This is a genomic window from Dankookia rubra (assembly GCF_004355005.1).
GTDB lineage: Bacteria > Pseudomonadota > Alphaproteobacteria > Acetobacterales > Acetobacteraceae > Paracraurococcus > Paracraurococcus ruber_A.
Window position 1 is genome coordinate 55,270 of the sequence record NZ_SMSJ01000014.1, and the last position, 57,671, is coordinate 112,940.

The 57,671-nt window shown below is 70.0% G+C and carries 49 protein-coding genes and 1 pseudogene; 39 read left to right on the top strand and 11 right to left on the bottom strand.

Annotated elements, in window-relative coordinates; all coding sequences use genetic code 11:
• Window positions 1-141 precede the first annotated feature (141 nt).
• Window positions 142-573 carry a calcium-binding protein gene (locus E2C06_RS13230; RefSeq protein ID WP_133289075.1) on the top strand — a complete coding sequence of 144 codons (432 nt, stop codon included), beginning with the start codon at window positions 142-144 and terminating at the stop codon, window positions 571-573.
• 451 nt (window positions 574-1,024) lie between these two features.
• Here the strand turns inward: E2C06_RS13230 and E2C06_RS13235 are convergent, their stop codons facing one another.
• Window positions 1,025-1,411: a hypothetical protein gene (locus E2C06_RS13235; RefSeq protein WP_241671257.1), complete on the bottom strand. Its 387-nt coding sequence runs from the start codon at window positions 1,409-1,411 to the stop codon at window positions 1,025-1,027.
• A gap of 1,395 nt (window positions 1,412-2,806) precedes the next feature.
• On the opposite strand from E2C06_RS13235, the gene E2C06_RS13240 reads away from it, so the two are divergent.
• The 3 genes from E2C06_RS13240 to E2C06_RS13250 all read left to right on the top strand — a co-directional run bounded on the left by E2C06_RS13240 (window position 2,807) and on the right by E2C06_RS13250 (window position 6,375).
• Entirely contained in the window at window positions 2,807-4,096 is a 1,290-nt protein-coding gene (locus E2C06_RS13240) for a replication protein RepA (RefSeq protein WP_165982374.1), read from the top strand.
• A 14-nt stretch (window positions 4,097-4,110) separates the two neighbouring features.
• The gene (locus E2C06_RS13245; RefSeq protein WP_241671258.1) at window positions 4,111-5,280 is read left to right on the top strand and encodes an AAA family ATPase; all 1,170 of its coding nucleotides are present in this window, start codon (window positions 4,111-4,113) and stop codon (window positions 5,278-5,280) included.
• Between the two features lie 219 nt (window positions 5,281-5,499).
• A complete protein-coding gene (locus E2C06_RS13250; RefSeq protein ID WP_206664529.1) occupies window positions 5,500-6,375 on the top strand; it encodes a ParB/RepB/Spo0J family partition protein in 876 nt (291 codons plus the stop codon).
• A 280-nt stretch (window positions 6,376-6,655) separates the two neighbouring features.
• On the opposite strand, the gene E2C06_RS40290 is transcribed toward E2C06_RS13250, so the two are convergent.
• Window positions 6,656-6,784, bottom strand: coding sequence for a hypothetical protein (locus tag E2C06_RS40290; protein WP_277751823.1), 129 nt, complete (start codon window positions 6,782-6,784; stop codon window positions 6,656-6,658).
• An 874-nt stretch (window positions 6,785-7,658) separates the two neighbouring features.
• Here E2C06_RS40290 and E2C06_RS13255 point away from each other — a divergent pair.
• The 24 genes from E2C06_RS13255 (at window position 7,659) to E2C06_RS13370 (ending at window position 36,327) form a co-directional block, all read left to right on the top strand.
• The gene (locus E2C06_RS13255; RefSeq protein WP_133289077.1) at window positions 7,659-9,302 is read left to right on the top strand and encodes a phage tail sheath family protein; all 1,644 of its coding nucleotides are present in this window, start codon (window positions 7,659-7,661) and stop codon (window positions 9,300-9,302) included.
• A gap of 10 nt (window positions 9,303-9,312) precedes the next feature.
• Complete coding sequence (locus E2C06_RS13260) at window positions 9,313-9,840, top strand: phage tail protein (protein ID WP_133289078.1); 528 nt, start codon at window positions 9,313-9,315, stop codon at window positions 9,838-9,840.
• Between the two features lie 2 nt (window positions 9,841-9,842).
• Window positions 9,843-10,565 carry a hypothetical protein gene (locus E2C06_RS13265; protein WP_133289079.1) on the top strand — a complete coding sequence of 241 codons (723 nt, stop codon included), beginning with the start codon at window positions 9,843-9,845 and terminating at the stop codon, window positions 10,563-10,565.
• A complete protein-coding gene (locus E2C06_RS13270; RefSeq protein WP_133289080.1) occupies window positions 10,562-11,533 on the top strand; it encodes a hypothetical protein in 972 nt (323 codons plus the stop codon). The genes E2C06_RS13265 and E2C06_RS13270 overlap by 4 nt, the downstream gene beginning before the upstream one ends.
• The gene (locus tag E2C06_RS13275) at window positions 11,530-12,741 is read left to right on the top strand and encodes a DUF4255 domain-containing protein (protein ID WP_133289081.1); all 1,212 of its coding nucleotides are present in this window, start codon (window positions 11,530-11,532) and stop codon (window positions 12,739-12,741) included. Before E2C06_RS13270 ends, E2C06_RS13275 begins: the two co-directional genes overlap by 4 nt.
• Complete coding sequence (locus tag E2C06_RS40295; protein WP_206664530.1) at window positions 12,738-14,669, top strand: ATP-binding protein; 1,932 nt, start codon at window positions 12,738-12,740, stop codon at window positions 14,667-14,669. The genes E2C06_RS13275 and E2C06_RS40295 overlap by 4 nt, the downstream gene beginning before the upstream one ends.
• Complete coding sequence (locus E2C06_RS13285) at window positions 14,666-14,872, top strand: hypothetical protein (protein WP_133289082.1); 207 nt, start codon at window positions 14,666-14,668, stop codon at window positions 14,870-14,872. Before E2C06_RS40295 ends, E2C06_RS13285 begins: the two co-directional genes overlap by 4 nt.
• Window positions 14,869-17,157 carry an eCIS core domain-containing protein gene (locus E2C06_RS13290; protein ID WP_133289083.1) on the top strand — a complete coding sequence of 763 codons (2,289 nt, stop codon included), beginning with the start codon at window positions 14,869-14,871 and terminating at the stop codon, window positions 17,155-17,157. The genes E2C06_RS13285 and E2C06_RS13290 overlap by 4 nt, the downstream gene beginning before the upstream one ends.
• On the top strand, window positions 17,154-17,804 hold the full coding sequence (locus tag E2C06_RS13295) for a hypothetical protein (RefSeq protein WP_133289084.1): 651 nt from the start codon (window positions 17,154-17,156) through the stop codon (window positions 17,802-17,804). The genes E2C06_RS13290 and E2C06_RS13295 overlap by 4 nt, the downstream gene beginning before the upstream one ends.
• Window positions 17,801-18,187: a hypothetical protein gene (locus tag E2C06_RS13300; protein ID WP_206664531.1), complete on the top strand. Its 387-nt coding sequence runs from the start codon at window positions 17,801-17,803 to the stop codon at window positions 18,185-18,187. The genes E2C06_RS13295 and E2C06_RS13300 overlap by 4 nt, the downstream gene beginning before the upstream one ends.
• Window positions 18,188-18,191: 4 nt before the next feature.
• Window positions 18,192-19,298: a hypothetical protein gene (locus tag E2C06_RS13305; RefSeq protein WP_206664532.1), complete on the top strand. Its 1,107-nt coding sequence runs from the start codon at window positions 18,192-18,194 to the stop codon at window positions 19,296-19,298.
• Window positions 19,295-19,855 carry a phage baseplate assembly protein V gene (locus E2C06_RS13310; protein WP_133289086.1) on the top strand — a complete coding sequence of 187 codons (561 nt, stop codon included), beginning with the start codon at window positions 19,295-19,297 and terminating at the stop codon, window positions 19,853-19,855. Before E2C06_RS13305 ends, E2C06_RS13310 begins: the two co-directional genes overlap by 4 nt.
• Window positions 19,856-19,869: 14 nt before the next feature.
• On the top strand, window positions 19,870-20,187 hold the full coding sequence (locus tag E2C06_RS13315; RefSeq protein ID WP_133289087.1) for a hypothetical protein: 318 nt from the start codon (window positions 19,870-19,872) through the stop codon (window positions 20,185-20,187).
• A 2-nt stretch (window positions 20,188-20,189) separates the two neighbouring features.
• Window positions 20,190-20,558 (top strand): GPW/gp25 family protein, encoded by a 369-nt coding sequence (locus tag E2C06_RS13320; protein ID WP_133289088.1) that lies wholly within the window; start codon window positions 20,190-20,192, stop codon window positions 20,556-20,558.
• A complete protein-coding gene (locus E2C06_RS13325; RefSeq protein ID WP_133289089.1) occupies window positions 20,555-22,900 on the top strand; it encodes a putative baseplate assembly protein in 2,346 nt (781 codons plus the stop codon). The genes E2C06_RS13320 and E2C06_RS13325 overlap by 4 nt, the downstream gene beginning before the upstream one ends.
• A complete protein-coding gene (locus E2C06_RS13330; RefSeq protein WP_133289090.1) occupies window positions 22,897-26,136 on the top strand; it encodes a putative baseplate assembly protein in 3,240 nt (1,079 codons plus the stop codon). The genes E2C06_RS13325 and E2C06_RS13330 overlap by 4 nt, the downstream gene beginning before the upstream one ends.
• The gene (locus tag E2C06_RS13335) at window positions 26,133-28,205 is read left to right on the top strand and encodes a hypothetical protein (protein ID WP_133289091.1); all 2,073 of its coding nucleotides are present in this window, start codon (window positions 26,133-26,135) and stop codon (window positions 28,203-28,205) included. Before E2C06_RS13330 ends, E2C06_RS13335 begins: the two co-directional genes overlap by 4 nt.
• 24 nt (window positions 28,206-28,229) lie before the next feature.
• Window positions 28,230-29,648 (top strand): DUF6519 domain-containing protein, encoded by a 1,419-nt coding sequence (locus E2C06_RS13340; RefSeq protein ID WP_133289092.1) that lies wholly within the window; start codon window positions 28,230-28,232, stop codon window positions 29,646-29,648.
• Window positions 29,649-29,735: 87 nt separating this feature from the next.
• A complete protein-coding gene (locus E2C06_RS13345; protein WP_165982375.1) occupies window positions 29,736-30,872 on the top strand; it encodes an FHA domain-containing protein in 1,137 nt (378 codons plus the stop codon).
• 118 nt (window positions 30,873-30,990) lie between these two features.
• Window positions 30,991-31,440, top strand: coding sequence for a hypothetical protein (locus tag E2C06_RS13350; RefSeq protein ID WP_133289094.1), 450 nt, complete (start codon window positions 30,991-30,993; stop codon window positions 31,438-31,440).
• The gene (locus E2C06_RS13355; RefSeq protein ID WP_133289095.1) at window positions 31,370-33,184 is read left to right on the top strand and encodes a trypsin-like peptidase domain-containing protein; all 1,815 of its coding nucleotides are present in this window, start codon (window positions 31,370-31,372) and stop codon (window positions 33,182-33,184) included. The genes E2C06_RS13350 and E2C06_RS13355 overlap by 71 nt, the downstream gene beginning before the upstream one ends.
• Window positions 33,185-33,189: 5 nt before the next feature.
• Window positions 33,190-34,056 carry a protein phosphatase 2C domain-containing protein gene (locus E2C06_RS13360; protein WP_133289096.1) on the top strand — a complete coding sequence of 289 codons (867 nt, stop codon included), beginning with the start codon at window positions 33,190-33,192 and terminating at the stop codon, window positions 34,054-34,056.
• The gene (locus E2C06_RS13365; RefSeq protein WP_133289097.1) at window positions 34,053-35,723 is read left to right on the top strand and encodes a serine/threonine-protein kinase; all 1,671 of its coding nucleotides are present in this window, start codon (window positions 34,053-34,055) and stop codon (window positions 35,721-35,723) included. Before E2C06_RS13360 ends, E2C06_RS13365 begins: the two co-directional genes overlap by 4 nt.
• 112 nt (window positions 35,724-35,835) lie before the next feature.
• Entirely contained in the window at window positions 35,836-36,327 is a 492-nt protein-coding gene (locus tag E2C06_RS13370) for a hypothetical protein (protein ID WP_133289098.1), read from the top strand.
• 13 nt (window positions 36,328-36,340) lie between these two features.
• On the opposite strand, the gene E2C06_RS13375 is transcribed toward E2C06_RS13370, so the two are convergent.
• Window positions 36,341-36,667 (bottom strand): hypothetical protein, encoded by a 327-nt coding sequence (locus tag E2C06_RS13375; protein ID WP_133289099.1) that lies wholly within the window; start codon window positions 36,665-36,667, stop codon window positions 36,341-36,343.
• A 163-nt stretch (window positions 36,668-36,830) separates the two neighbouring features.
• The gene (locus tag E2C06_RS13380; RefSeq protein ID WP_133289100.1) at window positions 36,831-37,544 is read right to left on the bottom strand and encodes a YMGG-like glycine zipper-containing protein; all 714 of its coding nucleotides are present in this window, start codon (window positions 37,542-37,544) and stop codon (window positions 36,831-36,833) included.
• 345 nt (window positions 37,545-37,889) lie between these two features.
• Between E2C06_RS13380 and E2C06_RS13385 the strand changes: the two genes are divergently transcribed.
• A complete protein-coding gene (locus E2C06_RS13385; RefSeq protein WP_165982376.1) occupies window positions 37,890-38,915 on the top strand; it encodes an FHA domain-containing protein in 1,026 nt (341 codons plus the stop codon).
• Window positions 38,916-39,060: 145 nt separating this feature from the next.
• Here the strand turns inward: E2C06_RS13385 and E2C06_RS13390 are convergent, their stop codons facing one another.
• Window positions 39,061-39,468 carry a hypothetical protein gene (locus tag E2C06_RS13390; protein WP_133289102.1) on the bottom strand — a complete coding sequence of 136 codons (408 nt, stop codon included), beginning with the start codon at window positions 39,466-39,468 and terminating at the stop codon, window positions 39,061-39,063.
• A 76-nt stretch (window positions 39,469-39,544) separates the two neighbouring features.
• Here E2C06_RS13390 and E2C06_RS13395 point away from each other — a divergent pair, with 76 nt between their 5' ends.
• The 3 genes from E2C06_RS13395 (at window position 39,545) to E2C06_RS13405 (ending at window position 45,105) form a co-directional block, all read left to right on the top strand.
• Complete coding sequence (locus tag E2C06_RS13395; protein ID WP_133289103.1) at window positions 39,545-40,195, top strand: hypothetical protein; 651 nt, start codon at window positions 39,545-39,547, stop codon at window positions 40,193-40,195.
• A gap of 356 nt (window positions 40,196-40,551) precedes the next feature.
• The gene (locus E2C06_RS13400; protein WP_133289104.1) at window positions 40,552-43,695 is read left to right on the top strand and encodes a DUF3626 domain-containing protein; all 3,144 of its coding nucleotides are present in this window, start codon (window positions 40,552-40,554) and stop codon (window positions 43,693-43,695) included.
• A gap of 120 nt (window positions 43,696-43,815) precedes the next feature.
• Window positions 43,816-45,105 (top strand): IS701 family transposase, encoded by a 1,290-nt coding sequence (locus E2C06_RS13405; RefSeq protein WP_133289105.1) that lies wholly within the window; start codon window positions 43,816-43,818, stop codon window positions 45,103-45,105.
• A gap of 278 nt (window positions 45,106-45,383) precedes the next feature.
• On the opposite strand, the gene E2C06_RS13410 is transcribed toward E2C06_RS13405, so the two are convergent.
• The 3 genes from E2C06_RS13410 to E2C06_RS13420 form a co-directional block, all read right to left on the bottom strand.
• Window positions 45,384-46,514 (bottom strand): hypothetical protein, encoded by a 1,131-nt coding sequence (locus E2C06_RS13410; protein ID WP_133289106.1) that lies wholly within the window; start codon window positions 46,512-46,514, stop codon window positions 45,384-45,386.
• A gap of 14 nt (window positions 46,515-46,528) precedes the next feature.
• Window positions 46,529-48,334 carry a site-specific integrase gene (locus E2C06_RS13415; RefSeq protein WP_133289107.1) on the bottom strand — a complete coding sequence of 602 codons (1,806 nt, stop codon included), beginning with the start codon at window positions 48,332-48,334 and terminating at the stop codon, window positions 46,529-46,531.
• 107 nt (window positions 48,335-48,441) lie between these two features.
• Complete coding sequence (locus tag E2C06_RS13420; protein ID WP_165982377.1) at window positions 48,442-48,645, bottom strand: helix-turn-helix domain-containing protein; 204 nt, start codon at window positions 48,643-48,645, stop codon at window positions 48,442-48,444.
• Window positions 48,646-49,832: 1,187 nt separating this feature from the next.
• Between E2C06_RS13420 and E2C06_RS13425 the strand changes: the two genes are divergently transcribed.
• The 6 genes and pseudogenes from E2C06_RS13425 (at window position 49,833) to E2C06_RS13440 (ending at window position 54,364) form a co-directional block, all read left to right on the top strand.
• Window positions 49,833-50,690 carry a KilA-N domain-containing protein gene (locus tag E2C06_RS13425; protein WP_133289109.1) on the top strand — a complete coding sequence of 286 codons (858 nt, stop codon included), beginning with the start codon at window positions 49,833-49,835 and terminating at the stop codon, window positions 50,688-50,690.
• A gap of 223 nt (window positions 50,691-50,913) precedes the next feature.
• Window positions 50,914-51,930 carry an omptin family outer membrane protease gene (locus tag E2C06_RS13430; RefSeq protein WP_241671265.1) on the top strand — a complete coding sequence of 339 codons (1,017 nt, stop codon included), beginning with the start codon at window positions 50,914-50,916 and terminating at the stop codon, window positions 51,928-51,930.
• Window positions 51,931-52,178: 248 nt separating this feature from the next.
• The gene (locus E2C06_RS38485; protein WP_193560456.1) at window positions 52,179-52,442 is read left to right on the top strand and encodes a hypothetical protein; all 264 of its coding nucleotides are present in this window, start codon (window positions 52,179-52,181) and stop codon (window positions 52,440-52,442) included.
• 13 nt (window positions 52,443-52,455) lie between these two features.
• Window positions 52,456-52,659 (top strand): annotated as a pseudogene (locus E2C06_RS39355) (PHP domain-containing protein); the annotation flags it as partial.
• Between the two features lie 312 nt (window positions 52,660-52,971).
• Complete coding sequence (locus tag E2C06_RS39360; RefSeq protein ID WP_241671268.1) at window positions 52,972-53,211, top strand: PHP domain-containing protein; 240 nt, start codon at window positions 52,972-52,974, stop codon at window positions 53,209-53,211.
• Window positions 53,212-53,560: 349 nt separating this feature from the next.
• A complete protein-coding gene (locus E2C06_RS13440; protein WP_133289112.1) occupies window positions 53,561-54,364 on the top strand; it encodes a calcium-binding protein in 804 nt (267 codons plus the stop codon).
• Window positions 54,365-54,579: 215 nt separating this feature from the next.
• Here E2C06_RS13440 and E2C06_RS13445 read toward each other — a convergent pair whose 3' ends face one another.
• The gene (locus E2C06_RS13445; protein WP_133289113.1) at window positions 54,580-54,849 is read right to left on the bottom strand and encodes a phage tail protein; all 270 of its coding nucleotides are present in this window, start codon (window positions 54,847-54,849) and stop codon (window positions 54,580-54,582) included.
• A 165-nt stretch (window positions 54,850-55,014) separates the two neighbouring features.
• Here E2C06_RS13445 and leuC point away from each other — a divergent pair, with 165 nt between their 5' ends.
• Entirely contained in the window at window positions 55,015-56,430 is a 1,416-nt protein-coding gene (leuC, locus tag E2C06_RS13450) for a 3-isopropylmalate dehydratase large subunit (RefSeq protein WP_133289114.1), read from the top strand.
• Between the two features lie 262 nt (window positions 56,431-56,692).
• Here the strand turns inward: leuC and E2C06_RS13455 are convergent, their stop codons facing one another.
• Together E2C06_RS13455 and E2C06_RS13460 are read right to left on the bottom strand one after the other, a co-directional pair.
• Window positions 56,693-57,067, bottom strand: coding sequence for a hypothetical protein (locus E2C06_RS13455; protein WP_133289115.1), 375 nt, complete (start codon window positions 57,065-57,067; stop codon window positions 56,693-56,695).
• 110 nt (window positions 57,068-57,177) lie between these two features.
• The gene (locus E2C06_RS13460) at window positions 57,178-57,639 is read right to left on the bottom strand and encodes a hypothetical protein (protein ID WP_133289116.1); all 462 of its coding nucleotides are present in this window, start codon (window positions 57,637-57,639) and stop codon (window positions 57,178-57,180) included.
• Window positions 57,640-57,671 lie beyond the last annotated feature (32 nt).

The following is a 57,671-nucleotide window of genomic DNA, read 5'->3' on the forward strand; positions in this document are numbered from 1 at the left end:
CCCCGCTGCGCGACCGCAGGGCATGTTCATCTACCCAGATCAATCGCGTATGCGTGCTCATATATTCCCGCAGCAAAGCGCTGCCCAGGTGCTTGCCTCGATGCGGGACGGCGTCTCGCCGTCCCGCGGGAGGCATGAGCCATGGCAATCTTCACGGGTGGTCAGGCGGCCGACACGCTGATTGGGGGCCTCGGGCCTGATGTCTTCATCTTCGGTCGCAATCTCGAGCCCTTCGCTAGCGACCCACCAACGGCTGACACCGGCGTTGGGCCGGGCAACCGCGATGTCATCCTGGACTTCCAGGACCATGCCGACCGGATCGACCTGACTCATTACCTGAACCCCTTCGCCGGGCCGGACGGTCAGCCGCCGGCAGTCTTCCTCGGCAGGCATCCCTTCGAGGCGACAGACGCGCTGCAGGTGCGCTACGAATTCGAGCACGGCAATTCGATCGTGCAGATCGTCTCACCCTTCGGCGCTCCGCCCTCTGGGACGGTGCCGTCGGGCCCGACCCAGGAGATCGAACTGACTGGCATCCATCATCTTCGCCCCGGCGACTTCATCCTGGCCTGAGCTGCGAAGAGCTGGCCGGCCACAGCGCATCGCAGGCCCAAATGGGCTGCGATGCGCTGTGGCCGCTGATTTCCGGCGCGTCCGTTCCTGGCGGAGGTCGAACCGGCGTGGGAGCGGCTCGGCTGCTGACCTGCCCGGCCTGCGGCTGATAGCAGCGCCGGCAAGCCCCTGTCCCGCCGCGCTTCTCGCCAAATGTGGCAAGCCTCTCCTGACACGCGGGAAGGGCGGAGAATGCGTGATAGAAGTGCAGCTGATGGAAGTTCAGTTGAGGCATGGCCAATTACGGTCGACACTTGACCCTCCCGCCTTACGCAGCCGCATTGCGGATCTTCGCCAAATCGAGAGTGCCCTTGGCGCCCCAACCCTTTACGTCGGATGGCACCTCGGGCCTGAAGGCCTCGTAAAGCCCAAAGCCGATCCGGTTGAGCTCCTCCGGCTCGTACTGCGCCGCTTAATCCTCTATCGCCTTCTTGACCGCCGGCAGGTGCGCCCCGAAGGCCTTGGTGACATAGGCCTGCACCGGGGCGGCCGGCGCCGGCTTACCCTTCCCTTCCGCCAGCACCACGCTGTCGGCGTCATGGGTCAGGCGGATCTTCTTCCCGAGCAGCTGGGCGCTGTCCTGCGCTCGAGCGGAAGCCGTCGCTTTGGCATCCCTGGTATGGTCCCGCTCCTCGGCGATCCCGAGCCGGCGGGCCTTGGCACGCACCGCAGTGCCCGCCACGGCGCTGGCGAGGCTCAGGGCGGTGTCGAATGGGTGCCCGAGGCGCTGCGCGACCACGGCGGCCCAGAGGGTCAGGACGGGTGCGCGGTTGACCCGGATTGGTGCAGGGGTGGTCATGGCTGAAGGCTAGCCGTCCAGCGCTGCAGTGTCCCCTCCCCTGAAACACGCGGCGACGTAGCGGGCGACCTCGTGGCAGCCAGGGTCGCTGGCGTGGCGGCAGCGGGATGCGGCAAGCAAGCGACACCCTGCCCCCGCATCCCGGCCGAAAGGCTCGCGGCGACGGCTGTAGCCTGCGGTGAAGGAGAACCGGGCCGGCGCCGGTAGGGCACTGGCCGTCGAAGCCGCAGCGCGCAGCATGGCGGAAGGCTGCAGGCTACTCCCGGGCCTCGCGGGGATGCCCGCGAGCCGGCGATTGCAGTGCGGCTGCTGGCCTACGAGGTCGCCCGCAGCCTCGCGGCGGTGGTGCAGGCCGCCGACATTCCCATGATATTCGTCGCCCCCTGCGGCCGTGGAATCCGCAGCATGGGCCCTTCCCATTGAGGTGCAGGTCGAAGTTGCGGATGCCTTCACCCGGGGCGCCCAGGCGCGCCCCGGCTTGTACTCAGGACTCTGCGGCAGGTTCAAGACAGCGGCGGCCTGCGCTATCGGATGGCGGAATTCAACCGATTCTCCAGTGGGTTGTGGGTGAATTGCGACCCTGCAAGTGCCCCAGGAGGAGACACCTGGGCCGAATGCTCGCAGTCCTGGACAGGGTGTCGGGTCCGCGGGCCAAGCCGGTTTCACACCCGGTCCTCCCGGGCCGTCACACCGATCTCGAAGGGTTTTCAGGAGCCGCCCCCGCCGACACGGCACCGGGAAGCCGCAGCGGATCAGCCGTCCGAGCACCGATGATAAAGGTACGCCTGGCGCTCCGGAGGGACTGACCAGGCCATCCCAACCGACAGGATCGGAAGGCCGGGAGGACCACGTCGCGCACCCTAAGGGCTCGAGCGATCTCGCACCGACTCCGTTCGGCAGTCATTCAGGGGCTAGGCACTCCGGGTCCTGCCATCGTGCGCCGGCCACGGCGCGCATCCCGAATGCATGGCGATCCGATGCAGGCCAGTCCGGGCAAACGCTTGGCATGATGGCCCTCCTTACAGGCAGGAGTCGGGCCGCCGATGATAACGGTACACCCGACCCGAGCCGATGATCAGGGTGCGGCCGGCGGATGAACTCGGTACGGGGACTCGGGCCGGATCCGATGACAAAGGTACGCGACTCTGCGCTTCGACCGATGAAAAGGGTACACATACCTAAGACTCAAATTCCTAAGACACTTCCTAAGGCTACCCCGGAACAGTTCAGCCTCGTGTTCAGCCGTACCAAGATCTTCGGTGCGTACCCGCGCCATCGGTCGGCTTTCGCTTTTCCGCGCCTCGACCGAGAAATTGCGCAAGTAGTTCACGCCTGCGCTGAAGTTGTGCTACCTACGCCATGGGATTCGATCCCGAGTCGCATTGGAGGCGCCCCGTGCCGCCACGCCAACCACTGGGTCAGCAGGTTCACGCCGCCCTGGCGCTGAATGATCAGGCCGGTGCGCTGAAACTGGCGACCACGGCCGGCCAGCTCGACTTGTTCGAGCGGGTTCGCCAAGTCGCCGAGGCGGAGCCGGCTCCGAGTTTCCTGCATTCCGCACTCTGCGCCATGAGCCTGCCGGTCCGACGGCCCGCCGACGACCAGAAGCCGATCATCCGCCAAGACGGCCAGTACACCCTGGTTATCACGCCCAAGGCCATCGTCCAGCCCGAGGGTGGGCAAAGCGTGCTGAAGGTGCTCGGGGTGCCGTATGGGTCTCTGCCCCGCCTCATCCTCATCCACATCATGTCCGAGGCGGTGCGCACCAAGTCGCGCCAAGTGCATCTGGGCGACACCTTTACGGATTGGATGCGGCGGATGGGCTTCCGCACGGCCAGCTACGGGCCGCGCGGCTCAGCGACGCTGGTGCGGCAGCAACTCGACCGCCTGCTGGCTTGCGAGTGGATGATCCGTTGGGACAGCGAGAAGGCGGATGGCGGCAGCGACTTTGCCCTGAAGGAGCTCAAGCTGGCGAATGAGTGGGTCGGCACCAATGCCAGCAGAGGCGCCTTCACCCGCGAGATCGTCCTGACCGAGGCCTTCCACGACCACTTGGCCCGCCACGCGGTGCCGCTGAACGAGCACGCCATCCGCCAGATCCGCGACTCCGCCACGGCCCTCGACCTCTACACCTGGCTGGCCTATCGCCTGCCGCGGATCAGCCAGGCAAAGCCGATCTCGATGAACTGGCAGCAGCTGGCCGCGCATTTCGGCAATGAGCAGGCCAACATGCGCAAGTTCCGCCAGACCGTGCGAGAAGCCTGGGAGCACCAGGTTTCCGCCGTCTACCCGGAGGCGCGGGCCGAGTTCGACGCCTCGATCATTCGCCTGCACGCCTCGCCGGCGCCGCTGCAGCAGAAGCTGGTTCAGGGTGCTAGGCTGGCCGTCATCGCAGGCGGCCTGACCGATGATAAGGGTACGCCCCCGCCGATCGCGACTGGATCGGACATCCCTGCCTGCTTCCTCAAGGCGCTCCGGGGCTCGCTGGAACCGTCGCTGGCCAATGTATGGCTAAAGGAAGTGCGGCTGGAGAAGTGGGACGAGGCCTGGGTGCTGACCACCACCAGCAGCTTCAAGGCGGACTACATCCGAGCGCACTTCGCCCAGGCCCTAGAGCGGGCCGCGGAACACGTCGGACTGGCTCACAGGCCGGACGTCCGCATGCGCAAGCCTGATAAATCCTGAATCCGGATCCCGCCGTGCCAGCCAATATCGATATGATCGAGGGCCTCTTCACCCGGTCCCTCAATGTGCTGGGCTCGCTTCGCGGCGAGGCCAAGGAGGGCGTCCGCAAGGGGCCGCATTTCCCGATTACCCGCGCCGCGGAACTGGTGAACCGCACCCCGGCCGCCATCCGCGACGCGGAGAAGGACGGCAAGATTCCGGCGGTGGAGCGCAAGGCATCCGGCCGACGCATCGGCTACTCCCTGGCCGAGGTGAACCACATGCGGGAGGTGTTTAGCACCCGGCCCTGGCGGGCGCCTGGCGACCCGCTTTCGGTAATTGCGGTCCAGAACTTCAAGGGCGGGGTCGGGAAGTCCACGGTGTCCGCCCACCTGGCGCAGTACCTTGCCATCCGGGGGTACCGGGTCTGCCTGATTGACTGTGACAGCCAGGGCTCCAGCACTGCGCTGTTCGGCTATGTGCCCGACCTCGACATCACCGAGGACGAGACGCTGTATCCCTTCTTCCGGCACGCCGAGACCACGAGCCTGGCCTATGCGGTGCGGGAAACCCACTGGGACGGGCTGTACCTGATCCCGGCCAACCTCAAGCTCTACTCGGCGGAGTACGAGCTGGCGGCGCGCATGGCCCGGGCGGATCCCACCTTGCTGAACAGGCTGGGGGAGGGGATCACCTCGATCGGCGACCATTTCGACGTCATTATCCTCGACCCGCCGCCGGCCCTGGGCACCATCTCGCTCTCGGTGATGCGGGCCGCGAATGCGCTGCTGGTGCCGGTGCCGCCCACCGTGGTGGACTTCACCTCGACGACGTCCTTCTTCGCCATGCTCTACGAGACCATGGCCGTCATGGCGGATCGCGACATGCCGGTGGACCTCGCCTGGATGCGCATCCTGGCAACCCGGGCCGATGAGCAGAAGTCGATCCAGACCGAGTTGTTGGGAATGATGCGCTCCCTGTTCGGCGAGACCATGCTGCGCACGGTGCTGAAGGACAGCGCCGAGATCGACAACGCCTCGGCCCGGTTGATGACGGTCTACGAGCTGGAGAAGCCGGTCACCTCGCGCGAGACATACCAGCGTTGCCTGACCTACCTGAACGCGACGAATGCCGAGATCGAGACCCAGATCAGGCTGACCTGGCCAAGCCATCGGGAGTCGCTTAAGGCCATCGGGGTGCTTTGATCCGACGACTTGCAGGCCTGCAAACGGCCAACAACTCTTTGAACTAAAAGGGAAATCGGTGTGTCCACGGGGAACAAGGGCTTTGCGGCCAAGCTGACCGGCGGCGCGGGCGGGGAGGGGGAGGGGGCTTCGAAGCCCACAGCCGCCCGCCTGCCGCCGCGCACCGGCATCCTGCAGGCGCGCGACAACACCCTGGCCCAGATCGCCCGCGGTGCCGCGGTGACGCGCACGCAGGAACTGGTCGATCCCGCCCGCTGCCGCATCTGGGAGCAGCACAACCGTGACTATGCGGCACTGAACACCACGAACTGTGCCGACCTGATCGAGAGCTTCAAAGCGCAGGGCAGGCAGGAGATGCCGGCGATCGTCCGGCGCCTGGCCGGCGACCCGCAGCACGATTTCGAGGTGATCTGCGGCGCCAGGCGGCACTGGACCGCCGCCTGGATGAGGGCGAACAACTACCCCGAATTCCGGTTCCTCATCGAGCCGCGGCAGCTCACGGACGAAGAGGCATTCCGCCTCGCGGACCTCGAGAACCGCAGCCGGCGGGATCTTTCGGATTACGAGCGCGCCTGCGACTACGCCCGGGCGCTGGAGCGGCACTATCTCGGCAGCCAGCAGAGAATGGCGGAGCGGCTGGAAGTGTCGGCCAGCTGGCTGAGCCGATTCCTGGAACTGGCCAAGCTGCCGGACGAAGTGGTGCAGGCCTTTGCCACGCCGGGTGAGCTTCGGATAAGCCACGCCGCGTCGCTTGCCCCGCTGCTCAACGTGCCGGTGAGGCGGAACGCGATCCTGACTGAAGCCAGCGCCGTCGCCGCGGAGCAGGCCCGCTTGCGGGAGGAAGGGAAGCCTGGCCTTTCCGCGGCTGCGGTGGTCGGGCGGCTGGTGAAGTCAAATGCCGCAGCTGCCAGGAAACCCAAGGTCCCCATGGAGTATGTGGTGCGGGCGGACGACGGAGCGGTGTTGCTCAGGGCCGTGCGGGCCGCTCGTGGCGAGGGTGCCCTGACGATTTCCGTTCCGGCCCCGCGGAAGGTGACCACGCACGCATTGATGTCCGCGGTTGAGGAGGCACTGGCCAAGCTGGCTCTGTCCTAGCACCCGCTTCGCACCGTGACCGGGCCGGAGCACGAGGGCAGGGGGGGGGACAGCCGATTTCCTTGCCGGCGTGCATGGACGACCGCGCAGGCCGTCAACCAACCGGGGGCGGCAGCCGCTGCGGGCCGGGCGGCTGGGCCTCAAGCCGGGCCAGGCGCTCCAGGATGGGGCCCAGCGCCTGAGTGACAGCCATCGCGGCGCTGCCCTGCGCCTTGGTGGTAACCACCTCGTCCAGGCTCTCGAGCCGCGCCTCGATCCGGATCCGCCGGTCCCGCAGCTCCTACATCTGGCCGCGAAGTTCTTTGATAGCGGCCTTATTCTCCGCCGCAAGCTCGGCCAGCCTCTTCTCTGCCTCCGTCAGGCGGTGCACCGCCAGCGCGACGGCCTTCAGGTCGTCCCAGATTGCCACCCGCCGTCAGCCCGCCAGGAGCGCCTCGGTCTCGTCGATGTTGCGGTGAATGCGGTCGAGTAGGCTGGCCAGCTCGGCGCGGGCGCTTGCCGAAACCCGGGCTGCGCCCCGTAGGCTTCCCCCGGCCTTCGCGGCAGGTTTCTTCGCCGCTGGGCGCTTGGCCGTCGCCTTCGCAGCGACCTTCCGGCTGGACCGGCTGCCAGGCTTGGAGGATCGAGTGGTCGTGCAGCTCGAGACTGCCAAGGCAAGCCGGAACCGCCCCCGATCACAGCCAAGCCATGATAATTTGGAGGGTGTCGAACCAGCGTGGCGTTTGCGCAGGGCCGAGTAGGGCGGCGAGCCTGCCGCGCATCGAGAATGCTCTCTCTCGCTTGCGGCAAGCCGGCATTATGGCAAGCTGGAATGTGCCTCGACAAACTCCCACAGCGACGCCAAGGGGCAGGGGGAGGGGCATGCGGAGGGGTGGGTAATTAGCTCACCGCAACTTTCTCCTCCGAGGCCGTCTCCTTCTGGCTGAGGCTGGCGGCTGGCGCCGCAGAGGCCGTCGTCCGCCGGCAGACGCGGTTACCGGCGACATCGCGGCAGCGGTCGGCGCGCCCTGCCTGCGGCAGCGCCACGGCCAGATCCGCGCGCGTGTGCCGCGGTATTGCGCACGACGTTCGATCTGCCGCTGTCACCAAAAGGTGATGCAGGTAAATGCACAACGTTGATGAAAAGCCCAGGCAAAACGCGGCAGCCTGAAGGTGAAAATTCGCAATGACGAGCTCGTAACGTCCAGGCCTTCATTATCAGTGCATCACAGAATTTGACTCGACATCTGTGGCTTGTACGAACGACAGGTTTCGCCTTTTGGAATTTAGAATAGGGGGGATAAATGCCGGTCTCGGTCACGTATCCTGGCGTCTATTTTGAGGAACTGCCGAGCTCGGTGCACACGATCGTGCCGGTGCCGACCTCGATCACGGCGATCGTTGGTTTCGCATCGAGCGGCCCCGAGAACGAACCGATCCACGTCTTCAGCCCCGCCGACTATGCGCGGGAATTCCACAGCGACGGCACCATGCCGCTTGATCTCGCGGTGGCGATGTACTTCCAGAATGGTGGCGGCGAGGCGATCGTGGTCCGCGTCGCCGGCGATGCGGCGATGGCGACGGCCGCAGTTGGCAACACGCTCAAGCTGCAGGCGCGCGCCTCGGGCGCCGCGGGCACGAACCTCAAGGTCGTGATCGATCGCCAGGGGCTTTCCGCCACGGAAATACCGACCGCCTATAACCTAACGATCACCACGGTCACCGGGCCGAAGGTGTCGGAGCGCTTTGCGCGGGTTTCCACCGATCCGGACAATGCGCGCGCAGCCGGCAAGCTGCTGCAGGGGTCGCAGCTGGTGTCCGTTCTCCCACCCGCGTCGTCGCCAGCGGCCACGCCCCCCGTCGCCGCACCGGGCGCCGGACCACCGCCAGCGTCGCCGCCCACGCCGGCCCCCACGCCGGCCCCCACCCCGGCACCGGGCGCCGCACCGCCGGCTGCCGCGCCAGCCGCCCCGCCCGACCCTCCGGACGGCGAATACCCTTTCGCCGCGGGGACCCAGACGACGCTGCCCGCCGAGGTTGCGCTGGTCGGCGCTGACGACGGTACCGGCAACCCGACGGGCTTCCATGCGGTCGCCAAACACAACACGTTCTTCAACCTGCTCGTGCTCACGCCGTTGCCGGGGCAGCCTGACGTGTCCACCGCGACGCTCGCCCGGGCCGCCGAGTTCGCGCACCGGCGCCGCGCGATGCTGATCGTCGATGCGCCGGCCACCTGGGATACGGTGGACAAGGCGGCGAAGGGGCGCGACGACCTGTTTGGCCTGTTCGGCACCGATGACCGGACCAATGCTGCCGTCTACTTCCCGCGCCTCGTCGTTCCCGATGGACGTGGTGGGACGATCTCCGGCGTCGGTCCCGCGGCGGCGATCGCCGGGCGCTACGCGGCGACCGACGCGGCGCGCGGCGTGTGGAAGGCGCCAGCCGGGTTCAACGTGCAGTTCAGCGGCGTGGCGGCGCTCACGCTGCGGATGTCGGACGAGGAGAACGGGCGGCTTAACCCGGTCGCGGTGAACTGCCTGCGTACGCTGCCGGTCGCGGGCAACGTGATCTGGGGCGCGCGCACCATGGCAGGGGATGACACTGGTGGGTCGCAGTGGAAATACGTGCCGGTCCGCCGGCTCGCGCTGTTCATCGAGGAGAGCCTGTTCCGCGGCACCCAATGGGTGGTGTTCGAGCCCAACGACGAGCCACTCTGGGCGCAGGTGCGGCTCAATCTCGGGGCTTTCATGCATACGCTGTTCCGGCAGGGCGCATTCCAGGGCACGACCGCCAAGGACGCATATTTCGTCAAATGCGACAAGGACACCAACCCACAGGCTGATATCGACCGCGGCATCCTCAACGTCATCGTCGGCTTCGCGCCGCTGAAACCGGCCGAGTTCGTGATCATCAAAATCCAGCAGATCTCGCCGCAGCTCGAGACGTGAGGAGGCAGCCTTGGCCCAGTTCACCGTGAACCGCCGCTTCGACCCGTACAAGAACTTCAAGTTCCGGGTTAAGTGGGACGGCAACTACGTCGCCGGGATCAGCAAGGTCTCCGGCTTCAAGCGGACGACCGAGGTAGTGAAGCACCGCGAGGGCGGTGACCCCAGCACCAGCCGCAAGTCGCCGGGACGCACCGAGTATGACGCGATCACCCTGGAACGCGGCGTGACGCATGACGCGGAGTTCGAGCGCTGGGCCAACAAGGTCTGGGATTTCGGTGGCGGCGCAGGACAGGAATCCTCGCTCGCGGATTTCCGCAAGGACCTGCTGATCGAGATGCAGAACGAAGCCGGCCAGGTCGTCGTGATCTACAAGATCTTCCGCGCCTGGGTGTCGGAGTACCAGCCGCTGCCCGACCTCGATGCCAATGCCAACGCGGTCGCGCTGCAGCACATCAAGCTGGAGAACGAGGGCTGGGAGCGCGACCCCGACGTGACCGAGCCGACCGAGCCGACCTTCACTGCGCCCGCCGGCGGCTAACCATGCCGCCCCGGCCCGACCGCCTGTTGCGCGCCTGGGAACGCGGCGTCGGGCGTCCGCTGGCGGACGCCGCGCGCCTGGCGCTGGAAGCGCTGTCGCCGGCCGGGACGCCGGTGGCGGCGGCGCTGCATGCGCGGGACGCGGCGCTGCTGCGGGCGCGTATGGCGCTGCGCGGGCCGATGCTGGACGCCGTGGTGCGCTGCCCCCACTGCACTGAGGTCTTCGACCTGACGCTCGATCTTGGTGCGCTGGCGGCTCCGGTAGCACCGGCGGCCCCGGTGACGGTCCGCCTCGGCGGATGGGAAGCGCGGGTGCGGCCGCCGGTGGAACAGGACCTGGAAGCGCTGGAAGGGCTATCACCCGCCGCCTTCGCCGCGGCGCTGTTCCGCCGTTGCGTGGAAGCGGCGACGTGCGACGGCCTGGCGGTGGCCGTCACCGAACTGCCGGCGGAACTGCGTGCGGCGGCGGCGGCGGCGCTGGCGGCGCAGGGCATGGAAGGGCCGGCGGCCGACCTCACCTGTGGCGCCTGTGCCCATGCCTGGCGTGCGCCGCTCGACGTCGCGCGCGTCGTCATCGGCGAATTGGAGGCATGGGCGCGGCGGGAATTGGCCGAGGTACACCGGATCGCCCACGCCTATCACTGGCGGGAGGCCGATATCCTCCGTCTGTCGCCGGTGCGGCGGCGGTTCTACCTGGAAGCCATCGGGCTGGAAGCGCTTCGGTGAGCGACCTGTTCGATCGGGTCGCGGCGCAGGCGCTCGGGCTGCCTTCGGCACTGCGCCCGCGCCCGCGCAGCCGCTTCGAGCCGGAGACGGTCGATGAGCGCGGATTCAGCACCGACCCACCCCATGCCGAGGCGCACGATCTGGACGGCCCCGGGACGGCCGAGCCCGGCACAGGCCTGCCCGATGCGGTCGGCGTCACGGCAGTCCCAGCGGTGCAGGTCGCGGCGGACGCCGCCGCCGCGACGCAGCACGGCCCCACGGGTGCGCCGCCAGCGGTGCGGGTGCAGGACTTGCGCGCAGTCGCCCTGCCGGTCGTCGGAGCAAAGACCGGGGCGGCGCCGGAGCACGGATCACGCCATCCCGATTCCGCCCCGGAGCGAGCCTCGGCCGGAGAAGGCAGCAAGCATCCCCTGATGGCGCAGGATGAGGCGCCAGACCTGCGTCAGGCACCGTCCATGACCTTGCCGGGCGACAGCCCTCTGTCGAACGCCGACGTGGGCCGCAGCCTGGTCCCTAGCACGCCGGTGCGCCCCACGGCAGGCTTGGCTGCCCCAGCGCGGCAAGCGGTCCGCCAAGACCCGCCCGGCGGCCCGCACGGCGCGGCAATCGCGCCGCCAACCCGCGCCGAGACCCGATATTCCGGGGTGGCCGAAAGCGCGCCGGGTGACCGCTCTGCCGAGCCGCCCCGACCCGTGCCAAGCCTACCGCCTGGCGCGCCTGTGGTCGCGCCCGCCTCCCATTTCGCGCTGCCGCCCGGCCGGGCAGCGGCAAGCCTGCCGGGGCGGGACGAGGCGGCGCCGCGGTCGCCGGACGCCTTGCCACAGGCCGCGCTGCCGTCCGCGGTCGAGATCACCATCGGTCGCCTGGAGATCCGCGCCGATCCCGCACCCGCTGCCCGGCCGGCCAAGCTCTTGGCACCGCATCTCAACCTCGCCGCCTGGCGCGCGCAACGAGAGCGCGACGGATGAGTAGCCCACTGGCCGTCGCCGCCGTCACCGCGACGCTGCGGCGCCTGCTCGACCGGGCGCTGGCGGCGCAGGCGGAGAGCCTGCCCGTGACGGACCTCGACAACGTGGCCGTGACTATGCAGCCGCTCGACCGTGCGCGCGACCCAGCGGCGACCGGGAACCAGGTGAACCTGTTCCTCTACTTGGTTGCGCCGAATGCGGCCTGGCGCAACCAGGACATGCCCGGCCACAGCCGCCCCGGCGAGATTGCCGCCGCGCCGCTGGCGCTGAACCTCTATTACCTGCTCAGCGCCTATGGGATGGAGAACGACGCGAGTGGGCCGTTCAGCCACATGCTGCTCGGCCATGCGATGAGCGCCCTGCATGACCACCCGCTGCTCGGCGCGGAGGAGATCGCCGCGGCGCTGCCGGCCAGCGACCTGGGCCATCAGATCGAGCGCGTGCGGATCACGCTGCAACCGCTCTCCATCGAGGAGATCTCGAAGATCTGGGCGGGGTTCCAGATGCAGTACCGGCTCTCGGTCGCCTACGAGGCCGCGGTGGTGCTGATCGACAGCCGTCGCCCGCTGCGTGCCGCGCCGCCGGTGCTGCGGCGCGGGGCGGGCGGGACCGGCTTCGATTCGACGGCCGCGCTGCGCAGCGCCTGGCCGCGGCTGGACAGCCTGGCGCCGGCACGGCCGGTGCGGCCCGGCGAAACGGTGCGCGCCCGCGGCAGCGGGCTGGGGACAGGGACGATTACCGCCCGCTTCGCGCCGCTGCTTGGCGGCGCACCCCTGGAGGTGCCGGCCGCGCGGGATGCGGCGAGCGGCGAGGTGCTGGTCGCCGTGCCGGCCGATGGCAGCCTGCCCGCCGGGCCCTGCATGCTGAGTCTGGCGGTGGACGGTGCTCGCCGGACCACCGAGTTGCCGCTGCTGCTGGCCCCGCGCATCGTGACCCCCATGCCGGCGACCGCCGCGGCCGGGCTGCTGACGCTCACCGTCGTGACACCGGTGCGGGTGGGCCAGCGCGTGGCCTTGATCCTCAGCGACCGCGAGGTGCCGGCGGCGCAGGTGGCGGGCGATACGCTGCGCTTCGACCTCGCTGGGGTGGCGCCCGGCGACTACCCGGTGCGGCTGCGGGTGGACGGGGTGGACAGCTTGGCGCTGCGCGACCCGGATGCCGCGCTGCTGGAGGTCGATCCGACCCAGATGGTCACGGTGCCGCCGTGACCGACGCTGCGTGGCACAAAGACAACACGCATTTCGTTGGCGCCATGGTGCGAGCGGTGCGCGAGCACCTCGCCGCGATCGCCGTCGGCCCGACCACGAATGTGCCGGATGCGGAGTCGGACACCTGGCTGGATTGGCCCGATCCACACCCTGGTGCGCCTATCCCTGCACTGCTGCGCTTGCGCGCCGCCTTCGGGCTCACCGGGTTCGAGGTCGCGGTGCTGGCGCTCTGCGTCGCGCATGAACTCGACGCCGCTATCGGGCCGCTCTGCGCCGGGGCGGCCGGCGACCCGGAGCGTGCCTGGCCAAGCTTTGCGCTGGCGCTGCGCGCCTTTCCCGGCGCGGATTGGGAAGCGGTGGCGGCAACCGGTCGGTTGCGCGCTTGGCAATTGGTGGCGGCGGAGCGCCGGTTTGGTGAGCCATTGCTGCTCGCCGCGCTGCGCTGCGACGAGCGCGTGCTGGATTTCGTCAAGGGGCTGAACCGGCTCGACGCGCGGCTGGCGCCGATGGTGGACGCCATTGCGGCACCGGACGGTGAGCTGCCCGACCCCGCGGCCGCGGCGGCATTGCTGCGGCTGTGGGAGGACGGCCGGCATGCCGGGCTGGTTTCTGGCGGTGAGCCGGCGCTGCGGCTGGACATCGTCGCCGCCGTGGCCCGGACGACGGGGCGTGCCGCGTTCCGTATCGACGCCGAGGTCCTGCCGACCTCGCCGGACGCCTGCGAGGCGCTGGCACGGCTGTGGACGCGCGAGGCGGTGCTGCTGCCGCTCGTGCTGGTAGTGACGGCCGGGGGCGAGGAGGCGGCCACGGTGCGGCGCTTCGTCGATCGGCTGGCACTGCCCTGCGCCGTCTGCACGGATTCGCCGGCGCCACGCGAGCTGGCGACCCTGCCGACGATCCTGGTGACGCCGCCCGACGGTGCGGCCCAGGAACACGCCTGGCGGGTGGCGCTGGGCCCCGGGCGGGAAGCGCTGGTGGCGCGCGTGGCAGGCACCTTCGACCTTCCGCAGGCGGAGATCTTCCGGATCGCCGCGACCGCGCCGCCGGGGGAGGAGGCGGCCTGGCGGCACTGCGTGACCGCGATGCGGCCGGGGCTCGACGCCCTGGCGCAGCGTATCGAGCCGCGCCTCGGCTGGGATGACCTGGTGCTGCCGCCGGAGCAGCGCGGCGTGCTGCGGCAAATCGCCGACCAGGTTCGGCAGCGACGGCGCGTGCATGATGATTGGGGATATGCCGCGCGACTGAGCCGCGGGCTTGGCGTCACCGCGCTGTTTGCTGGCGACAGCGGCACCGGCAAGACCATGGCGGCCGAGGTCCTGGCGGCGGAGCTCGGCCTGAACCTCTACCGCATCGATCTCTCGGCCGTAGTGAGCAAGTACATCGGCGAGACCGAGAAGAACCTGCGGCGTCTGTTCGACGCGGCCGAGCGGGGCGGCGCGGTGCTGCTGTTCGATGAGGCCGACGCGCTGTTCGGCAAGCGGACCGAGGTAAAGGACAGCCACGACCGCTACGCCAACATCGAGGTGAACTACCTGCTGCAGCGGATCGAGAGCTTTGCCGGGCTGGCGATCCTGGCCACCAACTTCAAGGCGGCGCTGGACAGCGGTTTCCTGCGGCGGCTGCGCTTCGTGGTGCGCTTTCCGTATCCCGGCCCGGCCGAGCGCGCGGCGCTGTGGCGCGGCGCCTTCCCCACGGCGGTGCCGTGCGAGCCGCTGGATTTCGCGCGGCTGGCCGGGTTCAACCTGACCGGCGGGCACATCGTGACCGCCGCGCTGAACGCCGCCTTCCTCGCCGCCGCAGAGGACGCGCCGGTGGCGATGCGGCATGTGCTGCAGGCCGCCCGCGCCGAGTTGGTGAAGCTGAACCGCCCGATCCTGGCGGCCGATTTCGCGCTGCCCACGGACTTGCCCGCGAGGGCCGCGGAATGACGCTGCGGGTGCATATCGAGCGACTTGTCGTCGACGCGCGCGCCTTGCCGGCGGCGCAGGTGCAGGCGTTCCGCGCGGCGCTTGCGGCAGAACTCGCCGGCGGCGGTCGGCGCGGCGACCGGGCCGGCCCACCCGCCGACCCCGTGGCGAGACTGGCCGGCCGTACCGCCGACGCGATCCGCCGGCGCATGGCGCGGCCATGAACCATACCCGCCTCGATCGGCCCCGGCTGCCCGGTGTCGTCCGCCCACCCCTCCCGGCCGGGCTGCGGGAGGCCGCTTCGCATGGTGGGGAGGCGCTGCCCCCGCGGGTCCAGGCGGAAATGACGGCGCGGTTCGGTTATGACTTCAGCGGGGTTCGCGTGCATGCGGACGATCGCAGCGCCGTATCGACCGCCGCCGTCGGCGCCCGCGCCTATGCCTACGGCGCCGATCTGGTCTTCGCGCGCGGGCAATACGCGCCGGACCGCCCTGAGGGCGTCCGGGTGCTGGCGCATGAGCTGGCGCATGTGGTGCAGCAATCGCGCGGCGGGTCGAGTTCAATACATGGCGGGCTCGAGCGTGAGGCGGAGGCCGCGGCCGAGGCGGTGGCGCGCGGAACGCCGCACGTGGCGGTGGCGGGTGCGAGCGGGCCCGTGCTCGCGGCCATGCCGGCCGCGGCCGCGCCGAAAATCGGGACCAACTTCGAGGGTGCCACGACCATCGTCGTGGAACTGCCGGGCGGCAGAGGCACTCCCGGCCGGGCAGACCATGAAAAGGTGTTCCGCAGCCTGTTGCCGCCGAACGTCGTCGAGGACACCGCGCGTTGGCACGCCGCCCATGCGGTCGGCCAAGGTGTTGGCATCGAGGTGAGGGAGGGCATCCTGCTGGCCCCGAGCGGCGTGAACCTGTCCATCCAGGGCGCGCTGGAACGGCAGATCAGCCGCATCCGTGCCGACCTGCCGGAAGGCTGGACGCTGTTCCTGCAAATCGAGACCGGTGCCCACCCCGAGGTCGGTACGCGTCCGGGCAATGTATTCCTGAAGTTCATCAACTACGAGCTCGTGGTGATGAATCCTGGCGGATCGCGCCGGCGCGCGCTGAGCGCCAGCGTCATGGTCACGGACGACCTGCAGCGTCCGGCCGTGCACGTGAGTGTCGAATCCTCCCTGGGCAACGAGGCAAGCCGCCACTATCCCGATGCCTTCAATGCGCAGAAGCAGCGGTGGACCCCCGCCGATAAGCAACGGCCCATGCAACGGCCGACCGAGGGCTACAGCTACACGGCCACGGCCGGTACGCTCAGGCGCGGCAAGAGCAACCCGGAAGTCTCGCGGCGTCCTGCGCTGCCCACCGCCGGCACATCGGTCCAGGCTGACGAAGCGGTCGGCCCGGCAAGCGCCGTGAGCACGCCGGCCACGGCGCCGGCCCGCCCTGGGCCGATCCCGGCAACCCCGCCACCTCAGCCAGTCCTGCCTGCGCCAGTTCCACCGGGTCCCACCAGCCGGTCGGCGCAGGCGGCACAGAAGCCGCCGACCTCGCCGCCGCCGCTTCGGGCGACCGGCCCGCAATTCGCCGGCCCGAGCAACGTCGCCGACGAGGCATACCAGAAGGCCGAGGCAAAAGGTGCAGGTGCGGTCCTGGCGCTGCAGGTGGTCGGCTCTGTTCTGACCGACCTTGGCAACGCCACGCAGCAGCGCGACGCGGAGTCCGCCTTCTATGCCAAGCTGCCCGAAATCACGCGGATGTTGCAGGCCAATCCCGGCATGGGAGTGATGGTTGAGTACGTCTTCCGTCGCCCCGATCCGATGCCGGAATCCGTGATCCAGCCAGGCGACCAGTTCCAGTTCATCACTTTCGACGTCGCCGCTTCGGTGCGTGATGTGAAGCCCGGGATCTATGCCGTGCAGCAGGGAATGGAATTGCGGATCCGCCGGCGCTGGCTCCCGCCGCTCCGCCCGGCCTCCGGGGAAGCCGCCACCGCTGGCAACCGCACAGTGCTCGCCGTGGCAAAGCCGGGTGACCTCGACGCTCTGATCGGCCAGCTGCGTCATCGGGGCATGACCGCAACCGACGTGGCGCTTGCCTTCATGGCGGCGCGGAGGGATTTCGGGGGCGTACACATCGATGTCGGCGACCTCTCGCTTGAACTGCCGCAGCCGCTCTACGACCAGGTACTGCTCCGCCTGCAGCAAGCCGCCGCAGCGGCACTCGGGCACAGCCTGGACACGCTCGAAGCCCAGCTGCGTAACATTCGCTCCGAGTACATCAGGCTTTTCGGCGAGGGATGGCTTGCAAAGCGGTGGCATGACCGCGATTTCGACCTGCCGGCGCCCACCCTGATCGACCACGCGGCGAGCTACGCCCGATCGTCGCGCGAGGCGCTCGGCAAGCTGGATCTCAATTTCAGCCGCAGCCAGCTCCGCACCGCCCGCGAGTTCGTCAACCAGGTCGAGTCCGTTCTCTACAGGTACCTGAACGGGCGGCCCCCACCCTGGGAGGACACATGACCGGGCTCGCCACCTCGCCGCGCGTTCTGAAGGGCGGACTCGTGCTGCTCGATCCGGCGACCGGCGTGCCGGTCCAGGTGATCACCTTCCAGTACAACCCCGACATGCTCACCCGCTCGCTGCAGGTGCAGGGCATGGGCGATGCCGCCGACCGTACCGAGGCGCTGCGCCTGAAGGGGCCGGCGGTGGAGACGATCCGCGTCGAGGCCGAACTCGACCTGACCGACGCGCTGGAGACGGGCGACGCGGTCGCGCTGGCGTCCGGGCTGCATCCACAACTCGCGGCGCTAGAAGCCATGATCCAGCCCACCTCGCGCACCCTGCAGACCAATGACGACCTCGCCCGCATCGGCACGCTGGAGATCGTGCCGGCGGAGGCGCCGCTGGCGGTGTTCGTCTGGGGACGCGGCCGCGTGGTGCCGGTGCGGGTGACCGAGTTCTCGGTCACCGAGGAAGCCTTCGACACCGCGCTCAACCCGATCCGCGCCAAGGCGACGCTCGGTCTGCGCGTGCTGACCATAAACGATGTCGGCTTCGGCCACCGCGCGGGGATGCTGTTCATGGCGCATCTTCGGGCGCGTGAACAGCAGGCCGGGCTGGCGCGGACCGGCGGGCTCGGGGCGATGGGCGTGGAGGGGCTGCTGTGACCGACGCCGCCGCCCCCGCCTCGCCGCTGCTCGCGGCGCTGCTGGCCCGCACCGGCGGCGCGCCGCTGCTGCCGGCGAACAGCCGCTACCAGGGCGTGCCGCTGCGGGAACGCACCGCGCCGGACGGGACCGTCACCGCCTACCTCGCCCGCCGTTTCGTGCCGCAGCCCGCAAGCCTTGCCGAGGTGGATGGCCACGTCATGGTGGCCGGCGAGCGGCTCGACCTGGTGGCGGCGCGCCGGCTCGGCGATCCGTTGATCGCCTGGCGCATCGCCGATGCGAACGGCGCGCTGGACCCGGCCGAGTTGGAGCGCGCCGGGCGGCGGCTGCGCCTGACGCTGCCCGAAGGCGTGCCGGGCGGGGCGGGGCCGCAGGATGCTTAAGGGCGTGCACCTGACCATGATGATGGGGCCGGTCGTGCCGGTGCCGGTCCCGCAGGTGGTGACGGACGCGCTGCATGAGGCGACGGTGGAGGTCGGGGAAGACCGCACCACCTTCCAGGTCAGCTTCCGGCTGGGCAAGCGTTCGGCGCTGCAGACGCTGTTCCTGCTGACCGGCGGCGTGCCGCTGCCGCTGCGCGCGGTGCTGATCGCGACGCTGAACGGGCTGCCGACTGTGCTGGTGGACGGTCTGGTGCTGAACCAGCAGGTCTCCCCGGGCGGTGACGGCGCAGGTTCGGTCCTGACGCTGAGCGGCGAGGATCTCAGTGCAGCGATGAACCTGCAGGAGTTCACCGGCCTGCCCTACCCGGCGATGACGGTGGAGGCACAGGTCGCGGTCATCCTGGCGAAATACGCCGTGCTCGGCATCGTACCGATGGTGATCCCGACACCCTTCCCGGATGTCCCGCTGCCCACCGAGCGGATCCCGCTGCATGCCGGCACCGACCTCGCGCATCTGCGGGAGCGGGCGCGCTGGGTCGGCTACACCTTCCACATGCTCTCGCCGGCGCCGCTGGTGAACGTCGCCTATTGGGGGCCGAAGCTGCGCATCGGACCGCCGCAGCCGGCGCTCAACACCGACATGGATGCCTACACCAACGTCTCCTCGCTGCATTTCGGTTTCGAGAACCGCGACCGCGAGCAGCCGGTGCTGCAGGTGCAGATCCCCAACACGACGCGCTGGATGCCGGTGCCGCTGCCCGACGTGTCGCTGCTCAACCCGCCACTCGGGCTGGTCGAGCCGCTGCCGTCGAAGGTGACCTTCGTCTCGGGCACCGGTGGGCTGACGCCGGTGCAGGTGGCGCTGTACGGCCTGGCCAACGCGGCCGGGTCGCTCGACAGCACGACCGCGGACGGCACGCTCGACGTGACGCGCTACGGCAGCATCCTGCAGGCGCGGTCCCTAGTCGGCGTGCGCGGGGCGGGGCTGGCGTTCGACGGGCTGTATTTCGTCAGCCGCGTCGGCCACCGCATCCGCCGCGGCGACTACACGCAGGACTTCCATCTCGTGCGCAACGGCCTCGTCTCGACCGTCCCGGTGGTGATGTCATGACCCAGAAGAAGCACTATGGCAAGCACCGGGGCAGCGTGCTGAACAACGTCGACCCGCTGAACCGCGGCCGCATCCTGGCGCAGGTCGCCTCGGTGTCGGGCCTCTTGCCCACGAGCTGGTGCGAGCCCTGCCTGCCGCTGGCCGGCATCCAGTCCGGCACCTGGTTTGTGCCGCAGATCGGCGCCGGCGTTTGGATCGAGTTCGAGGATGGCGACATCGCGCGGCCGATCTGGACCGGCTGCTTCTGGGGCAGCGCGGCCGAGGTCCCGGCCCTGGCGCTGGCCGGCCTGCCGGCCAGCCCAAGCATCGTCCTGCAGACCAGCGGGCAGTCCACCCTGATGCTGAGCGACGTGCCGGGCGCGCTCGGCGGCGTGCTGCTGCAGGCGCGGACCGGGGCGATCTCGATCAGCGAGGCGGGCATCACCCTGGTGAGCGGTGCCGCGATGATCTCGGTCACGCCCGGCGCCATCACCATCAGCAACGGCACCGGCGCGAGCGTCGTGCTCGGGCCGGGGCAGCAGGTGGCGCTGAACCTCGAAGCCTTGGTGGTGACGTAGGGGAGGACGGGCGGATGCCGGGACCGTTGCTGCATCTGGGCGCCACGGTGCTGTGCGGGCATGCCGGGCAGGCGACGCCGGCCGCGCCGAACCCACGGGTGCGCCTGTCGGGCCAGCCGGTGGTGACGGCGCTGTCGCCCTATCTGATCGCCGGCTGTCCGCTGCCGCCGGTCGCCGGCGGGCCTTGCGTGAGCGGCCTGTTCACGGTGGCCGCGACACGGGTCTTCGCGTCGGGCGCGCCGGTGCTGCTGCTGTCCGGCACCGGCACCTGCGTGCCGACCGGCGTACCGCTGGTGCCGGTCGCGGCGCAGCCGCGCGTGCGCGGGCTGTAGCCATGGAGATCGGCTTTCCCCTGGCGATCGGCGCGGATGGCCGCACCCTGGTGCAGGGCCGCGAGGACCATGTGCGGGGCATGGTCATGCAGCTGCTGATGACGCAGGCCGGGGAACGGGTGAACCGGCCGGATCTCGGCGGCGGGCTGGCGCAGCTGCTGTTCGGCCCGGCCAGCCCCGAGCTGGTGGTCACCCTGCAGCTCACGCTGACCGCCATGTTGCAGCGCTTCCTTGGTGACCTGATCGACGTGCAGGCGCTGCTGGTGACGGCGGTCGATGAGAAGGTGGTGGTGGACCTCCGCTACCTACTGCGCCCGCTCGGCACCGCATCCGCCGCGCGGATCGAGCTGACGCCCGGAGGTGCGGCATGAGCGAGCGCTGCAGCGTGCCGACGCGACGGGCGGCGCTGCGGCGGTCGGGGCTGAACGGGCTGGACGAGGTGGAGCCGATCGAGGGCGGGCGCGCCCTGCTGGTGCGCTTCTTCCACGACGCACCGGAAGGGCTGGCACCCCGGCACCTGGCGATCACCGGCGGCATCGCGGTGCGCGGCATCCGGGTGGTCGATGTGCGGCGCGTACCGGCGGAGGATCCGGACCGGCTGATCCTGGCGGCGGTCGCGGTGGACCGGCGGGGCGATGCCTCGACCTACACGCTGCATCTGCAGGGGCTGGACGGCATCGATCCCCGCCATGCCAGCGCACCCTTCGTCTTCTTCCCCGACGCAGCGGAGGACGAGGATTGCCGCGCCGCACCGCCCGCCGTCGCGGCCTTGCCGCCGCCGCCGCCGCTCGACTACCTGGCCAAGGACTATGCCGGGTTCCGGCGGCTCATGCTGGATCGGCTCGCGGTCACGCTGCCGGCGTGGCAGGACCGGCATGCACCGGATCTCGGCGTGACGTTGGTGGAGATGCTGGCGGCGGTTGCGGATCGGCTGAGCTACTACCAGGACGCGGTGGCGACCGAGGCCTATCTTGGCACGGCGCGGCGCCGCGTATCGGTGCGGCGGCACCTGCGGCTGATCGACTACGCGCTGCACGAGGGCTGCAACGCGCGGGCGCTGGTGCAGGTGGAACCACCCGACGCGGTGGCGGAACTCGACCCGGCGACGCTGGTGTTCCTGCAGGGCGAGGGCGCGGCGGCGACCGAATTTCGCCCGGTGACGTCGGCAGCGCCCATACGCCTCTGCCGGGCGCGCGGGCAGATGGCGGTGCATTGTTGGGGCGATACGGCCTGCGTGCTGCCGGCCGGTGCCACCGCGGCGACGCTGGTCGACACCGCACCTCCCGAGGCGCCCCCGCTGCAGCCCGGTGATTTCCTGCTCTTCGAGGTCCTGGGTCCCGGCGACACGCCGGATCCCGATCCGCGCCGCCACCACCCCGTGCGGCTCACCGCAGTCCGCCCGTCCGAGGATCCGCTATGCAAGCGTGCGTTGCTGGAGGTGGAGTGGTCGGCGGAGGACGCGCTGCCGGCGGATTTTCCGCTTGACTCGGCGAAGGCCGATTTGGCGAAGGGCAGCGCGACGACCGCGGTACGCGGCAACCTTGTCCTGGTCGGCGCCGGCACGCGCGTCATGGATGGCGACGCGGCGCGGATCGTGCCGGCGATCGGCCCCGGCCGGCGGCGAGGCATCGCGCTGGCGCGACCGGGACTTGCCTTCGCGGAGCCGGCTGGTGCGGCGGATGCCGCCGTGCGGCTGCTGGACTGGCGTACCCCAGGGCAGGCGGTGCCGCTGATCGATCGGCTGCGCAGCTGGTCGCGCGACCCGCATGTCCCGCCGACCGGCTGGACGATCCGCCCCGACCTGATCGGCAGCGGTGCCGAGGACGCGCACGCCACCGTCGAGGTGGATGACGAGGGCATCGCGCATCTCCGCTTCGGGGACGGCGTCTGCGGTCGCGACCCGGCGGGCGAGGCATTCGAGATCGTCTACCGCGTCGGCAACGGCCCCTCCGGCAATGTCGGCGCGGACACGATCACCCGGCTGCGCATCGCGGCGCCGGGTCGGCTGGAGGACTGGCCGGTGCGCAACCCCATGCCGGCCCGTGGAGGCACCGCGCCGGAGCCGCTGGAACAGGCAAGGCTGCTGGCCCCGCAGGCGCTGCGCGGCGTGCCGGTGCGCGCGGTCATCGCCGCTGACTACGCGGCGCTGGCAGCGCGGCTTGACCCGGCGGTGCAGCGCGCCGCCTGCCGGTTGGTTCCGAGCGGCGGCCGGCAGATCGCCCGGGTGGCAATCGACCCGCTCGGCGGCGCCGAGGCGACCCCAGCGCTCTGCGCGCGGGTGGCGGCGGCGCTGGACGCGGTGCGGCGCATCGGCCATGACGTCCAGGTCGTGCCGGCGATCGTCGTACCGCTGCGCCTCGTGCTGCGGGTCGAACTCGAGGATGGCTACGTGCGGGGCCATGTGCGGGCGGCGGTGCGGGCCGCGCTCGGGACCGGCGTGCTGCCGGATGGGCGGCTCGCCGCCTTCCACCCGGACCGGCTGAGCTTCGGCGCGCCGCTGCGCACCAGCGTGCTGGTCGCGCTGGTGCAGGCGCTGGACGGCGTGCGGGCCGTCCACATCTTGGAATTCGGCCGCCAGTTTGATGCGGAGCGCGGCCGCACCGCCGCAGGCGTGCTGGCGATGGCCTGGAACGAGATCGCGCTGCTCGAAAACGATCCGCTGCGTCCCGATCGCGGCCGGCTGGTGCTGCGGCTCGCCGGGGGCGTGGCGTGACCTCGAGGCCGCGCCACAACCGGCCCGGCCTGGCGGCGCTGGACTACCGCCCCGGCGGCTGGGCCAGCTTCCGCGAGGCGATGCTGGCCCGGCTCGCCGATCCGGCGGCGCCGTTCCGCCCGCTGAATGCGTTGCGCACGCGTACCCCGGACGACCCGATGGTGGCGTTGCTCGACGCCTTCGCCTGTGCCGGCGAGGTGCTGGGCTTCTACCAGGAACGGCTGGCCAATGAGGGCTTCCTGCGGACCGCGACCGAGCCGCGGTCCCTGGAGGAGCTCGGCAAGCTGACCGGCTACCGGTCGCGGCCCGGGGTCGCGGCCTCGGTCTTTCTCGCCTATACGCTGGACGACCGCGCCACCGTCACCATCTCCGCCGGCAGCCGCGTGCAGAGCGTGCCGGGGCCGGGCGAGATCGCCCAGACCTTCGAGACCGACGAGGATCTGCCGGCCTCGGGGGCGTGGAATGCGCTGCGGCCGCGGCTGTCCAGCCCGGTGCAGGCCTCGGGCGGGCTGGCCCGGCTAACCCTCGATGGTACCGCGACCGGGCTGAAGCCGAACGACCCGCTGCTGCTGGTCGTGGCGGGCGCGCCGGTGCTGCGCCGCGTCGCCACGGTCGATGTCCGGTTCGACCGCGGGCGGACGCTGGTGGCGCTGCAGCCGGCGGCGGCGCCCACCCCGACGGTGCAGGACCAGACGGCGCAGGATCCGGTGGTACGGGACGGGGACGCGTCAGTCCCGGCCGGGATGTCCGGGGCGGCGGTGACCGCGCGGGCGGTGGCGCTGGCCGCCAGGGCGCAGTTGCCGCCGGCGTCGCACCCGGCGGACCCGCGCGCGCTGCGACGCGCCTCCGAGGTGCTCTTTGCACCGCAGACTGAGTCCACGCTCGCCCTGGTGGCCGGCGTGTCGCCGGCGCAGCGCAGCGCGGTGTTTCGGGCGCTAGGCCGCACGGCGATGGCCGACCCGCCGGCGCTGCAGGTCTTCGCCTTCCGCGCCCGCACCGCGCCGTTCGGCAACCGGGCGCCGCCGAAGGTGGAACTGGATGCAACCGGCCGTCTACGACCACCGCGGGAATGGGACCTCACCGAGCCGGTCTTCGGGGATCCGGTGCCGGTCTCGGTGGTGATCGCGCCGACCCGGACGGTACGCAGCCTGGCCGAGGCGCGCCCGGGGCGTGGCGCCTTCGACGTCATGCGCGATGCCACGGCGGATGGCAGCGACACCGTGGTGGTGATGGTGGCGGCCGCGGGCGGGACGGCCACGCTCACCCTGCCGGTGCGCGAGGGCGCGCGCGACGGCGCGGCGCTGGCCGGCGCGCCGGGCAAGGTCGAGGCGGTGCTCGAGCGGTTCGCCACCAGTCCGGCGCCCGGCTGGGACCTGGTCCTCACCTTCTCCGACCTGCCGCTCACGCTGGTGCTTCGGCAGGATGGGGACGGGCCACCGACGATCGCCAACCGGCGCGAGACGGAGGCCGAGGTCGCGCTCGCCATCGTGCCGGGACAGGCCGGGCTGGACCTGCGCGGCACGGTGCGCCCCATCGTCGGGCGCCAGGCGACCGAGGCACCGGACGTGCTGTTCCTCGACGGCAGCTTCGAGACCGTGACGCCCGGCTCCTGGGTGGCGTTCGAGGCGCCGCCGGGGGACCCAACCCCGCCGCTGCCGTTGCGCATCGCGGGCAGCGATACCGTCGCGCGCACCGCCTATGGCCAGACCGCACGCACCACACGGCTCGCGCTCGAGGGGAAATGGATCGATCCGCCGGGCACGAGCTTCCGCCGCGCCATCCGCGAGACCACCGTGCATGCCAGTAGCGAGGCGTTGAAGCTCCTCGACGACGACCTCGACACCGACATCGTGCAGACCGCCGCAAGCCCGGTGCTGGAGTTGGACGGGCTGTCGCCGGGCCTCGAATCCGGACGCTGGCTGATCGTCGCCGGCGAGCGCACCGACCTGCCGGGCGTGGCCGCGGCGGAAGTGGTCATGCTCGCCGGCGCCGAGCATGTCGGGGCACAGGCGCCGGACGGCACGCCACTGCCTGGCGAGACGCCGCATACGCGGCTGACCTTCGCGGCGCCGCTCGCCTACCCCTATCGCCGCGCGAGCCTACAGGTGCTCGGCAACGTGGTGCGCGCCTCGCATGGCGAGAGCTGCGACGAGGTGCTCGGCAGCGGCGACGGCAGCCGGGCCAACCAGTCCTTCACGCTGAAGAAGGCCCCGCTGACCTTCGTTGCCGCCGACCTGCCATCCGGCGCCGCGAGCACGCTGCGGGTCTGGGTCAACGGCGTCGAATGGCACGAGGTGGCGGCGCTGGCCGCCGTGGGGCCGGACGCGCGGGTCTTCGCCACCACCGCCGCCGGCGGCGGCACGACCATCCGCTTCGGCGACGGGGTGCACGGGGCGCGGCTGCCGACCGGCACGGAGAACCTGCGCGCCCGCTACCGCGCCGGGCTTGGCCGGGCGGGCAACGTCGCCGCCGGGACGATGACGACGCTGCTGAGCCGCCCGCTCGGCGTGACCGGCGTGACCAACCCGGTCGCGGCCTCGGGCGGCGCCGACCGGGAGGCGCCCGAGGCCGCGCGCCGCAACATCCCGGTCGGCACCGTGTCGCTGGAGCGCCTGGTATCGCTGCGCGACTACGAGGATTTCGCGCGGAGCTTCGTCGGGATCGGCAAGGCCGCGGCGGCGCGCTTCGCCGGGCGGGACGGCCCGCTGGTCCACCTGACCGTGGCGGGGGCGGAGGATGCCGAGGTCGATCCCGGCTCGGCGCTGTTCCAGTCGCTGCGCGCGGCATTGGCGCAGCAGGGGGACCCGCTGCAGGAGGTAGAACTGGCGCCCCGCGCGGGGCGGCTCGTGCTGCTCGCCGCCGGGGTCGCGGTCGAGCCCGACCGGTTGTGGAGCGACGTCGAGCCGGTGGTGCGGGCGGCGCTGCTGGACCACTTCGGCTTCGACCGCCGGATGCTCGGGCAGACTCTGCATGCGTCCGAGGTGGTGGCGGCCATCCAGGCCGTGCCGGGGGTGGCCTATGTCGACCTCCGGCTGCTGGCCGGCATCCCGCAGCCCAGCCGGCTGGAGGACCTGCACGAGGCGCTGCGCCACCCCGGCGTCGGCGACCTCGCCGCCCGTCCGGCGCGCACCGATCCCGATTTCGCCGGGCGGCCGCGGCGGATACTGCCGGCCGAGCTGGTGTATCTTTCGGGACGCCTGCACGACATGCTGCTGCTGGAGGCGATCGCGCGATGAGCCTCGCCGACGACCTCTGGGCCCTGCTGCCAGCCTATCACCGCCGCCGTGATGCGGAGACCGGTGGGGTGTTGCGCGCCCTGGTCGAGGTGCTCGGCGAGCAGGCCGGGGCGATCCACGACGACATCTCCGGCCTCTACGACGACTGGTTCATTGAAACCTGCGCCGACTGGGTGGTGCCCTACCTGGCGGAGTTGACTGGGGCGCTGCCGCCGGCGGGTGGCGGCCCGGCGCCGGATGCGGCGGGGGCGGCGCGGCTCGCCGCCGTCGCGCCGGTGCGGCGCCTGGTGGCGGACGCAATCCGCTTCCGCCGGCGCAAGGGTAGCTTCGCCATCGTCGCCCCGCTGGCGCAGGCGGTGACCGGCTGGCCCGCCGCGGCGGTGGAGTTCGGCCGCCACGTCGCGGCGAGTGCGGACCTGCGCGCCGGCCGGACCCAGGGCGGCATGGCGGGGCTGCGCCGCCCGCCCGTGCCCGGCACGTCGGATGCGTTCGCCCGCGTGGCCGACATGCGCGCCGCGGACGCCCCGCGCAGCCCGGGACGGTATGGGCCGGACAACCTCGGCGTGCTGCTGTTCACCCCGACCCTGCTCGGCGTGGCGGAGGGTACCGCCTTCTGCGTGGATGAGGAGGGCTCGACGCTGTTCCAGTGCGACCCGCTCGGCGCGGACCTGCCGTTGTACCATCGCGGCCTCGCGCCGGACGGGCTGCCGGGGCCGATCACCCGGCGGCTGCTGGGCGAGCGGCGCGGCGCGGCGGACTGGGCGATCGATCCGCGCCTGTACGGCCCGGCGGGCTGCATCCGCATCGCCGTCCAGGCGGCCCGTGACCATCCGTTCGAGGCGATCGGGCCGGAGCGCATCGTGCCGGCGGATCTGGCGGGCTGGCGCGACCGGCCGCCGCCGGGGAAGGTCGCGCTCGACCCCGAGCGCGGCCGCATCGGCTTTCCGCAGCGCGGCGCGCCGTACCGGGTCCGGGTCAGCTACCTGCAGGCGCTGCCCGGCCCGGTGGGCGGCGGCACGGCGCCGCGCCGCGTGGCCGAGGCCGAGGGCGAGGTGATCGCCGTGGCGGGAAGCGCCGTCGGGGAAGCGCATGGAAGCCTGCGCGCCGCCCTCGCCGAGTGGCGGCGGCGCGACCTGGCCGCGGCGGTAATCGAGTTCCGCGACAGCCTCACCTACGACGAGGACGGGCTGCTGATCGACCTCGGCGGCCCACCCCGGCGCCTCCTGCTGCGGGCAGCGCCCGGCACCCGCCCGGTGATCCGGCTGGCGAATGCCGAAGCCGGGGCGATCGATGTCTGGCGGGTGCAGGGCGACGGTGCCGCAGGCGGCGCGTTGGTGCTGGAAGGCCTGACCGTGGCCGGACGCGGCATCGCGCTGGTCGAGTATGGCGGCTCGCTGGAGATCCGCCACTGCACGCTGCTGCCCGGCTGGCTGCCCGCCGGGGAGCGGGTGCGCCGCGTGCCCGGGGGGGCGCCAAGCCTGGCCTTCCACGCCTGCAGCGGCCCGGTCACCATTGCCGCGAGCGTGCTCGGGCCGATCTTCGTGCGCGCCGACGAGCATGCGGAGGAGCCGCTCGGCCTGGCCCTGCACGACACGATCCTCGATGCCGCCGAGGGCGACGAGGCCTGCATCGCCCATGACGCAGTGCCGTTCGTGGCGCTGACGCTGCGCAACTGCACGGTGTTCGGGGGGCTGTCCGCGCATGCCGTCGGGCTGGCCGAGAACAGCATCTTCACTGGCCCGCTGCGCATCGCGCGGCGCTCGGCCGGGTGCCTGCGGTTCTGCGCCGTGCCGCCGGGCTCGCGCACCCCGCACCGCTTCGCCTGCGTGCCGCGCGGCGGGGCGGCGGAGCCGGTGCCGGCGGTCTTCGAAAGCCGGGGCTTCGGGACGCCGGGCTATGCCGTGCTTGCCGCCACCTGCCCTGAGGCGATCCTGCACGGCGCCGAGGATCGCGGGGAGATGGGCGCCTGGCACGACCTGTTCCGGCCGCAGCGGCTGGCCCGGCTGCGGGCCGCGCTCGATGAGTACCTGCCGGCCGGTCTGAGTGCCGGCATCATCTGCACGCGCTGAGGGCGCAGGGGTTAGGGGACCGCGATGAAGGGCGATTTTTCCCGCTTCACCTTCCGGCCGCTGCAGCACTATGCGCGGGTGCTGCAGCAGCAGGGGCGGCCGCTGGTGGACGCGGATTGGAACGAGCAGGCGGCGATCCTGCTGCACCGCCTGCGCGTGCTGACCGGCGACCTGACCGGCGGCGGCGGGCAGCACTGGGCCGGCCCGTTCGGCGCCGGCGGGTTCGAGATCCGCAGCGCCGGACGCGGCGAGGACGTGGAGATCGGCCAAGGCCGCTACTACGTGAATGGGTTGTGCGTGGAGTGCGAGGCCGCGACCAGCTTCACCCGGCAGCCTCTGCCGCCCGACCCCCTGGTCATGCCGGACGGCAAGGCCGTGCGGGACGCGGCGCGGCTGGTCTTCCTCGATGCCTGGGAAGCGGTGGTCGGCCCGCTCGACGATCCCTACCTGCTAGATCCGGCGCTGGGCGGGCTCGACACGGCGCTGCGCACGCAGGTGGTGTGGCAGGTGCGCATGCATCCTCTCGTGCAGGGGTTCAACCCGAAGGCGCCCGACTGGGCGGGGCTGCGCACGGAAGCCGAGGCCCTGGTCCGGCGCTGGCAGGACCAGCCGCGCGGGCGGCTGAAGATCCGCCTGGAGGGACCGGCCGCCGAGGCCGGGCGGCGCGGCGGTGCGGTGCAGGCCGGCCGGTTCCGCGGGCCCGAGAACCTGCTGTACCGCATCGAGCTGCATCGGGGCGGGCCGGCCGGTGAGGCCCGCTTCAAGTGGTCAAGGGACAACGGGGCCCGGCTGCTGCCGCTGGCCAGCCTGGAAGGCAAGGTCGCGCAGGTCGTGCCGGCAGCGCGCGAGGAGGCAGGACAGCTGGCCCGCGGCACCTGGGTTGAGCCCTGCGACCGGGCCGACCGGCTGCTCGGCCTTGGCCGTGACCTGGTGCGGGTCGATGAGGTGGACCAGGCGACCGGGCGGATCATGCTGTCCGACGCGCCGCCCGAGGCGGCGTTCCGCCCAGGGGAGCGCAGCGACATGGCGCTGCGCCGCTGGGACCACCTGGAGGGCCGCGGCGGCGCGCCGGCCGGGCCGGATGGCATCGCCGTGGTCGAGGGCACCGGGGAGGCGCACTGGTTCGACCTTGAGGACGGGATCCAGGTCCAGTTCGAGCCCTCGACCGGTGAGCCGCATACGTATCGTGCGGGCGACCACTGGATGATCCCGGCGCGCACCGCTGATGAGGGCATCCTGCTGCGCAACCCGGCACCGCAGCCGCCCGACGGGGTGGCGCATGCCTATGCGCCGCTTGCTTTGTACGTGCCGCAGAGCGGCGAGGTGATGGCCGACTACCGGCCGAGCTTCCAGTCGCTGACGGCGCTGCAGGATCAGGTGACTCTCTTGGCCGAGGGGCTGGAGGACCTGCGGGCGCAGGTGGCGGCGCTGCAGAATAAATAGGGGCGAACCATGCGCGTGTGCAGCCGTAACGCAAGCCATCGGAAGCTTGGGCCGACCCGCTGCCAGGTGCAGGGATGCGGGGCACTGGTGGTGGAGGTGACCGACGCCTCGGACCAGGGCGACCTGCAGCGCGGCCTGGCCGAGGCGCATGCCGCACGCGCGGCGCGGCAGGCGGATGCGGCGGCCCGGGCGGCCGAGGCGGCGTCCGCCGCGGCCGACCGGGCGGCCCAGAGGACGGAACGCCTCGCAACGGGCGACGGTGCCGTGCCCGGGGACGATGCCCGCCGTCATGCCGCGGCGGCGCGGCAGGGGGCGGAGCATGCCGCGGCACACGCCGCCACGGCGCGCCAGGCACGCGACGAGGCGGCATCCGCGGTGCGCGCGGCAAGCGAGGCCGGTGTCGTCGGCGATGCCGTGGGCGTGGCTGAGCAGGCCGCCGAGACGGCGGCGGTGGAAGCACGGCTGGCGCGCGACGCGCAGGCCGAGGCCGCGGCCGCGGCGGCCCGCGTCGACGCTGTAGCGGCCGCTCCTTCGGTAGCCAGGCGAGCGGTGAAGCCCGACCTTGCCGAGCCACGCCGCGCAGCGCCAGCGGCCGCCGCCCACGACAGCATGACGCCCGATCCGGCCGGCGAGGCCGGCCCGCCGCCGGCGACGGGCGATTCCGCGCCCCAGCGGCCGGATGCCGAGGCGATCGCCCAGCCGGGTGCCGCGGACGAACCGCCGGCCACGCCCGACGGCGCCGATGCGGCGAAGCACGCTGCCGGAAAGGCAGCAGGCGCCATCGCGCCGCCCCAGCCGCCACCTGCCGCCCCGGTTCTGCGCATCGTCATCCGGCACCACAGCGGATCGAAGGCCAACCAGACCGAGCAAGTGCCGCTCGGGACGGTGCGCGAGGTCACGCTGGGCCGGGATCCGCACTGCACGATCGCCTTCGACCCGCAACGCGACGATGTCGTCAGCCGGCATCACGCGGTCATTCGCGTCACGGCGGGCGACCGGCCGGGGTTCAGCATCGCCGACCTGGGCAGCCGCAACGGGACTCTGGTGAATGGCGGCCCGATCAACGCGGAGAAGGAACTGCTGCCCGGCGATAGGATACGATTGGGTGTCACCGGACCGCTGATCGAATTCGACGTGCAGCCGCGGCCGGCGCATCTGCTGGCCCGGACGCGGGTAACGCCCGATGTCCCGCCGACCATCATCATCGACCGCCCGGAGCGGTGATCCCGCACCCGCGTCTCCTCGGGATGATCGGCCGGGCCGCAGGCGCGATGCCACGTCGAGCGCCAGCGCCCGGCGCGGCAACGTCGATGATGGCCGCGGGCCGGCCGGTTCGCAGGCCTTGGCCGACCGCATCACCACCGGCGCGCGCGGCCGGAGCGCCGCATCGCTTCGGCATCCTGCTTTCGGCGCGGAGCGACGCGTCCGGCCGGAATCTGCTCCAGGTTCGGAGGCGCGACGGCACGCCGCCGGCGCGCCCGGCATCGGCGCCGCCGTGCCGAATGACGGCAACCTGCGGCCGCGACTTCTGGCGGTCCGTCAATGCTTTAACGCTTTGACTTCTGCGCGATCGCGACGCTTCCTGCCTGCTTTGATGCTTGGCTTTTGCGATAGTTCGCCGAATGGCTGCCGGCTACGACAACAACAAGCAACAGCCTTTGGCGTCTTATCCCCTTTGATCCGCAGCATTATCTGTCGTTCCATTACGGAAATATGCCAATATGTCGACACGAATTCTGATCAAGCATCAGACCGGCTCGAAATCCAACCAGATCGAGCAATTTCCGCTTGAGACGACGAGCGAATTGACGCTTGGGCGCGACCCGACCTGCAGCATCGCCTACGACGCGCAGCGAGACGACGCCGTCAGCCGTCGCCATGCGGTCATCCGCATCACCCAGGGTGATCGGCCGTCGTTTAGGATCGCCGATCTCGGCAGCTCGAACGGCACGCTGGTCAATGGAACCCCGATCAAGGGCGAAACCGATCTGTTGCCCGATGACCTGGTGAATCTGGGGCAGATCGGACCGAGCTTCATCTTCGACGCCCAACCGCGGCCGCCGCATCTCGTGGCTCGAACCCGGGTTGTCTCGGACTCGCCACCGGGCACCACGCGCATCGCCGACCCGATACCGACCACGCCGATGGCGGCGACCGCCGTCATTCCGCCGTCCCCGCTGAACACGGCCACGCCGTCCCTGACCGCGTCGCCCACCAGGTCGGGCGTCGGGCGGGACACGGTGCAGCGCATGCTGACCGAGGAGCGGCAGGCCACCGGCCGCAAATGGCTTTACGTGGTGGGCGGCCTGCTGGCGGCGACCGCTGCGGGCGGCGGTGGGCTCTATTGGCGGATGAGCACCGACCGGCAACAGATCGAGGCGCAGGCGCGCGCCAGCCAGGAGTTGCACACCGCTGCCCTGCAGCGTCAGCGCGAGACGCTGTCCGAGGAGGCCGCGACCAACGAGCGGAAGCTGCGGACGCAGATCGGCCTGAGCCCCAGCGATATCGTGCAGCGATACGGCAATGCGACCGTCTACATCGCCATGTCATGGCGGCTGGTGGACCGCCAGACCGGACGGTTGATCTATCATAAAAACTATACCCGACCGGGTTCGGCCGATGCAACGCGACCGGCCTATGTCGAGCTGGCGAATGGCAAGATCGTCCGGTGGCTCACCATGGATGATTCCTCGCCGAACCGGCCGATCGGCCATCCCGCTGTCGGGTCCGGCTTCGTGGTTGACCCATCGGGATTGGCGATCACCAACAAGCACGTGGCTGCTGCGTGGACGGTCGGCTACGAAGACTTCGACCCGCAGGGGCTGGCGACTGGTTGGCTGTTCAAGGCACAGGATGGGCGGACCGCCCAAGCCCGGGATTTCAGCCCATCGAGCCGCGCCGCGGATGCCCGCACGGTGGCTCCCTGGACTCCCGGCGAGGGGGGGCTCGTCTTCGACCCGAACGCGCCGATCCCCATCAGCAACGGCATGGAGCGGCCTTTCGAAGGCCGCAACGAAACCCTGAGCGTCCGGTTCCCCGACAACCCGACCAGCATCAGCGCCCAACTCGTCAGCTTCTCGGCGGAAGCCGATGTGGCGCTCATCCGGGTGAACAGCCCTGAACAGCTCACGACGGTTCAGCTCGCCGAGGACGACTCGGTCACCTTGGGTGGCGCGATCACCGTCCTGGGGTACCCCGGCGACTCCGTGAAGACCTTCGCGGCGATCTCGACCATCGAACGCGGACAGCTGCAACGGACCATCGGGGAGGTGGCGTCGCCAACCGTAATTGCGGGATTCATCTCCCATCTCAGTGCGGTAACGGAGCAGCGCGGCTCGGTCACGGTGATCGCTCCCTTCGGCGACGTGTACCAGCTGACCGCGCCGGCGGGGCGTGGGTCGAGCGGCGGGCCGGTGTTCGATGCCAATGGCAAGGCGATCGGCATCCTGACCTACGGCACGTTGCGGGAAACCACGACGCTGGCGGTGCCGATCCGCTATGCCCGGAAGATGCTCAGGGTCCAGCAGAAGAACTGACGCGCATGACCGGTTCCGCGACCGACGAAGGGGCCGGACCGGGCCTGGTGGTGAAGGGGGCGATGCTCAGCCATGTCGGGGCGGTGCGGAGCCTCAACGAGGACACGGTCGCCTACGTGTTGCCGGGCGCCGCCGATCCCCGCGCATCCCAGGGCGCCCTGCTGCTGGTCGCCGACGGGATCGGCGGCCATGCCGCGGGCGAGGTTGCCAGCGCATTAGCCGCGGAGACCATCTGTTGCGACTACTACCGCGGCGATGGCGCGGTCCCCGACCTACTGCGCCGCTGCTTCGCCGCGGCGAACCAGGCCATCCACCGGCGGAGCCTCGATGCGCCCGAGTGTGCCGGCATGGGGACGACCTGCACCGCGATTGCGGTGGTAGGCGCCTGTGTCTTTCTGGCCCATGTCGGCGACAGCCGCGCCTATCTCCTGCGCGGCGAAACCTTGTCGCAGCTCAGCCAGGATCACACGCTGGTGGCGGAACTCGTGCGACAGGGCTCGCTGACGGTGGAGGAGGCAGCAGGTAGCCCGGAACGCCACGTCATCCTGAAGGCGCTCGGGACGCACCCCGAGGTTGAGCCCTGCATCTGGACCGAGGGCATGCCGCTGCAGGCCGGCGACCGGTTGGTGCTGTGCTCCGACGGCTTGTCCGATCTGGTCGGCGACGCGGAGATCGCGGCGGCTAGCCGCAATCTTCCGCCCTTCGAAGCCTGCGAGGCGTTGATCGCCCGCGCGCTCGACGCGGGCGGGCACGACAACATCTCGGTCGGGGTCTTCGGGCTCGAGCAGGACGGCGACACCCCGCCGCCGCAGCGCCCCGAGCGTCCCACCCGCAAAGTGGAGGCGGCGTCGCTGGCTGCGGAACCGCCATGATGCCGGGCCGGATCGGCCAGTTCGAGATCAAGCATGTGCTGGGCAGCGGCGGGTTCGGCACGGTCTATGCCGCCATCGACACCGAGCTCGGCCGCTGGGTGGCGATCAAGACCCTGCGGTCCGAAGTCAGCAGCAACCCGGCCATCATCGAACGCTTCCGCGCCGAGGGGTTCAGCCTGAGCCGGCTCAACCACACCCACATCACGACGCTCTATGGCATGCCGCGGGTCGGCCAGGACGTCTACCTGGTCATGGAGTTGGTCAACGGCTACACGCTCGATGCCGTCCTTGCCAAGCTGTCCCGGCTCAACCTGCCGGAGATCCGCGCCATCGTCGCCCAGGCGGCGATCGGCCTGGGATACGCCCATCGGATGGGGGTCATCCACCGCGACATCAAGCCGTCGAACCTGATGTTGAACGACAGCGGCTGCTTGAAGATCATGGATTTCGGCATATCCCGGATCCGCGGCACCCAGCGGCTGACGCGGGGTGGGCTGGTGGGCACCTATGCGTATCTCGCGCCCGAGCAGTTCCGTGGCGGGGAGGGGAGCGAGCGCAGCGATCTCTACAGCCTCGCCTGCGTCGTCTACGAGATGCTGACCGGCCACATCCCCTTCGACGCGCCGACCGAGGCGGAGATCATGCGCGGCCACCTGGAGCTGCCGGTGCGGCCGTTGAGCCAGATACTGCCCGGCATCGACCCAGGCATCGACCAGGTCGTGCAACGGGCATTGGCCAAGAACCCGGCCGACCGCTTCGAGTCCGTCCACGCCTTCAGCGATGCCTTGGGCGCCAGCGCGCTGGAACGCGCTGCGGCGGACCTGGTGCAGACCCGCGTATTGGCGCGGATGCCTCCGTCGCTGCGGCCAACCGTGGTTCAATACCCGCCCTCGCCCAGCCAATTCACGCCGGGCCAGCCGCCGGTGACCGACCTCCTCGCGCGGCAGAGCGGGTCGGCCGCGCCGAAGCCAGACGGGACGCGGGGACGGTCGAGGCTGGTGCTGGGGGCGGCCGTCGCCTGTGTCGCCGCCGGGGGCGGGCTGCTGGCTTGGCGCCCCTGGGAAACTGCGCCGGTGGTGCGGCCGGTGGTGGAGAAGCCGGTGGCGCCCGACCCTGCCAAACCGAAGCAGGACGATGCACGCGTGGTTCCGCGACCCGACATCGCCCCGGCCCGGCCTTCGCCCATGCCGCCAGTCAATCCGCAGCCGGATTCGCCATTCCTCCCCCGGGGATCGGCCAGCGGGGATTCCTCGCCCTTCATCCCGCCGAAGCGACTCATCCAGTCCCTGTCGGCGAAGGAGCTGACGGAAAGTGGGCGGCCCGCGGCGGAGCTGGTGGCGGAGGCGACGCGGCGCCTCAGGTCCGAGGACCGGTCGCAGGTCGACGGCGCGCTCATGGTGTTGCGCTACGCCGCCCAGACCCTGCGCAGCGAAGCCGCCAGCGCCACCATGGCGCGGCTGTTCGATCCGAACCAGCCCAACCGCCCGGTTGGGCTCCAGCCGGATGTCTCGCTCGCGGCGCAGAATTATCGCGCCGCCTTCATGGCGGGCGACAAGACGGTGGGCCAGGACCGCGAGGCATTGCGCGCCTACCTGGAGCGTCGGGCGCAGGGCAGCAATGCCGAGGCGGCGACCGCCGCGGCCGTGCTCGATCGCTTCTGGCGCTGAGATGACGTCGAGGCACAGGCCCGCATCCAGGCGCCGCGTCGGATGGTGCCGCCTTGCCATGCTCGGCGCCCTGGCTATGGCAGCCCCGCCGGCCGCCGCATCGCCGTTCCCGATGCCGTCCGATGCGGCGCGGTCCCGCCACCGGCCGGCGGCGCCGTCGCACCTGGCCGCGGCGCACGACACCGCCGAGCAGGCACTAGCCATGCTGGACATGCAGATCCAGACGGCCGCCATGCTGGCGCACTTCATCTGGAGCACCAGCCGCTTCGCCACCTTCGCCGAAAGCTTCGCCGATATCGTTCCCGACCGGGCCAAGTCCGTGCAGGGTGCCGCGGCCAGGCTTCGCTCCGACGTCGATGTATACCTCGACCTCTATGCGAACCTGGTGCTCCAGATCGACGCAGGCCCGGCGCGGCTGAACGTCGACAGCCGCATGGACAGTGTCGAGACCGACATGTCGCAGCAGGGCTTGGTCCAGTTCAAGCGCTTCCTGCCGTTGCTGCTGGCGCATATCCAGCAGATCGGCGGGAATTCGCCGCCGTCCAGGGAGCAGATGCGGGCCAGCATCCTGGCCGTCCCGAGTGCCCTCGGACGCCAGCGCTGACCCCCGCGGTCGTTCAGTCGAGCTCGTCGAGGAGCCTGGCGATCTGCGATTGCCGGTCCTGGATCAGGCGCAGGTCGACCATGCCGGGATCTGGTCTCGCGGTCGCCTGCAGCTTCGCTAATTCATCGAGCTGGGAGGTGACGCGGCGGATCTCGTCCTGGTTCGCGCTGCGACGCTCGCTCGTCGCCCGCAACCTGCGACGGAGGTCGGCCAGGCGGCCATCCAGCCGGGCCATCTCGCGCCGCCGTGCCGCGAGGTCGCTCTGCGCCGCCGATGCGGCCTGCGCGGCAGATGCCGCCTGCGCTTGCTGTTCTAACCGGTTCGCCTGGGCCGCGACCATACCTTGGCCCAGCATGGCTTCGCGCTGTTGGTAGCCGGTCCTGGAACAGGAGAGACCTTCCAGGAAGCCGGCCCGGGACGGGTCGCATCCCGTGCTGCTGCAGGCGGCCAGGGCGACGCACGCGGCGACGGCGGCGGGCCGCGACGAACGGCACATGACGTGTTCAGCCGGCCGGCACGCTGGCGAGCAGGGCTTCGAGTTCCTCATAGCTTCGCTGCTCCCGCTGCCGGGCCTGATCGATCTGGCTGGCTGACCGCGCCATCATCTCGCCATCTGCCGGCGGGACGGTGATGGCGTCGGACCGCAGCGAATCGGCGGTCTGGCCCATCTGCGCCAACTGCTTCTTCATAATGTCGGAACTTTCGCGGTAGCTGGCGATGTTCTGGCGGTACTGGCCCGCGGTGATCGTCTTCTGCCGGTACTGGGCGTCGAGCGCGGCGATCCTGGTGCGCGCCTCGGCCTCGATCTGCTCCGACGCGACCGCCGAGCGATTGTAGGCGGCAGCGTCGAGATCGGCCTCGGTGATCGCCTTCCTGAGGTTAGCCTCGGTCCGCGCCTGGGCGAAGCTGTTGCGAGCGACGAGGTACCCTGCGGTACCGCCGAACAAAGCGCCCGCACCCGCGCCGATCAACGCCGCCTGGCCGCGATTATGGCCGCCGAGCGCGGCACCCAGCCCGGCACCGATCAGCGCGCCGATCAACGCACCTTCGCCCGTCGTCTGCGCGAAGCGCTGGTTGGCCTGCTTCAATTCCTGCTGGGCCGGGGTCAGTGGCTGGCCCGCGCTGAAGGTTTCGGCACAACTCGTCAGGCTCAATGAGACGGCACAAGCGCAAGCCACAATGATCCTGTGGAATGGATTGGCGTGTCGCTGCGTCATCGCAACCGATCCTTGAAATGTCGCTGATGCAAAATGGAATTCGAGACGAACGCGAAGCCATTAAAAGTGGAGGTAGAATTTTTTGTCTGAGTGCCTGGGTCAAGCAAAATTCGGCGGCGCCAGTGATGTCGGCCCGGGCCGATGCGGGCACCACAGCCATTCCCTGCCGGCCGCGCGCGCCAAATCGCCAGCCTGGTGGCGGTCTTGGACAGCGCGCCTGAAACGTCGCCGTAGCGTCCCGCGGCGCGTGAAAATTCGCGCGAGGGTGGTCATCCCGTCCGCGCAGGTATGCGACAACGACGCTGCGAATTTCAGCGTCTGCATGCTTTGTTCCGCGAGATAGTCATGAAGCGATGGACCATCGGTAGCCGCAAGCGGCAACAGGCCGATCTGCGCCTCGACGACGCGACCGTATCCGGTCTGCATGCAGATCTGGTGCTGACCGATGACGGGCGCTGGATGATCGAGGATCGCAACAGCACGAACGGGACGAAACGGTGCAGCAATGGCCGATGGTTTGCGGTCAAGCAGGCCTACGTGTTGCCGGATGAACGGCTTCGCTTCGGCGCGGCCGAAACCACGATCCGGCGACTGCTGCAGACCCCCGACCAAGGGGGAGGCAAGGGCGAGGCTGACGCAACGGTGGTGCCGTGGCGAAGCGACCTTGCCGTCGGCCTGTCCAAGATTCACGACGTGGCTGAGTTCAAGAGGAATGTGCTGTTCGTGCTGGACCTGATCGGCTCCCCGGCAAAACACATCATACATTGCGGCGTCAACCGGCGCCCGGTCAATCCGTTTTCATTCATGGTGTTCGGCGGGCTTGTCTACACGGTCATCACGACGTTCGGCTTGACCATCAGTGCCTTGGTGAAGATACATAATGAGGAATATAGCAGGATTCCAGGAATGATCCTGCAATCGATACCGCAGTTTATATTATTTTTCACATTGACACTGATCGCCAACGTCGTGCCATTTTTTATATTTCGGCGCATGACTTTGAAGAAAAGACATTTCGACGATTTCATGAGGCTGATGGCCGTTGTCAACGGTATGTATTGGATGCTTCTTTCATTCATCGTGTTATTTTGGAACGAATTTCTGATATCTGTAATCCGAGAAAACTTGACATTAGAAAAAATTATGGAAAAACTGCAATTCGGGGCGATCTATAATACCTATATATTATCAATGGTAATAGTTTTCTACCTTGGTTTTTTTGCTGTGGTTGCGCAGAAACATTTTTGGAATATCAGCTATTGGCGGACCTTGTGGTGCTGTGGCCTGACCAGCTTTGCAATCATCGGCTTGCTGGCCCTGATATCCTCCCCGATGATCTTGCTAGCGATGGCGGTGAGCGCCCCGCACTGAAAGGGCCGCCACCCAGAAGGGCCTTGCCGAGCCGCGGCGGGTCCCGCGGCGCGACGCAGCGATCATGTGGGGGCCGGTCACGCCGCTCGACCACGCGACAGCAACAGAGGAGGTCGACGCGCATGTTCCTAAACGGCACGGTCGTCTACCACAGGCCACCAACCGCAGCGGCATGGTGATCGAGTGTGATGGCGACACCGTCTACATCGTCCAGGACAACGGCGCGGAGCTGGATTTCCCGGGCGCGGACTTGATCACGCGGCGTCTGGATGCGCTTGGCCCCGCGGCCTCGGCGGGGGCCAAGCGCGTCCTCACGAAGGCCGACATCACGCCCGAGCATGCGGCGGTGCTCGACAGCATCCCGCCCCGCACGCGGCAGGCCGTGGCGACGCTGTTCGAGCGGCGGCCATGGGCGGGACGGTTCAGCGCGCTCGACCTGGCCAGCCAGCTGAACGTCATCGCCGAGGTCACCGGCGTGCCGTACCGGGTCATGCGGGAACACCGCGGCAACCTGCCGCTGGTCGGCAGCGGGCTCGCCGCCTTCGCTCGGCACCGCCGACCGCTGGTTCCTGGCGAGCAACGTCGCCGCGGCGGCGCTCGGGCATTATGCCCTGGCGTCGAAGCTGGCCATGGCCATGGCCTTCCTGATGCAGCCCTTCGAGTTGTGGTGGTACCCGCGCCGGCAGCAGGTCTGGCTCGGCGAGGACGGCGCGGCCGCGACCGCGCGGCTGGCCGGCGCCGGGGCGGCGGTGACCCTGCTGGCGGCGGCGCTGGCGGCGCTGGCCGGGCCGGTGCTGATCCGGGTGGCGACGCCGGCCGCCTACCACCCGGCCGCCATCCTGGTGCCTTTCGTCATCGTCTCCCTGGTGCTGCAGAGCTTCGGCAGCCTGTTCAACATCGGCTGCTACATCGGCCGCACCGGGCGGCTGCCCTTCCTGGTGAACGCGCTGGCCGGCGGCGTGGCGCTGACTGGCTATGCGCTGTTGATCCCGCGCCTCGGGCTGGCCGGGGCGATCGCCGCCACCATCGCGGCGCAGGTGGTGCGGCTGGTGGCCTTCGCGCGGCTGTCGCAGCGGCAGGCCCCCGTGGCCTATCGCCACGGCGCGGTGGCGGCGCTGGCGGCGGCGGTCGCCGCAGCGGCGGCGCTGCCGCAGGTGCTGCCGCCCTGGACGGCGGCGGCGCTGGCACTGCCGGTGCTGGCGGCGCTAGCGGCGCTGGCGATCCGGCTCGGCCTGCTGGCGGTGCCGCGGTTCGGCCGCACGCGCCCGGCCGCGGCGTAGCAGGCCGGCCCGCGGACCTGCGACCAGGCAAGGGCTGCGACGCAGCAAGGAACGTCGCGGCGGCGTCCCCGCCAGGGCGGATCAGCGCCGCCGCTGATCCGGCCGGGCGCCGGGTTGGCAGCCGTGCCGCCGGCACGCCGCCAGACCGACGCGCCGACCGGCCGGGACTCCAACAGAGCCGGTACTCCAACAAAATTGCGTTGCCCTCGACCAGCGCTCGCGCCCTCGTATGACGGGTCGGCCCGCGCCGTTCCGCCCGGCCCCAGTCGTCGCGTCCCCGCCGCAGAATCCCTGCCGCAGCGCGCCGGCCGGCCCTCTCGCCGCGTGCTGCACCGGCACGTGAAGGGAACGCCGCCATGTTCGCAGTCGAACGCCAGGGGTCGCGGGCCAAAGGCGTGACGCCCGCGGCGCGGCGCAACGCCACGACCGCCCAGGCCGCCTCGCCGGAACGTCCCGCATCGCCGCGGCCGCTGCCGGTCGCCGGCCCGGCCTGGAGCTTCGCCGATGTCCCGACCGTCGCCCCCGAACGGGCGAAGGCAAGCCCGGCGCGGCTGCCGCCGGTCGTCGCCCGCCCTCCGGCCCTGCCGCCGCTGCCGATCGGCCGGGCGGACGACCCGAGCGAGCGGCAGGCCGACCGCCTCGCCGAAGCGGCGCTCCGCCAGCCGGCGCGCCGGTCCTGCGCCGCCTGTGGCGAATGCGCGGATTGCCGGACGGCCAGGCTCCGCCGCAACCGGTCCGACCCGCCGTCGCCCGCGCCACGGTTGGCGCCGCGCGTGGTCCACGAGGTGCTCCGCTCGCCCGGCCGGCCGCTCGATCCCGGCCTGCGCGGCGCCATGGAGCAGCGTTTCGCGCATGATTTCGGCCGCGTCCGCATCCATGCCGACGCGGCGGCGGCACGCTCCGCCCAGGCCGTGGCGGCGAATGCCTACGCGGTGGGGGAGCGGATCGTGTTCGGCCAGGGCAGGTTCGCCCCCGACACCGCTGCCGGCCGCCGGCTGCTCGCGCATGAACTGGCGCATGTGGTCCAGCAGGCGGGCGCCGGCACCCCGGTCGTGCAGCGGGACGTCGCCACGGGCATGGAGGTCGTCGAGCCACCCAGCAGCGGCTCGATCCTGGACCGGGCCTTCAAGGCCGCGGACGAGAAGCGGTGGGAGGTCGCGGCGAGCCTCGCCAACCAGCTGAGCGCCTTCGAGCTGCGAACCTTCGTCCAGACCCTGCGCGACCCCGAGCTGATCGCCTGGCTCCACCACGGGGCGCTCGGCGCCCCGGGGCTGGGTCCGGACTCGGCGGTGGCGAAGGCGACGGCCGCGGCGCATGCGACGGTGACCCGCCAGCGGGACCAGCGCCAAGCGCAGGAACGCGCCGCCCAGGGCGGCACGCCGGCCGCGGAAGCGCCGCTCAGCGTCGAGGAACGCAAGCAGCGCTGCGCGGCGGGGCAGCCCGGCCTGAAGGTCTTTCCGCTGCGCCTGCCGCGCGGGATGTGGCGGCTGAGCGTCGCGCCGATCAACGCCCGCCGGGACGGCGAGGACATCGTCGTCAGCATGCCGCTGAATGCCGTGCTGGGCGACCGCATGTTCCGCGCCGAGACGAAGACGCTGCCGCTCCAGACCTTCACCGGCGGGATCCGCCTGCGGCCGGACGAGGTCGTCCGGGTCCGCCTGTATGACGACAACGACCGCATGGTTTGCGTGACCGGCGAGCAGATGCTGAAGCTGAGCGCCGCGACCGACGACGCGACGCTGCTCAGCGTGCTCGGCACCGTGCTGGACGCCGCGTCGATCATGGCGCCGGGGGCGGGCCAGGCCGTCTCGCGCGGCACCAGCATCGCGCTGGGGGTCGGCATGATCGGCCTGAACGAGGGGCTGGAGGTCGCCCGACAGCACTCCGCCGTGCAGTACGGGCTGCAGGACCACATCCGCTGGGGCGAGATCACCTTCGATGCGTTGCTGCAGCTGCTGACGCTCGGCTTCGGCGGCCGCCTGGCCGATGCCGCCACCCGCAGGGTGGCCAGCGTCGCAACCGGGCCCTACACGCGTCCGGCGCTGCAGATGGCGGTCGAGGCGGTGGTGCACGGCTCCATCGCCGTCTTCCGCAGCGCCGCGAAGCGGCTGTTCGAACAGTTGCAGGGGGAACGCCGGCCGATCACGGTGGAGGCCTTCCTCGAGGAGCTGGCGAAGGAGTTCATGCAGGGCCTGCTGTTCCATGCGGTGATGAAGATGGCGGCGCCCGGCGCGGGGGCGCCGCATGGCGAGCCGGAAGGCAGCGGCCCGCGGGTCGCGGGCGGGTCGGGCCGGCCGTCCAGCGGCGCGCGGTCGACCGGCGAGCCCGTCATGCTGTTCGACGCGGCGGGCACCCCGATCCGCGTGCAGGGCGCGCGGCAGGTCCCCAATGCCGGGCCCGTGGATCTGCACACCACGTCGCGTGGCCCGGCGGTCGAGGTGGGGCGTGGCGGGGTGCCGAACATCCCCCCGCCCGGGCCGGTCCCGCTGCATCTGGAGCCAAGCGGAGCGCCCTCCCTGGTCGGGCGGGAGAATGGGGTGCTGGTGGCGCGGCCGCCATCCGGCCCGGTGCCGCTCTACACCGACCCGCACAGCTCCGCCTCCTATGTCTGGCCCCGCGCGGGGGTCATCGCGCGGCCGACCGCCGTGCCGCTCTACGTGACGCCGACCCGCGCGGCGCAGATTGCCGGCGGGCGGGAGGTGCCGATGCCGGAGGCCCCGGTGCCGCTCTATGCGTCGCCGCAGCAATCGGGCCTGTACCAGGGCGGGCAGCGGGTCTCCGGCCCCTATGAGCGGCCGCTGGTCGCCGCCAACCCGGCCGCCCGGTCGGCGACGGTGCTCGCCGAGCAGCAGGCCGCCGGGACCTCCGCCCGCCTGTCGGCCGGACCGAACGAGCGGGTGGCCTCGCTCGTCGCCGGCTCCGACGTGCGCATCCGGGTCCGCCCCGGCACACTGCGCTCCATCCTGGGCAGCGGCCGGCTGATGACGCAGTTCGAAACCGGGACCAGCGGCGGCCTGCTGAACCGGAACATGCGCCGGGCGACGGAGGGCGCGCTGTTCGGCCTGGAGCCCGACGCGCCGGTCGGCCAGCGGCCGATCTACGGCTATCTTGGCGGAACGGCGGAGGCGACTCCGGCCCAGTACGGCAGCGCGGTGATCCGGCTGCGGCCCGAGGTGCGGCCGCGGACCACCTTCACCTTCGGCGACTCGCTCGATGAGACCTTCATCGGCACCCGACCCGCGGTGGCGGCCGAGCCGCTCACGCAACCCACTGCGCTGGCCAGCACGCCGCGGAACGTCGGCAAGGGATCCCTGGCCGAGCTCAGCCCGACGCGCGGTGCGGGCCCCACCTATGCCGAGGCGCAGGTGCATGGCGGCGTCACCGTGCAAGACATCGCCGAGGTCGTGTTCACCGGCGGGCGGATGCCCGATCCCGGGACCCGCGCCCAATTGGAGAAGGCCGGCATTCCCTGGCGCGTGGTGGACGGCGACGGCCCCTGATCGATGCACAGGCGCGGCCGGGGCCCGCGGCGGCCATCCCGCCACCGCGGGGAAAAGCCGCCGGGCCTAGTACTACAGCCGGGGTTGTGTGTTGTGGCTGTCCTCTGAGGGATGCTGGCCATGGCGACGGTTGGTACGGCCGAGGGTTGGTCGCGGGAGCTGGAGGCTCTTGCGGCGCGGATCGCGCCTCGCTTCAGCCGGGCGGAGCCAAGGCGGCGGGCGTTGGCCTACCTGCGCGGGCTGCTCTCGCCTCTGAAGCGCAAAAACGGCTGGCAACTGGCCGAAGTGGCAGGGGACGGGACGCCGGACGGGGTGCAGGATTTCCTCTCGCGCATGCGCTGGGACGCCGACGCGGTCCGGGACGATCTGCGTGCCTATGCGGTCGAGCACCTGGGCGATCCTGATGCGGTGCTGGTGCTGGATGAGACCGGCTTCCTCAAGAAGGGCGACAAATCGGCCGGGGTGCAGTGCCAGTACAGCGGCACGGCGGGTCGCATCGAGAACTGCCAGGTCGGCGTATTCCTGGGCTACGCCAGCCGCCACGGCCGGGCGCTGATCGACCGTGCCCTCTACCTGCCGAAGACTTGGACCACCAACGTGGCCCGGTGCGCCGCGGCGGGGATCCCGGAGGGCGCCGCCCTGACCACGAAGCCGCAGCTCGGGCTGGCGATGCTGGACCGGGCGCTGGAGGCGGGCATGCCCTTCGCCTGGGTGGCCGGCGACAGCGTCTACGGGGCGGACCACCGCATCCGGCGCCGCCTGGAAGCGCGAGGGCGCGGCTCTGTGCTGGCCGTCACCTCCGGCCAACGGCTCGGCTTCGTCCCCGTCGAGGACTGGCTCGCCAAGGTCCCGCCCGACGGCTGGTGCCGCCTGAGCGCCGGCGATGGGGCCAAGGGCCCACGGCTCTACGACTGGGCCTACCTGCCTTACCGGGGCGCCGCCCCGGGCTGGCGCATGGGCCTGCTGATCCGGCGCAGCCCGGCCAAGCCCAACGACCTCGCCTACTACCTGACCCACGCGCCGGAGCCGACCACGCTCGCGCGGCTGGTGCGCGTGGCCGGCACGCGCTGGGCCATCGAGGCCTGCTTCGAGGCGGCCAAGGGCGAGGTCGGCCTGGACGAGTACGAGGTCCGCTCCTGGACCGGCTGGCACCGGCACATCACGCTCGCCATGCTGGCGCACGCCTACCTCGCCGTGCTGCGCAAGGCCGCCCTCGGGGGGAGTGGACGAGCACGACCTCGCCGCCGAGCTGCTGCCCCTCACCGTGCCCGAGGTTCGGCGCCTGCTCTGGCGCCTCACCTGGGACCGCACACCAGAGCCATCCGCCATCCTGCACTGGTCCGTCTGGCGCAGGCGCCATCAACAGCGCGCACGACGATGCCCCTGGCAAAGGCGGGTCAGCCAGCATGAACCCCGGCTGTAGTACTAGTTCGTCGAGGGCGGCGTGCGCTTCCGCCTCTGGGTGTGCCCGGTCGTCAGCGAGGGTGGGGCCAAGGTGGTGCCGGTTACCCTGGTGTGACGGGACGAGGCTGGCGGCAGCGGCCTGGCGCGCTGCGGCGGCCTCGTCGAGGCCGTGGAGCACGCCCGCAGGTGGCGGCCCGACAGGATCCCTCGCGCCGCTCCTGAGGCTCCCCTGCCGTCGCTTGCGGCAGGGGATGGTGGCTGTCACCTCGCCCGCTGCCTCTGACCTACGGCGCCCCGGCGGAATCCGCTTCGTCGGCCTCGGGTGGAGGACGGCCTCCCAGGCGCCGCAGATAGTCCCTGGCCTCCTCGAGGTCGGCATCAAGCCCAGCGAGATAGCCAGCCCCCGCCGCGGCGCGCTGCCCGCGATCGTAGTGCTTCTCGTGCACCCGGCCGCCGATGCCGAGCACCGTGGCGCCGATCCCCGGCGTGTCGGGTGCCATGAGCGGAGCCGTGGTGCCGATGCAGTGCCGGAAGCGGTGCACCCCGAAGGCGTGCTCCGCCCCGAAGCGCTTGGCCGACCACCAGCGGATGCGCTTCTCGATGCCGGCTTCGCCGAGCGCCGCACCACCCCAGTTCACCCACATCGCATCGCTGACTTGGCTGCCCAGCAGCTCACGCCGCTCGACCTCGACGTAGCGCGCCAGCCAGGGCGTGAGGCTGGCGGGCAGCGGGACCCGATGCGGCTCGTCGGTCTTGATGTCAGGGACGTCAAGCGACATCCACCACTCCTCTCCGTCGAACCGGATGTGCTCGCCGAGCTGCATCAGCTTGACCGAGCCGAGACGCGGGCCAGCCGCGGCCAGCAGGGCAATCAGCAGGCCGTCTCGCAGCATCACCTGCCGCCGGCGCGGCCCCAGCAGGGTCACGGCGCGCTCCATCATCTCCTTGCCCCAGGCGTAGAGCGTGGCGCTGTGGTGCACCTGGAAGTGGCGTTTCTCCATGGCGAGGCGGTGCCGCAGCGGGGTGCCCCCTGGGCGGCTCAGCCAGCCGACCTGGGCGCCCGGCACCATGATGCGGAGCGCTGCCTGCAGCTCCTGGAAGCGGCCGACGATGGCGTAATCGCTGTTGCCGAGCGCAACGAGCTCGTCGAAGTAGGCCGCCGTCCGTTCTTCGGTGACCCGTTCCTGAGGTCCGACGGCTGGATCGAGCCAGCCATGGTAGCGAAGGAAGCCGAGCCAGCGGCCATATCCCTCGAACGCCTTTTCGATGCTCGCAGGCGCGAGGCGCGCGGCAAGGCCGCGCGCCGAGAAGCGTCCCCGGCGGCCGCGCATGGCCGCCTCCCAGGCCAGTCGGTCAGGCTCGGGCCAGTCCGGCAGGTCGAGGCAGCGGCGGCGCGGATCGATGATGCGTGGCATGGATCGTCCCTCCCTCAGCGCCGCCGCGGCGCGGTCTTGCCGCGCTGCTTGGCGCGAACGAAGCGCCGTGCCTCGGTCGTGTCGTCCTCCAGCCCACCGTGGAAGAGCCGCGCCGCGTTCTCCGCCTCGAGGCCGCAGTAGACCGCGATGGTGGTCTCGACCGAGGCGTGGCCGAGGGCGCGTCGGACGATCTCGTACTGGCCGGGGTGCCGGTTCAGGTGCCGCCAGGCCGCGAAGTGCCGCATCAGGTGCGGGTGCACCTCGAGGTCGATCTCACGCCTGATGAGCTTCTTGATGCCCTCGGCGAGGGCGTTCTGGCTCTTGGAGTCAGCCTTACCGAAGGCGGGGAAGAGATAGGCATTGCCGCCAGTCTCGCCGGCCATCAGGGGGCGCCAGACGCGGATCCAGGTGTCCAGCAGCTTGGCGGCCGCGGGCGGCACCGGCCACTCCAGGTCGGCATGGCCCTTCATCTTGGTACCGGCGATGACGATGTGGGTGATCCACCGACCACCCGGGCCAAGGCGCTGCAGGTGCTGGTCGAGGCGCAGGCCGGCCAGGTTCTTCATCCGCAGCGGACAAACCAGCAGCACCTGGATGGCCACCGCGAGCATGAACCGGCGCGCCATCGCCGTGTCCGTCCTGTCGGCTTTACGGGCAGCCTTTTCCACTTCCTCCGGCAACAGCAGCAGGCGGCTGCGGTTGTAGGGCTGGATCAGCCGCAGCAACCGCTCGCGCACCTTGCCGGTGAGCCCGACCTTGCGACGCGGCTGGGCCAGCTTGCGCATGGCACGGAGCTGCTCGGGCGCCTCGCCGGTCACCCCAAGGAAGTGCGCCCCGATGATGAAGAGGGTTTCGGCGATCACCGCGAGCTGGCCGCCGACGATCTCGGCCTCCTCGCGCTCCTCCTCGGGCAGCTTGGCCCGGGCGCGCGCGTCGAAGAAGTCGAGAATGTCGCTGGCATGCTCGACGAGGTAGGCGAAGCTGGTAATGGCGGCGGGGTCATGCCCCATATGGACCAGGGCGGCCACCATCTGTCGTACCGAGAAGCAGCGCGCCTTGACGGTGGCTGGTCGTGCCCGGCGCTTGCTGCCCTTCGCTTTGAACAGGCTCTTGCCCTGGCTCGGGCTCAGCCACTCCTTGAAGACCGCTTCCTCGGCCTGGATCCCCGGGACGCGTTCGAGGGAGAAGGTGTAGGGTTGCCGCCGCCGCGGCGCCTGCAGCGGCTGGCAGTCGCTGAAGCGCGGACTGCTGGCGATGACTCGATTGTAGGCGCGGGCCACTGCAGCGCCGCGCCGCGTCGTGCTGGCCGAGAGACGCGTCGCGCCTTCCTCGTCGAGGAACGCGTGGAAAACCGGGTCAGTCAGCGCGGACCGCGGGAGCCCGCGGATGGCGCAGTGACGGAACAGGCGTCGCAGCCCGGCCCGCTGCGGCTGGAACGTGGCCGCGTCCAGCAGCTCGATCCATTCGGGGGTGAGGTCACTCTCGCCGCAGCGGCGCGGCTGGTGGAGGCCGACGAGGCGCAGGGCCTTGCGCACCGACGACAGGATATTGCGGAAGCGGTAGTTCGACTTGCCGAAGGCCGCGGCCGATTTCCGGAACAGGTGCTGGGCCAGCCAGACCACGTCACAGGGCACGCCGCTCGGCGGCAGGCCGAGCATCCGTGCGGCCGTCTCCAGGTCGGAGATCAGGTCGCGCTTCTGCATCTCCGTCAGCGTGGCGGATCCGCGCACGATGACGATGAGATCGGCGAAGGTGAGCTTGACGCGGAAGGATTGGGATGGGTCCAGTGCGCTTGCAACGCACTCGGGAATGGCGTTCATGATGGCCTCGCGGGTCGGGCGGTCAGCGCCGGTCACGACCGGCGTTCGGGAGGACGTATCACCGTTCAGCACCGCCAAGAGCGGTGCGGCGGTTGCGGGGACCCGGCTCAAGGCTTTGGCCCCTCTGCATCTTCGTTGACTAGATCAGCGACCAGTCGAAGCAGCTCGGACTCACGTATCCGCACGGAGCCGCCGATCTTGGCGGCGTGCAGGACGCCTTTCTGCCGGAGACGGCGGAAGGTACGGTCGCTGATGCCGAGCCAGGTGCAGGCTTCGGCGACGGTGAACAGGCGGTCGTCATCCGTGCGCATGCGACAGCTCCGTCGTGACGATGGACGCTGCGGTACGGAGAGCGGTGGCGACGCCCGCTTGGATGTTGCGCGCTGACGACCGCCACAGGGCGGCCATGCCATGCACAACCCTGTCGCGTTCAGGATGTGGTTGCCGACCTCGGTCGGCGTTGCAGGCAAGCACGGGGAAAGGCGCAGCCGCTGGCTGCGCGAGCTTGGTTCGGAGCATGTGCTCGAGCCTCAGAACGGCCAGACGAGGCCGGATCGCATCGCGCCCCAGCGATGAGTGACGGGGCAGCCCGGCAGCACAAGGCCAACGGGAGGCTGGCATGCTCAGACCAGCGTGCAGCGTCCTTTGGACGCCGCTTTACGAGCGGGGCGAAGGAGTGCCGAAATCGGCCATTTCCTCGCGAATTCGAGATTATCACCCGAGGTTGCAACGGGCAACCCGTTTGGCAACAAATCGGGTCGGGAAGCCTATTCGTGCTGAATTTGCATTGAAATCCCGAGTCAGCATCCCCATCTATGCTGGACGAGAGGCACGGCCCCGCCGGCAGACCCGCTCCCCTGAACAGCAACCCAGTCCGTCACTCCAGAGGGTCGAGCCAAAGCCGGCCGGCCGCAGGATCACGCCCCTGCATCAGCGATGATGCCCGGCGCCCGTCCCGCGCCGTCCCTGCCCGGGCCCAGGGACCGGACCGCCAGCCTCTCGTTCCTCCTCGTCCTCGCAGCTGGGCGGGCTCCTGACGCGCCATCCCGGCGCTGACGCTGTCCGGCACCGCGCATCCGGCACTGAGCCGGCCGCTTCTGCGAACCCTGACCCTGCCAGCGGTGGCAAGGCGCTGCGATGGTATGAGGCCGACCGGCACCGCCTGGATCCAGGACGGGTGTTCCGGCCTGCCGCGTGCGCGCGGCAGCGGTGCGGCCACGACCGCGCCAGACCACACGGCCGGCCCATGGCGACCACGCCGGGCTTGCGCTGCGTGGCGTCGGCCCACTCGGGGCCGGCACTGCGGCGTTCCGGGCGGCTTTCCTTCCAGGCCACCCGGCTGCGGACCACCGGCATGCCAGCGGTCCGTACCAGCCCGGCAGGCCGCATCTATGGCCGGCCGGGCTGAACGCCTGCCCCCTGCCTCCAGCCCGTCTCGGCAGCTCCGAGCCGACCGTCGCGGCCCCTTGAGCAAGGCCGAACCACTGCTGGAGATCCCATGACCCCCATCAGCACCCTCAGCTATCAGGGCACCCCCGTGCGCCTTCGCGGCACCATGCTGAACCTGACCGACATGTGGCGGGCAGCAGGCCGCCCGGAGGACCGGCGCCCGGCGGACTGGCTGGCCCTCGAGGAGACCACGCGCTTTCGCGCCTATGCAGACACCCACTGGACCGAGCTCGACGAGCCGGTCGCGCCCGATGCCGGCCTGGCCGGCATCTGGACCATCGACACCGACGGCCTCGTCGCCGTCGCCGGCGGCCACGGCGGTGGCACCTGGGCCCATTGGCAGCTCGCGCTGCCCTATGCCCGCCACCTCTCGCCGGCCTTCCACCTCTGGTGCAACACGACCGTCCGCGCCGCCATGGAGCGGCCGGCGCCGCAGGCCGCGGCGGATCCCGATCCGCTGCTGCCGCACCTCGCCCAGCATTTCCGCGACCTGCATCGCCGGTTCGACACGATCGACCGGCATGCGGCGGATCTCATGTTCCTCGCCCTCTCGGGCCAGGAGCTGGTGCTGGGCCAGAGGCGGGAGTTCTCGGCCCTGAGCCGGACCATCCTCACCCGGGTGGCGGCGGCCGAGCCCTACGGTGGACAGTGTCCCTGCTGCGCCCGCGCGCGTGTTCTCGCCGAGGACAGCCGGCCCATGCCCGGCGCCGAGTTCGACCACTTCTTCCATCGCGGCCTGAACCGGCCGGAGCATGGTTGGCTGGTCTGCGCGGCGTGCCATGGCGAGCTGACCCATGGCGGCTATCTCGTCCGCTTCGCGCGGACGCCCGAGTTCCGGGCCTTCCAGGCCCTGGTGCTCGAGCGGCGCCGCCGGGCCAGATCAGGCGCCGGCGGCCAGCCGCGATAGCCCCACCCCTGCCCTCCTCGCGGAGGGCACACGAAGCCCCGCGACCTCACCCCGAGGTCACGGGGCTTTTCGCGTTCCGGCACAGGTCACTCGCGGGCCACACTGGTCGAAGCAAACGTGATCAGGGGTGCGGTCCTTACTACCCCTATGACCTCCGCAGCAGTAGGCTATCTTTTGATTTATTCGAGTGTTCTAGCAAATCAGCATATTTGGGCGAGTGACAATGAAAAAATGGGGTATCCAGTTTTTCTGGAGTGCTATTTGCGCGTTATCTATAAATGCAAGAGCGCAGGAATTGCCAGTCCTCGCGCAGAGCCCGCTTCCATACAAGATGATGGAGAGTTTAGGCGCATTCGCCAGCCAATTCAGCTTTTCCGGAGGGGTGCGTTACTGGTACTCACAGTCCAATAACCATTTTAAATTCAGCAATGGCTTCCCTGGCTACGGCAATCCCACGTCGACCTTGGATTGGAATGGCAATACGGCACATTCAGGCGAAGGATACGTCCGCATTGATCATCATACGACGCGCCTGTTTGTCAAAGCACTTGGCGGTGGTGGCGGCATCAACGGCGACGGTGAGATGACTGACCGAGACTTTCTGGCTGGTCAGAGAAGTTTTTCCGTCACCCGGTCGGCGGTGAATGGCGCGGATCTTTCGTATGCAATGCTCGACCTGGGCATAAATCTAAGACCTGTACCTCAGCATATGCCGGACCTCACGATAAGCCCGTTTATCGGATATCATTACTGGAGCGATAATCCGATTTCGAAAGGCCTCAACTGCGAGACACGTGACGTAGCGCCGCGGGAGTGTTTTCAAACAGTATTGCTTGATCAGTCGGTGAAAGCCGTCGGTTACGGGATCCGCTGGGACGTGCTCCGCGTCGGGCTGGGAGCGGCGATACCGGTTGCCCTCGTTAAAGGCTTGTCTGTCTCTGCCGAAGTTGCCTGGGTGCCCTATGCGCATTTCAATGTCGACGACAGCCATTATCTTCGCGTCGACCTGGGACCCACACCCAACAGCTATCACCGCGGGTCAGCTCGAGGTGTCGAAGCTGAGGTGATGGTCAGCTACGCGCTCACTGACCGGTTCAAGCTGGGCGTCGGTGGCAGGTATTGGGGGCTGTTCTCCTACGATGGCGAGAGCACCTTCCGACAATCTCAGCGGTCGTATTCTGGCACTCGCTTCGAGCAGCAGCGCTACGGCTTGCTGGTCGAAGCTAAGTACCGGTTCTAGCGAGCCGTACTGGTACGCTTGACGGCTGGGTTGGGCAAGGACTTGGCATGGGTAGGTCTGTTCTGCTGTTGGGCGGCCTCGTCTCGTCGGTCGTCAAGCCTGCCAGCAGCAGGCGTAGTATGCACCACCCGTGGCAGGAGGGCTGACAACGGCCGCTGCGGCGCGTGCGGGTATCAGTCCCATGTGGACTGGCACAGGGCGATGGATTTGTTCTTGATTCGTTCACGATGCCCTAGCATCGTCGGCCCATGCCCGAATCACCCTCTCCTGAACCGTCCGATCCCGCCGCCGAGGCCCCTGCCCCGCTGACCGGCCCCTTGCTGCCGGTGGGTCAGGCGGAGCTCGCCTCGGCCCTGGCTTATGGCCTGCGGTTCGACGAGCGCGGCCGGCCGCGGCGCGGCGCCGCCTGGGAGATGGCGGCCACCTTGCTCGCCGAGCAGCTCGTGGCGCAGCTCGAGCGGGCCCGGTTCGTGGTCCTCAAACGCCCGCCCCGCCCGCCGCACAGCACCTGACCGGCGGGCTGCCGTGGCCGCCTTCGCCGAGCTGGGCGCCCGGTCCAACTTCAGCTTCCTCGACGGCGCATCCCACCCGGAGGAGCTGGTGCAGACCGCGCAGGCGCTGGGCCTCGCCGGGCTCGGCCTCTGCGACCTGAACAGCCTCGCTGGCGTGGTCCGCGGCCATGTCGCGGCCAAGGCGGCCGGGCTGCCCTTCCGGGTCGGCTGCCGCCTCCGGCTCGACGACGGCTCCGAGTGGCTGGCCTGGCAGCCACGCTGCCTATGGCCGGCTGACCGCCCTGCTGTCCCGCGGCCGCATGCATGCGCCGAAAGGCGAGTGCCGGATCAGCCGCGCGGCCATGCTTGCCGCTGCCGAGGGCTGGGCGCTGGCGGCGATCCCGCCCGAGCGGGCCGATGCCGTATGGGCGGCCCAGCTGCGCCGGGATGCCATGGCGCTGCGCGACCGGCTCGCCCTGCCCCTCCTCCTCGCTGGCAGTTGCATCTTCCGCGGCGCAGACCGGCACCGGCTCGACGTCTTGGCGACCTCGTGGCGCAGACCGGGACCCGGCTGCTGGCCACCGGCGACGTGCGCTACCACCATCCCGACCGCCGCCGGCTCGCCGACGTGCTCACCGTCATCCGGCTGCGCACCACCGTCGACGCGCTGGGCTACGCCGCCGAGGCCAATGCCAAGCGGCACCTCAAGCCGGCCGCCGAGATGGCCCGGCTCTTCGCCGACCACCCGAAGGCGCTGGCCAACAGCCTGGCCGCGCTTGAGGCTAGCTAGGCCTTCTCGCTCGAGCAACTGCGCTACGAGTACCCGTACGAAGTGCTCAAGCCCGGGCGCTCGCCGCGACATACCCTGGCCATGCGGCGCGCCGCTCAACACCGCCCAGCAGATCGCCGGGCGGTTCGAGATTATACGAGGCGTAATCAGCTATGATTTTGAATCGTGGCTTAAAGCAGCAAATAAGTTGCGCCACTGCGCGCCTCGCGCGAGCGTCGTGTGTTCCAGATCACACTTCCGTCTTTCTTGAATTTTGGCCACGCAGTTCCAAGCACCATTGCCTGCTGCGGTCTGCTTTGTTCCGCTCGCCCGGCGCGTAGCCGCCGGCATTTCAGCGGAGGATACAAGCATGCCCGACGTTCTGTTCGGCACCCCCGGCGACGATAGTCTTACCGCCGGGGCTGAGGCCACCGTCATCGAAGGCATTGGCGGCAATGACACGCTCACCGGTAGCAACTTCGCCGACCTGATCTTTGGTGACGAGGGCAATGACAGCATCGCCGGCCTAGACGGCAATGATTTGCTTGATGGTGGGGCGGGAAACGACAACATCAACACTGGCGTTGGCGACGATCTGGTGCGCGCCGGTGGCGGCAACGACACTGTCGGTGGCATGGCCGGTAATGACACTGTCTTTGCCGGTGCTGGTGACGATTTGGTCGCTTGGAATGACCCGGTCGGCGACCTCGCTTTCGGTGACGCCGGCAACGACACGCTGCTCGGCGGCAACATCGCTCCTGATACGATTTTCGGCGGCGATGGCAATGACCTGATCCGCGCCTTCGCTACGGTCGCCTCGGCGGGCACCGCAGCCGACTTCCTCTCCGGCGGTGCCGGTGATGACGTGATCCTCGGCGGTGCGGCTAACGACACTATCGATGGCGGGTTGGGCAACGACACTATGTCGGGCGGCGGCGGCAACAATAGCTTCGAATACAACGGCGACGTGGTGGTCGGGCAGGATCTCATCACCGATTTCAACATCCAGGGCGACGTCATCCGGCTGTCAAATTTTGAGCCCGACTTCAACCCACTGGATGCGCTGACGGATGGCCCGATCGGCGCTGTGCTTGACCTTGGGGGCGGTGACAACGTGACCTTCCTCGGTCGTCTTGCACGCGAGTTCGACACGGCAGATTTCATCCTCGTCTGACCCTGTGGGGGCGGTGCGTGTAGTGCCGCCCCCTGACGAATCCTTCTGTGTCTTCAGTGCCAAGAGCGTTTGCCGGCGCGGTCGCGCCTTGCCGAGCGGCGACGACCTGATCGGTGACGGGATGCGTCCGAGCACCTCCGCCGCACGCTCAAGATCTGCATGCTGTGAAGCGGGTCGCCCTGTCTCAAGCAAACATCTGGACTACGCCGCCGCGTTCATGGGTGCGGTGGAAAGGGCCCTTCAATGCATATGATCCATCGGGGCTTGCCATTGCTGCCGAAAGGGATTGGCTGGCCGTGTTTGTCCCTGTCGCGCATGTCTGGCAGGGCAAAGTTGGTTTGGCCGTTGCCCCCATACGCTGTTTCAAGAAGGGCGAAGAGCGCCTGCCATTGATTAATCGGCAGTAGCCGCCCATCACAGTCCGCAAAGCCACGTGGTGCAAACGCCCCGGCAAACCTTTTGACTGTGGCGAGATACTCTTCCATGTGCCCGTCTCCCGCGGAGCAGTTTGCGCACGCTAGCGCAGGGCTCTGCCTTGAAGGAAAAGAAAATCACCTTCGCCTACTTTGAAGGCCCTGAATCACCACCATCGCGTGCTACTACGTGACCCAAGGGACGGTGCTGCTGTTCGGGGTCCCGGGAAGATGGTGATGACGACCAGGACGACGCCGCGCACACTGCTCGACCGGATCTGGGACCAGCATGTCGTGGCGCGGCTGCCCGGCGCCGACCTCCTCTACATCGATCTGCATCTGCTTGATGACCTGCACAGCCCGCAGGCTTTCGCTGCGCTGCGCACTGCCGGTCGCGCTGTGCGGAAGCCGGAGGCGGCGATCGCCATTCCCGACCACGCCGTTCCCACCACGGACCGCAGCGGCGGCGTCGAGGACGCGGCCGCACGGACCCTAGTCGAGACGCTGGCCACCGATGCCCGCGGCAGCGGTGTGCGGCTCATCCCGCTCAACGACGCTCGCCAGGGAATTGTCCACTTGGTGGGACCGGAGCTGGGGCTGTCGCTGCCAGGCCTGACGATCGCAAGCGGCGACTCTCACGCATCCACCCACGGCGCGTTTGGCGCACTCGCCTTCGGTGTTGGCGCGAGCGACGTCGAGCAGGTGCTGGCCACTCAAACTCTGCTGCTGTCGAAGCCGAAGGCGATGGCCGTGGAGATCGCCGGCGCGCTGCCCCCTGGCACTTCGCCCAAGGACCTGGCGCTGTCGGTGGTCGCTGCGCTCGGCCCCGCCGGCGCCGTCGGCCACGCGGTGGAGTTCCGCGGCGCCGCCGTGCAAGCGCTCGGCATGGCCGGCCGGATGACCGTGTGCAACCTCGCCGTGGAGGCCGGGGCGCGCACAGCACTGGTCGCGCCCGACGACACCACCTTCGACTACTTCCGGGGCCGCGAGGGGGCGCCCGCAGGGGCAAAGTTCGACCGAGCCGTCGCTGCTTGGCGCGGGCTGCGATCCGACCCGGACGCAGCCTTCGACCGCGTCGTCGCAGTGGACACCATTGGCCTCGCCCCGTTGGTGACCTGGGGCACCACGCCGGACACCGCCGTGCCGGTGACCGGCAGGGTGCCGGACCCGAACGAGATCCCTGATGCGGCAGAGCGGGCACGGCACCACCGGATGCTGGAGTACATGGGACTCGTGCCGGGGCAGTGGATGACCACACTGGCGGTGGACGTGGTGTTCATCGGCTCCTGCGCGAACGGCCGTATTGAGGACTTGCGCGAGGCCGCGATGGTCGCGCGTGGGCGACGGGTGGCGCCGGGGGTGCGAGCGCTGGTGGTGCCCGGGTCCGGCCTGGTAAAGCGGCAGGCGCAGGAGGAGGGCCTCGACCGCGTTCTGCGGGAGGCTGGCTTCGAGTGGCGCGAGCCGGGCTGCTCGATGTGCATCGGCATGAACGAGGACCGGGTTGCGCCGGGGCAGCGTTGCGCCAGCACCTCCAATCGCAACTTCGAGGGGCGCCAGGGTTCAGGTGCGCGGACGCACCTGGTTTCGCCGGGAACGGCTGCCGCGGCCGCGATCGCTGGTCATTTCGTAGACGTGCAGAAACTAAACTGGTGAGCGGCCTAGTAAAGTCAGAACCGCGCTTATCCGGGCCGTCAAACAATTTGATGCTTGGGGACCACCTCAGTGCAGCCTGGCCCCGGCTACGCACCACGTCTGTATGCGCCACGTCTGTATGTTGAGCGTTGAGCAGAGCATCCTCGGAGCGCCCGCATCGCAACGGCACTTTCGCACTGCTGCGAAAGCCGCTGACCGGTACGATGCTGGTAGACCAAGTGGCGGTGCTGCGCGCCACCCTGGCCCAAATCCTGCTGCAAGGTCACCGCCGCCGTGGCGCGATGTAAAGGACCTGGGCGTCATCACCGCCTCCCTGGAGCCAAGCCTCGCGGCCGGCTTCGACGGAAGACGGCGCAGTGTAGGTGAAGGAAGGGTTGCCGCCGCTGTTGCCGGCGAATATGCCGATGCGGCCCGGCTGCTCGTAGCTGGCGCCACCACCGGCCCCGCGCTGGCTGTAGGTGATGGTCATGTCGTCGGCGCCGCCACTGAGCGTGGCCCCCCCACCGCCAACAACGCCGCCGCCCAGGTTCATGGGCATTTGGCTGCCGTCAACCGGCGCTTGGGCATGGACGACGGCCGGCGCTGCGGTGAGCGCGGCGATAATGGCCAAGCGGAAGAAAGATGTGGTGCGAAGCATGGTCATCCTCCAATAGATTAGCTGGAGCCTAAGCGCTTTTCGCAAAGGCTGCGCGAAGTTGTGCATGGGTGATGGAGGCGTTGCGCAGCACCTCCATCCCGCGGCTTGCTTCAAAAAAACGCGCCGAATACCGTGGCGACAAGCTTCACCGTCCAGCCGAAGACGTTGCCTACACCGGCACCCTTCGGCACGAAGGTGATGCCGGTATTTGTAGCGTGTAGCTGGAACTCTATCTGGTCGGCAGTCAGTGGTCCTCCCCGGTCGCCAAGTTTGATGTTTTGCGGCGCAACGCCCGGTGCCCGCCCTTGCAGGGTATCGGTGTTGATGTCGACGAATGGTCCAACTTGCCAGGTGACCGCACCGTTCGGCCCTTTCACGAGCAGGCGCCCAGAATCCTTCCAGGGGATCACGAACCAGCTGAAATCCATGGTCGCCCCTGGCGGAACGCGGATCGGCTCGTCAGGGCCGAATTGATGGCCATTGCAAACCGGGTGCTTGCTGGGGTCGTTCTGCAGCAGGGTCAAGGTGACATTGCTGTCGTTCTTAACCTGAGTGATCCAAGCGAGAGCCATGATGAGTTCTCCCTAAAATGCCAATGAAGCTG

Coding starts and splice junctions, on each gene's coding strand:
- E2C06_RS38485 (WP_193560456.1), top strand. CDS start 52,179: ATGCCCGAATCACCCTCTCCTGAACCGTCCGATCCCGCCGCCGAGGCC.
- E2C06_RS13235 (WP_241671257.1), bottom strand. CDS start 1,411: ATGACCACCCCTGCACCAATCCGGGTCAACCGCGCACCCGTCCTGACC.
- E2C06_RS13320 (WP_133289088.1), top strand. CDS start 20,190: ATGGAGATCGGCTTTCCCCTGGCGATCGGCGCGGATGGCCGCACCCTG.
- E2C06_RS13290 (WP_133289083.1), top strand. CDS start 14,869: ATGAACCATACCCGCCTCGATCGGCCCCGGCTGCCCGGTGTCGTCCGC.
- E2C06_RS13355 (WP_133289095.1), top strand. CDS start 31,370: ATGTCGACACGAATTCTGATCAAGCATCAGACCGGCTCGAAATCCAAC.
- E2C06_RS13265 (WP_133289079.1), top strand. CDS start 9,843: ATGCCGCCCCGGCCCGACCGCCTGTTGCGCGCCTGGGAACGCGGCGTC.
- E2C06_RS13455 (WP_133289115.1), bottom strand. CDS start 57,067: ATGCTTCGCACCACATCTTTCTTCCGCTTGGCCATTATCGCCGCGCTC.
- E2C06_RS13410 (WP_133289106.1), bottom strand. CDS start 46,514: ATGCCACGCATCATCGATCCGCGCCGCCGCTGCCTCGACCTGCCGGAC.
- E2C06_RS13325 (WP_133289089.1), top strand. CDS start 20,555: ATGAGCGAGCGCTGCAGCGTGCCGACGCGACGGGCGGCGCTGCGGCGG.
- E2C06_RS13275 (WP_133289081.1), top strand. CDS start 11,530: ATGAGTAGCCCACTGGCCGTCGCCGCCGTCACCGCGACGCTGCGGCGC.
- E2C06_RS13375 (WP_133289099.1), bottom strand. CDS start 36,667: ATGGTCGCGGCCCAGGCGAACCGGTTAGAACAGCAAGCGCAGGCGGCA.
- E2C06_RS13400 (WP_133289104.1), top strand. CDS start 40,552: ATGTTCGCAGTCGAACGCCAGGGGTCGCGGGCCAAAGGCGTGACGCCC.
- E2C06_RS13340 (WP_133289092.1), top strand. CDS start 28,230: ATGAAGGGCGATTTTTCCCGCTTCACCTTCCGGCCGCTGCAGCACTAT.
- E2C06_RS13255 (WP_133289077.1), top strand. CDS start 7,659: ATGCCGGTCTCGGTCACGTATCCTGGCGTCTATTTTGAGGAACTGCCG.
- E2C06_RS13315 (WP_133289087.1), top strand. CDS start 19,870: ATGCCGGGACCGTTGCTGCATCTGGGCGCCACGGTGCTGTGCGGGCAT.
- E2C06_RS13310 (WP_133289086.1), top strand. CDS start 19,295: ATGACCCAGAAGAAGCACTATGGCAAGCACCGGGGCAGCGTGCTGAAC.
- E2C06_RS13335 (WP_133289091.1), top strand. CDS start 26,133: ATGAGCCTCGCCGACGACCTCTGGGCCCTGCTGCCAGCCTATCACCGC.
- E2C06_RS13440 (WP_133289112.1), top strand. CDS start 53,561: ATGCCCGACGTTCTGTTCGGCACCCCCGGCGACGATAGTCTTACCGCC.
- E2C06_RS13420 (WP_165982377.1), bottom strand. CDS start 48,645: ATGCGCACGGATGACGACCGCCTGTTCACCGTCGCCGAAGCCTGCACC.
- E2C06_RS13370 (WP_133289098.1), top strand. CDS start 35,836: ATGCCGTCCGATGCGGCGCGGTCCCGCCACCGGCCGGCGGCGCCGTCG.
- E2C06_RS13365 (WP_133289097.1), top strand. CDS start 34,053: ATGATGCCGGGCCGGATCGGCCAGTTCGAGATCAAGCATGTGCTGGGC.
- E2C06_RS13460 (WP_133289116.1), bottom strand. CDS start 57,639: ATGGCTCTCGCTTGGATCACTCAGGTTAAGAACGACAGCAATGTCACC.
- leuC (WP_133289114.1), top strand. CDS start 55,015: ATGACGACCAGGACGACGCCGCGCACACTGCTCGACCGGATCTGGGAC.
- E2C06_RS13430 (WP_241671265.1), top strand. CDS start 50,914: ATGAAAAAATGGGGTATCCAGTTTTTCTGGAGTGCTATTTGCGCGTTA.
- E2C06_RS13445 (WP_133289113.1), bottom strand. CDS start 54,849: ATGGAAGAGTATCTCGCCACAGTCAAAAGGTTTGCCGGGGCGTTTGCA.
- E2C06_RS13380 (WP_133289100.1), bottom strand. CDS start 37,544: ATGACGCAGCGACACGCCAATCCATTCCACAGGATCATTGTGGCTTGC.
- E2C06_RS13405 (WP_133289105.1), top strand. CDS start 43,816: ATGGCGACGGTTGGTACGGCCGAGGGTTGGTCGCGGGAGCTGGAGGCT.
- E2C06_RS13295 (WP_133289084.1), top strand. CDS start 17,154: ATGACCGGGCTCGCCACCTCGCCGCGCGTTCTGAAGGGCGGACTCGTG.
- E2C06_RS13230 (WP_133289075.1), top strand. CDS start 142: ATGGCAATCTTCACGGGTGGTCAGGCGGCCGACACGCTGATTGGGGGC.
- E2C06_RS13285 (WP_133289082.1), top strand. CDS start 14,666: ATGACGCTGCGGGTGCATATCGAGCGACTTGTCGTCGACGCGCGCGCC.
- E2C06_RS13360 (WP_133289096.1), top strand. CDS start 33,190: ATGACCGGTTCCGCGACCGACGAAGGGGCCGGACCGGGCCTGGTGGTG.
- E2C06_RS13385 (WP_165982376.1), top strand. CDS start 37,890: ATGAAGCGATGGACCATCGGTAGCCGCAAGCGGCAACAGGCCGATCTG.
- E2C06_RS13425 (WP_133289109.1), top strand. CDS start 49,833: ATGACCCCCATCAGCACCCTCAGCTATCAGGGCACCCCCGTGCGCCTT.
- E2C06_RS13415 (WP_133289107.1), bottom strand. CDS start 48,334: ATGAACGCCATTCCCGAGTGCGTTGCAAGCGCACTGGACCCATCCCAA.
- E2C06_RS13395 (WP_133289103.1), top strand. CDS start 39,545: ATGGCCATGGCCTTCCTGATGCAGCCCTTCGAGTTGTGGTGGTACCCG.